The following is a 57,671-nucleotide window of genomic DNA, read 5'->3' as shown; positions in this document are numbered from 1 at the left end:
GACAAAAGTCCTAGCCTCTCAATCGTCTTTGGATTGTAGAGCCCTACTCAACTGTGCGGAGGTGCGACGACGAAATCGAATTCTAACGAATTACCGATTTCTGTCCCACTCTCTATCCCAGCCCCTTCACTGCATCAGCTTCTTAATGACTATATTGTAGCCAGAAATAATACTGGCTTGATGCACAGCCCAGTCTGGTTTTTTCGATTTCTTCTTTGGAAATCTTCTGCGCCATTGGTGTCTTTTGTTTATGGTTGAAGAGATTTATTTTCATAGTGGGCCTCCTTTTATTTGGATATTGATTTTTGATTTGTTTTTCCTTACACCTATATGATATAAAATTCCCCGTCCCGCTACCATCGAATAACCTTTCATTTTCCCTAATTGTCAAGTCAAGTGCAACAAAGTTGTTCCTCTTGGTTTCTTCTGCATAAATGATTTGTCCTGATGTTGGCTGTAAAAGTCCAATCAACATCTGAATGGTTGTCGACTTGCCCGCTCCATTAGGGCTTAGAATAGCTGTAAAACTTCCTCTCTCAATCTGAATATCGAGGCTATTGACTGCCATCTTATCGCCATAAACTTTGGTTAGATTTTTCGTTTCTACTAACATGATATTTTCTCCTGTCCTTAACTTCTGAAACTATGATAGCAAGTCTTTATTGAAAAATCTCGGCTTTTTGGACAAGCGGTAAAATGAGAGAGATGAGTGGTAAAATTCCAGACACCAAAAAATCCCTGACCTAGAGGTCGGGGATTTGCTCTTAGCGGGCGACAATCTTGCGGTAACTGCGGGAAGTTAGTAAGAATACTAAAATATAGGTCAGGAGGAAGACGCCGCAAGTCGCAAGTGTTGTCTGGATTAAGAGAGGAAGATTGGTCACACCCAATAGGGCAACAATCAAGCGCAGCATATGAAAGACCGCTGCTACATGTAGAAAAGCAAAGATGAGAGGTAGGAAGAAGACAGTCAAGATTTGCTTGCGAATGGTACTTCTAGTCTGCTTTTCATCTAGACCAACCTTTTGCAAAATGATAAAGCCATCGCGGTCTTCATATCCTTCAGAGATTTGCTTGTAGTAAATCACAAGAACAGCTCCTAGAAGGAAGATAACGGAAAGGAAGAGACCGATGAAAAGCAAGGTTCCAGTAAGTTCCTGATAGCTCTTTTCTGCGCTATGACGGTCACTGGCCATTGCGTAGCTACCATCTTGGGCCTGGTCCTGATCCAAAGAGTCTCTCAACTCCAGCTGGACTTGCTCGACAAACTTTTTACTGTCCTTAGTCTCTGAAGCAACTCCAATGTAATAGTGATGAGCTGCATCAAGACCAACCGCTTTACTATCATTGACCACCATATAGAGCCCCTGCTCCATGGCTACATCGTTTGGATTAGGGATTTTCCCATGCGTGAAATTCGACGGTAAAATCTGCTTAATTTTCCAGTCCTTGCCATTCACTCGGAGAGGCTGGTCCTTATTTAAGGAAACATTTTTTCCATAGACAAGAGTTTCATCGTCTGCCAAGTCTAGCTTTTTCCCTGTCATTTTTTCATAATCTTGACGATTGATGACCGTAATCGTGCCAGCAGACTTCTTGGTCAAGATACTTGGATTCGAATCCAGCTCGCCTTGCATTGGAACAGTGATATCATTTCCGGCCAGTTTCATGATGAAGGATGATTGGTAAAGATAGGCAGTATAGTTAGGCTTCTTCAGACCTGTTTCCTGAGCGACTTGCTGGACCTTGTCCAACAGAGCCTCCTTCTGATCAGTTGATTTCGGCAAGACAATGCTGACATTGTAATCCTTTGGATGCAAGGTAGTAATATAATCCTGACCTCCAACATAGATATTGATTGTACCAACTAAAGTCACCAGCAGCATGGTGGACAAGATGGAAATAGTTGCCAAGCCTGCTGCATTTTTGCGCATCCGCGAGATAAGATTGGAAACAGAAATGAAATTCTGCGTTTTATAGTAGTAGCCTTTGCGCTTTTTGAGAAATTGCAATAGTGTAATCGAACCTGCATTAAAAAGCAGATAAGTTGCTAGGATAACCATAATCACAGCTATAAAGAAATTGCCGATAGCAGCGACAGGTTTGGTAACGGTCAAAGCCATATAATAAGCTACACCCATGAGCAGGAGCCCCAGCAAGGTTTGCAGCAAAAGGAAGCGTCCCTTCTTCTCGCCGGCTTTCTTTTCTTTCATTAGATTAAGAGAGCTATAGCGTAGAAGACGCGTAGAGTTAAGCAACAAAATCACCGCAAAAGCAATACCCAGACTAATTAGAGTCATCCAGACGTTCTGCCATTGGAAGGTCGAGGCAAGAACTGCCGGCATTCCCATCAATTTCAAAAGGACTGCGTAGAGCATCTTATCTAAAGCTAGGCCAGACAAGATACCCAGACCAACTGTAGCTAGATAAAAGACACAGAGCTCAAAGAAGGTCATGACTAGCAGATGCTTTTTCTCCATGCCCAGCAGACTATAGACTCCCAACTCTCGAGAGCGGTTTTTCATGACGAAGCTATTGGCATAGGTGATGAGGATAAGTACGGCAATCTGAATGACATGGATACCAAACTGCAAGGTCATGCGAGCTGCTGTACCACCATAAGAGGTCTCCATGTTGGGGCTATGAGCCAGTGAGACAAAACTATACAAAATCGCTGTTGCCAGTACCGTCGCCAAAGCAAATGGATAATACAAACTGCGATTTTTAACCAGATTGGACAAAGCTAGTTTACTCGTTAGTTTGAACATAGTCGCCCACCTCACTTGCCATGACCGTCAATGTATCAGAAATCTCTTGGAACATCTGCCGCTCGGTCTTGTTGCCGCGGAAAATTTGATTGTAAAGAATCCCGTCCTTGATAAAGAGCACCCGCTTGGCCCGACTGGCAGCTGAAGTCGAGTGGGTCACCATGAGAATGGTCTGGCCCTGGTCATTGATGTCGTCAAAGACATCCAAGAGAGCAGCTGAAGATTTGGAATCCAAAGCTCCTGTAGGCTCATCCGCCAGCAAAATCTCAGGCTCTGTGATAATGGCGCGTGCTACTGCCACCCGTTGCTTCTGACCACCGGAAATCTCATAAGGAAACTTCTCTTGTAGCTTGTTAATCCCCAGCTCATTGCAGGTCGTGACTAGCTTTTGCATCATCTCAGTAATGGGACGACGAGAGAGAACCAGCGGCAGGAGAATATTATCCTTGACCGACAGGGTGTCTAGCAAGTTGAAGTCCTGAAAGACAAAGCCTAATTTCTCCCGTCGGAAGCTAGAAGCCTGACTATTTTTGATGGTTGCCGTATCAGTTCCGTTGAGAAAGACGCGTCCTTCAGTCGGCTTGTCCAGTATGGCCAGGATGTTGAGCAGGGTGGACTTCCCGGAGCCTGATTCTCCCATGATGGCCACATACTCGCCTTTTTCTACCGTAAAGTGAATGTCCTTCAGTGCCTCTACTTGGCTGCCCTGAAAGCGGGTTTTATAAATTTTTTTTACGTGTTGTACGTCTAATAATGTCATACTTGAACCTCTTTTTATTTATGTGTAAAATGGTTATTTAGCTTATCTTTCAATACTTTATTAGCTAGCTCTGCTCTAAGTTTACCTGAGCTGCTACCCCCTACTGAAAGCAAACTAAAAATGATACAATTATCACACCGAAAAGCCCGATAAGTTTTCATAGGCTAATCTTTCATTTGGGACGCTAATCTTACATTTTTGTCACTTAGCGTTCTTCCAGTTAAAATCTGATGTTCACTTAGAGGGAGCTGGCTGTATGATTTGGCTTGCTTTGCAAGTGGGCCTCTCTAAACTTTCAGTTCCATTTGGGCAAAAGGTGGCGGGACGGAGCCTGGAACAAAAGTCCTAGCCTCTCAATCGTCTTTGGATTGTCGAGCAAGACGCAGTGGTTGAGTGGGCTCTACTAGGCTGATTTCATCAGCTTTTACAGCCCTACTCAACTGTTCGGAGGTGGGACGACGAAATCGAATTCTAACGAATTACCGATTTCTGTTCCACTCTCATCCCACCACCTTTACTGCATCAGCCTCTTAATGACTATATTGTAGCCAGAAATAATACTGGACTGATGCACAGCCCAGTCTGTTTTTTTCGATTTCTTCTTTGGAAATCTTCTGCGCCATTGGTGTCTTTTGTTTATGGTTGAAGAGATTTGTTTTCATAGTGGGGCCTCCTTTTATTTGGATATTATTTTTGATTTGTTTTTCCTTACACCTATATGATACAAAATTCCCCGTCTCGCTACCATCGAATAACTTTTCATTTTAAGCTTTAAACTTACATTTTTGTCATCTTAAAAGGATGAGTCATTATCACCCATCCTTTCCGAGAGATTTATCATACAAATAATCCGTACTTAGAGTTTAGCCAAGTATTCCTGCACAAGTTTGATGTCCGCTTCCTTGTCACCTCGGTCAATATCGCAGATGTGCGGTAGCCCATATTTGTCGATAATCAAAGCTGTCGCCCCGCAAAAGGTCCGACATGCTTAACCGAATCCCCATTATTGACAAAACCTTTAATCAGGTTTGAGTGTTTCTTGATGAAGCGTTTGCTTGACCAAGGAATTTTCCCAGCCCATGCATTTCGAGTAATGAGAATACAGGGTTCTTCCAACTTTTCCTTGATGCTTTGTGTCGGGTAGCCCAACGATTCTGCAAACCGTTTGCCAACTCCTGTATTAGAATCATAGACAACAATCATATCTTTCTCCTACTTTCTCAAAAACAACATCATAATCCAAGTTGAAAGCCCTAAGATTACTACATCCGCAATAAGTTTCATCATAAACTCAAAATCATTTGGCATACTATGAATATAGACAATAGATAATAAGCTTACTAAAGCCAAGCCACCTACTTTATAAGCAAGCGGAAAATCTGGAATCAAAGCCATCCCAAGAAGGGCAACAATCAACCCACCCAATAAAAAGCTCTGAAAGTCCAAACTAAAACTAAAACCAACCGTCACTCCACCATAGGAAACAATCAAAATACCTATTACTATCATACAGATACCCAAAATAGTCATCCCACTCATCGTATATCCTCCTTGTTTGCTCATTATTTTCCTCACTTCCTATTCTGAATGCATGATTCATTTAAAAAAAGAATTACTTTTTTCTTGTTTAATCGGATTCATCTCCCTTCTATTTTTAAAGTGTCTGACATATCAATCACCTTTTTTTAATATGAATGAATATTTAAAATAGTTCATTCATACAAATCTTCAAGAAAAGGAACTTTTATTATTTTGAAAAAATTCCCTTTAAAAAATATTTCACCAAGGTCTCGATACTCTCAAAATAGCCTGGAAAATCCTGCTCTGTAACATGCATGTCAATGTAGTATATCAAATCGTAAGCCTTCATGATTTGGGCGACTTCCTCCTGTGAAAAGCCCTTCTCCTGCAAGCGCTGGCTGAAAGTCTGAATCAGAAACTGATGAAAAGCATTGGCCGCGCGACCAGCATCCTGATTATAGTAGTCGTGCAAGATCTGAGAAATCCCCGGTTTGCTCCACTCAGCCAAAATTTTATTAGGCGAAATCAACTCAAAAGTGACTGCAAAAAGCTGTTCAACGACTGCCTCAGGTTCACCTTGCCAATCTACACGCTGCATGGTTTCCTCACGTATGCGGTTATTCTCCGCTACATAAACCTCTAAAAAAATAGCTTCCTTGGACTCATAATACTTATAAAAGGAGCCAACGGCCATGACGACACGCTTGGTAATATCTGAAATATTCGTCTTTTTATAGCCCTTCTCAGCAAACACCTGCCTAGCCTCAGCCAATAATTCAGCTTTTTTGTCCATGACCTTCTCCTTTTGTGAATGAATTAAAATTTCTATTCATTCATATTATAACACTTTAAAAATCTTTGTCAAAAACGGTCTAAATAGTATTTTGAAAGGAGGATGGCAGTTTGAGAAAATAGCGCCTTTGTTAAATAAAAACAAGCAAGGTCTCGTTAAACTTGCTTGCGTCTTGGATACAATAGTGGAAATGAGAAAGACCAGTAAAAAATCTCCCCCACCGTTGGCAGCAGTCATGTAGGGAAACTTCCAAACGGCACCAAGCCCGATGGCTGAGCCAGCAGATGCTAGAATAAAGCCAAGTTTCGAGCCCCATTGCGATTTTTTTGACATAGTTAAACTCCAATCTCCTTTTTTAGAATAAGAAAAGGCTGCTTGAGTTGTCAAATAGCCTTCTCTCAATGGCTCTTTATGAGCCTTCTGTTTGATTGCTAGACTTGACTATCCCATCATGTTTTCTGAGGTCTGTCAAGAAAACCATTTTCAAGTTTTCACACCTTTGCCAAAAAGTTAAAATTTTTTCGCAAAAAAACTTGACTCTAACCTAAGGGGAGGGTTTATACTATCCTTGTAAGGAGGAAATCATGTACCATATCAAAGAAGCTGCGCAGCTTTCAGGTGTCTCTGTCAAGACCCTGCACCACTACGATAAGATAGGACTCCTGATCCCTTTAAAGTCAGAGAACGGCTATCGAACCTATAGTAAAGAGGATTTGGAACGCCTTCAGGTCATTCTTTACTATAAATATCTAGGCTTTTCTTTAGAAAAAATAGCAGAGCTATTAAAGGAAGAAAGGACTGACTTGTTGCCTCATTTGACTAAGCAGTTGGAGTGTTTGACTCGAGAAAGGCAACATCTGGATACCTTGATTTCCACCTTGAAAAAAACCATTCAAGATCAAAAAGGAGAAAGAAAAATGACTATTGAAGAAAAATTCACTGGATTTAGTTACCAAGACAATCAAAAATACCACCAAGAAGCGGTAGAAAAATATGGTCAAGAAGTCATGGACCAAGCCCTAGAACGCCAAAAAGGTCGTGAAGATGAGTCTACGGTTGCCTTTAACCAAGTTTTTCAATCCTTGGCACAAAACCTTCAAGCTGGTCTGCCAGTAACAGCAACTGAAAACCAAGAGCAAGCTGCCAAGCTCTTGCAAGCCATTCGTACTTATGGATTTGACTGCTCTATTGAAGTCTTCGGACATATCGGTAAAGGCTACGTCTACAACCCAGAGTTCAAGGAAAATATTGACAAGTTTGGACCTGGTACATCCCAGTACACATCAGATGTCATTGCACAGTATGTCCAAACTCAATCAAAATAAAATCGGAGGAGTATTCTTCCGATTTTTTCTAAATTCAAATACTACTTGCTTAATAATTTTTCTACTACATTCAGTTTTCGCATAGTCAAATCTACATTAATATATTAAAAAGCTTTTCAAGATAGTTGGTATTAAGTTTCTTTTGTTTTGTAGTTCTAGGGAGATAGGGGTAAATACAATGGTTACCGATACAAATTTCTTATTCACCGTAATTAATTTTTCTAAAGGGAGACTTTGAATAGATTCTTGGTAAAAAATTACGTGTATACGGTCATAAAGATAGTGTTCTCCAAACGGGTTTTCTTGGACAATTTTTGTAAAATCACTTTTATTCTTGATTACCATTTTTAAGTCAGTACCAATTTTTTCCTTTATTAGAGCATGAACCTGTTCTCGTATTTCTTTTAGGGCTAAGTCACTTTCAAGAATGATATTTTCACTTTGAATATAAGTTCGAACTTGTTGAAAACCAGCTTCTGTCAAGATATCTGCTAGGTAAGACATTGAGGAGACACCCTTTAAAGGGAAGGATGAACGTAAAACCCAGCCGTCGGAAACTCAAGAAAGTCTTGCGTAAAGTCAAGGAGGATTTTTCAGTACGTGCTGAAAAATATGAGAGCTATCAGGAGACATTTGAAGGGCGTAACAGCTTTTCCAAAACTGATCCAGATGCCACTTTTATGCGGATGAAAGAAGACCATATGAAGAATGGCCAACTCAAACCTGGCTACAATCTTCAAATCGCTACTGAAAATCAATTTGTTCTTCACTATGATGTCTTCTCAAATCCGACAGACACCAAGACTCTTCTCCCCTTACTTGAAACCTATCCGCATGAATTGAAGACAGTTGTCGCAGATGCTGGGTATGGAAGTGAAGAGAACCTCCTTCGTTTAGATGAAAAGGAGGTGAAGTATCTGATTAAGTATGCCATGTTTGATCAGGAACAGAAGAGAGGGGATAAACAGTCAGCTAGAAACTTAGGAAATTGGCACTATGATGACAAGGAGGATAGCTACACACATCCTGACGGCTGGTGTTATCGTTTTCACCATATCAAACATCAGAAAACACAGGCAGACTTTCAACAGGAAATCAAGGTTTACTACGCTGATGAACCTGAATCAGCCCCTCAAAAGGGACTGTATATGAACGAACGCTATCAAAACTTGAAAAAAGATAAGATAAGCTAGTGTCCAAAGGACCAGTCCGCAAGCTAAGAAACTCGCTAGGATTTTCAAGAAGTCTATGACATTATGCAAGGGATACCATCCGGATAAACAGAGAATTGGAAGGATGCTAACGTACATGATTGAGAAGTGAAGGAGTGTTTGTTGTGTGAGTGACAAACGGTTATCATCGTAAATGGGGGCAGTTGCCAGAATGATGGCAACGATTATTCCCGTAAGAAAGGTAGATTTGTTTACGTGATGAGGTTGCCCTGACAAGTAGAGAGAGCGTCAAAAAACTCGTTATCCCTTCAGCAATGCTAGCTCGAATCCATCTTTTTTATAGGCAGTCATGGTCATCACATCCAACTATATATTCACCTTTATTGTACTCCTTTCTAGGATAGATGACGGCTATAAATAGGAAAAATCAGGTCTTTGCTAGCATTAGAGAATTTTTAGAAAAGCTTCCTAAAATAAGACCTAAACTTGCTCAGAAATTGCTATCTCTTTGCTTTTCTAGTATAATGAAATAACTACTCGTGCGAGGTTTTTACATATGGAAATGAAACAAATAAGCGAGACAACTCTAAAAATCATGATTACCATGGAAGATCTTGAAGAACATGGTATGGAGCTGAAAGATTTCTTGATTCCCCAGGAAAAAACAGAGGAATTTTTCTATACTGTCATGGATGAGTTGGACTTGCCTGATAACTTTAAAAATAGTGGGATGCTGGGCTTCCGTGTCACGCCACGCAAGGATCGTGTGGATGTTTTTGTGACTAAATCAGACCTTAAGGAAGACCTTGATTTCAATGATTTGTCAGATATGGATGACTATTCAGGACTTTCTCCAGAAGAATTCCTCAAAGCTCTTGAGGGTAACTTTATGGACAAGGGAGATATTGAAGCTCACCATAAGCTCGAAGAGATTGAAAAGGCCTTGGAAGAGGTTGATAAGACTATGACAGAGCCGGCTAAGGAAGTGGCTGAGGAAACTATTCGTGAAGATTATACTCACTATGTCTTGGCTTTCTCTGACTTTGATCAAGTAGTAACCTTTACGCAAGGTTTGAAGGATGTGCCAGTGGAAGGTTCTGAACTTTATAAACTTGGTGATATCTACTATATGACTATCCTTCTTTACTTGGCTGATGAGCCTGACTATTACGCGAACAATATGTATGCGCGTTTTCTTGAATATGCGAATGTGGCAGACCGAACACGTCCCTATCTACAAGAGCATGCAACAATCTTGATGGAAGAGGACGCCTTATCGGTATTACAAGCAACGAAATGGAGCTAGGACATGCCTTGGACCATTAATTATATCTTTGTCTTGATTGGGACATTTTTGATTGCCATTGTGGGAACTCCACTGGTGCGCTCTTTGGCCTTTCGAGTCGGAGCGGTTGATCATCCAAATGCAAGACGTATCAATAAAAAGCCAATGCCGAGTGCTGGTGGTCTAGCTATTTTCTTGGCCTTTGTACTGGCGACCTTGGTATTTATGCCTATGATTATTCAGAAGGATGTCTGGCATATTTCTTATTTAAGATACATCCTACCGGTTGTTGTGGGTGGTGCTATTGTGGCATTGACAGGTTTCATTGATGATATCTTTGAATTAAAACCTTTGCCTAAGATGCTCGGTATTGTTATGGGAGCTGTCATTGTTTGGGCTTTTACGGATTTTCGATTTGATAGCTTTAAGATACCTTTTGGCGGGCCCATGATTCAGTTTGGACCAGTCTTGACCTTGATTCTAACAGTGTTATGGATTGCGGCTATCACCAATGCCATTAATCTGATTGATGGTTTGGATGGATTGGTTGGAGGAGTTTCTATCATTTCCCTGATGACTATGGGGGTGATTTCTTATTTCTTCCTCTATGATACTGATATTTTTTTGACCATGACCATCTTTGTCTTAGTGGCTGCCATTATGGGATTTTTCCCTTACAATTATCATCCAGCGATTATCTATCTAGGTGATACAGGGGCGCTCTTTATTGGCTTTATGATTGGTGTCTTGTCATTACAAGGGTTGAAAAATGCGACAGCAGTGGCTATTTTGTCACCTGTTATTATCCTTGGAGTGCCTATTGTTGACACAGTGGTGGCTATTGTCCGCCGTAAGTTGTCAGGGCGCTCAGCTATGGAAGCTGATAAGATGCATTTGCATCATCGTCTTTTAGCTATGGGGTTCACTCATCGAGGAGCAGTTCTGGTGGTTTATGCCATCGCTATCCTCTTTTCATTGATTGCCCTCTTATTAAATGTTTCCAGTCGTCTCGGTGGTATTCTCTTACTTCTGAGTTTGATTTTGGGAATGGAAATTCTGATTGAAGGGCTTGAGATTTGGGGCGTTGGTCGAACACCTCTCTTCAATTTCCTAAAATTTATCGGGAATAGTGATTATCGCCAAGCAATCATGTTGAAATGGAAGCAAGGTCGAAAAAAATAAACATTTGAAAAGCCAAGCAATGGCTTTTTTGTTATAATGATTCTAATTAAGGAAAATGGAAGTTCTCTTTTTATTTTCCAGAAAATAGCAAGACTATTTTCAAAAAAATAATGCAAATTAGCGAGCACCTGCTTGCTGTATATATGGAAAAAGGAGTATACAATGTCTGTACTTGAAATCAAAAATCTTCATGTTTCTGTTGAAGATAAAGAAATCTTGAAGGGTCTTAATTTGACTCTTAAAACTGGTGAGATTGCTGCTATTATGGGTCCTAACGGAACTGGTAAATCTACCCTTTCGGCTGCTATCATGGGTAACCCAAATTATGAAATCACAGAAGGGGACATCCTTTTTGATGGTGAAAGTATCCTTGACTTGGAAGTTGATGAACGTGCACGCCTAGGTCTTTTCCTTGCTATGCAATATCCAGCTGAAATCCCAGGGATTACAAATGCTGAGTTTATCCGTGCGGCTATGAATGCTGGTAAAGAAGATGACGAAAAGATTTCTGTCCTTGATTTCATCACTAAATTGGATGAAAAGATGGAATTACTTGGTATGCGTGAAGAAATGGCTGAGCGTTACCTTAACGAAGGTTTCTCAGGTGGTGAGAAGAAACGTAACGAAATTCTTCAGTTGCTTATGTTGGAACCTAAGTTTGCTCTTCTTGACGAGATTGACTCAGGTCTTGATATTGATGCTCTTAAAGTGGTTTCAAAAGGGGTTAACGCTATGCGTGGTGAAGGCTTTGGTGCTATGATTATCACTCACTATCAACGTCTCTTGAACTACATCACTCCAGATGTTGTACACGTAATGATGGAAGGTAAAGTGGTTCTTTCAGGTGGTCCTGAATTGGCTGCTCGTCTTGAGCAAGAAGGTTATGCGAAAATCGCTGAAGAGCTCGGTTACGAGTACCACGAAGAAGCGTAAGTCTGTTACTCGAAATAACTAGAAAAGGAGTAACCTATGTCAAAAGAATCTATCATCGCTTTTTCACAAGCAAAAGCAGAGCCACTCTGGTTGCAAGACCTTCGTCAAGCAGCTTTTGATAAGCTTGACAGCTTGGCTCTTCCGAAAATTGAGCGTGTTAAATTCCATCGTTGGAACCTAGGCAATGGAACGATTGCTGAAAATGAATCATCAGCAAACGTGCCTGACTTTACAGCGCTTGGAAACAACCCTAAATTGGTCCAAGTAGGAACAAATACTGTCCTTGAACAATTGCCAGCTGACTTGATTAGCCAAGGTGTGGTCTTCACAGACCTTACGACTGCTCTTGAAGAAATCCCAGAAGTCGTTGAATCCTTCTTTGGTAAGGCTGTAGCCTACGATGAGGATAAATTAGCAGCTTATAACTATGCCTATTTCAATAGTGCAGCGGTTCTTTATGTACCAGATAATGTTGAAATTGACTTGCCAGTTGAAAGTTATTTTTACCAAGATGGAACTTCAAATGTGCCATTTAACAAGCACGTTTTGATTGTAGCTGGTAAAAACAGTAAATTGACTTACCTTGAGCGTTTTGAAACGCTAGGTGAGGCTACTGAAAAAGCTAGTGCCAACATTTCTGTGGAAGTTATTGCTCAAGATGGTGCACAAGTTAAGTTTGCGGCTATTGACCGTTTGGGTGAAAATGTCACAACTTATATTAGTCGTCGTGGCCGTATTGGTCGTGATGCAAGCATTGACTGGGCTCTCGGCATCATGAACGAGGGCAATGTTATTGCTGACTTTGATAGCGACTTGATTGGCAATGGAAGTCATGCCAACCTTAAAGTTATTGGTCTATCATCAGGTCGTCAGGTGCAAGGGATTGATACTCGTGTGACTAACTATGGTAACAACTCTGTGGGACATATCCTACAACATGGTGTTATTTTGGAACGCGGTACTTTGACCTTCAATGGTATTGGTCACATTGTCAAAGGTGCTAAGGGTGCTGATGCACAACAAGAAAGCCGTGTGCTTATGCTTTCTGATAAAGCCCGTTCAGATGCGAACCCAATCCTTTTGATTGATGAAAATGAAGTTACAGCAGGACACGCTGCTTCAATCGGTCAGGTGGATCCAGAGGATATGTACTACCTTATGAGTCGTGGACTTGATCAAGACACTGCAGAACGCTTGGTTATTCGCGGTTTCTTGGGAGCAGTTATCACTGAAATCCCAGTTAAGGAAGTGCGTGATGAGATGATTTCTGTAACTGATACAAAACTAAACAAACGTTAGGAACTATCGACGCAGATAGTCTAACCTATGATATATCTAGATAGGGAGATAAGATGTCAGCTTTAGATGCCTATAAGATTCGACAAGATTTTGCCATTTTAGATCAGGTAGTTAATGATGAACCTTTGGTATACTTGGATAATGCAGCAACGACCCAGAAGCCTCAAGTAGTTTTGGACGCTCTCATGACCTACTATCATGAGGACAATGCCAATGTTCACCGTGGTGTGCATACTTTGGCTGAGCGTGCAACAGCTGCTTACGAAGCTAGTCGTGAAAAGTTTCGTCAGTTTATCAATGCGAAATCAACCAAAGAGGTCCTCTTTACACGTGGAACGACAACTGGTCTTAACTGGGTTGGTCGTTTTGCAGAGCAGGTTCTTGAGCCAGGAGATGAGGTGGTTATTTCAATTATGGAACACCACTCCAATATCATTCCTTGGCAGAAAGCTTGTAAGAAGACGGGGGCTAAACTTGTATATGCCTACTTGAAAGATGGCCAATTGGATATGGAAGATTTGGCCAACAAGATTACTGAAAAGACAAAATTTGTCAGTCTAGCTCAGGTTTCTAACGTTTTAGGCTGCATCAATCCTGTCAAAGAAATTGCCAAGTTTGCCCACCAAGTTGGTGCCTATATGGTGGTGGATGGTGCCCAATCGGCGCCCCACATGGCCATTGATGTACAGAATTTGGATTGTGATTTCTTCACCCTTTCTGGACATAAGATGTTAGGTCCAACAGGGATTGGGGTCCTCTATGGCAAAGAAGAAATTCTCAACCAGATGAATCCTATCGAATTTGGTGGTGAAATGATTGATTTCGTTTATGAACAGGAAGCCACTTGGAAGGAACTGCCTTGGAAATTTGAGGCTGGTACACCTAACATTGCGGGAGCTATTGCTCTTGGTGATGCTGTGGACTACCTCTCTAACCTGGGCATGGAAAATGTTCATGCTTACGAGCAGGAGTTAGTAGACTATGTTTTACCTAAACTTCAGGCGATTGAGGGATTGACAGTCTACGGTCCAGAAGATCCTAGCCATCATGCAGGTGTTATTGCCTTTAATATTGATGGGCTTCACCCTCATGATGTGGCGACAGCTCTTGACTATGAAGGAGTAGCAGTGCGTGCGGGTCACCACTGTGCTCAGCCTTTAATTAATCATTTAGGAATCTCATCAGCTGCCCGAGCAAGCTTCTATATTTACAATACCAAAGAGGATTGTGACAAGCTTGTGGAGGCAATTCTTGCGACGAAGGAGTTTTTCAATGGCACTCTCTAGACTAGATAGTTTATATATGGCTGTTGTGGCCGATCACTCTAAGAGCCCTCACCATCATGGTGTCCTACCTGATGTGGAGCAACTTCAACTGAATAATCCGACTTGTGGAGATGTTATCAATCTGTCAGTCAAATTTGATGGTGACGTGATTGAAGACATTGCCTTTGCTGGAGATGGTTGTACCATTTCTACAGCGTCATCAAGTATGATGACGGATGCTGTTATTGGAAAAACCAAGGCAGAGGCTTTGGAACTAGCGGAGATTTTCTCTCTTATGATTCAAGGAGATCATAAAGATGAAGATAAGCTAGGCGAAGCCAAGCTCTTGGCGGGGGTTTCTAAATTTCCACAACGTATCAAATGTGCAACTCTCTCTTGGAATGCCCTTAAAAAGGCTATAGAGAGAAGTGAGCTTTAGGAAGTCAAGGGGCAGTCAGTCTCCTTGCCCAAGCAAAAAGGAAAACAAATCAAACCTTTAATAAAGGAAAATACTATGACTGAAACAAATGAAAAAGTAGAACCAAAACCCATTGATCTTGGGGAATATAAATACGGTTTCCATGATGATGTGACACCAGTCTTTTCAACAGGAAAAGGAATCAGTGAAGACGTGGTCCGTGCCATGTCTGCTGAAAAAGGGGAGCCTGAGTGGATGCTTGAATTCCGCTTGAAATCATTGGAAACCTTTAACAAAATGGCTATGCAAGAGTGGGGGCCAGACCTTTCTGGTATTAACTTTGATGACCTGACTTATTTCCAAAAGGCATCAGACAAACCTGCTCGTGACTGGGAAGATGTTCCTGAGAAAATCAAGGAAACTTTTGAACGTATTGGTATCCCAGAAGCAGAGCGTGCTTATCTTGCTGGAGCCTCAGCTCAGTATGAATCAGAAGTGGTTTACCACAACATGAAAGAAGAGTATGACAAGTTGGGGATCATCTTTACAGATACAGACTCAGCCCTTAAAGAGCATCCAGAACTCTTCAAGAAGTACTTCTCAAAACTGGTTCCGCCAACAGATAATAAATTTGCGGCCCTTAACTCAGCCTTCTGGTCAGGTGGTACCTTTATCTATGTACCTAAAGGCGTTAAGGTAGATATTCCGCTTCAAACCTACTTCCGTATCAATAACGAAGCAACTGCTCAGTTTGAACGTACTCTTATCATCGTTGATGAAGGTGCCAGCGTTCACTATGTTGAAGGATGTACAGCGCCAACTTACACAACTGCCAGCCTTCATGCGGCTATCGTTGAAATCTTTGCACTTGATGGTGCCTACATGCGCTACTCAACTATCCAAAACTGGTCAGATAGCGTCTACAACTTGGTAACTAAACGTGCTACGGCTAAGAAAAATGCGACTGTTGAGTGGATTGATGGTAACCTTGGAGCCGAAGTAACTATGAAGTATCCATCTGTTTACCTTGATGGAGAAGGTGCACGTGGTACCATGCTGTCAATTGCCTTTGCTAATGCTGGTCAACACCAAGATACAGGGGCTAAGATGATTCACAATGCACCGCATACATCATCATCTATTGTTTCTAAATCAATCGCTCGTAATGGTGGTAAGGTTGACTATCGTGGACAAGTAACCTTCAACAAAGATTCTAAGAAATCGGTATCTCACATTGAATGTGACACCATCTTGATGGATGATTTGTCTAAATCAGATACTATCCCATTCAACGAAATCCACAATTCACAAGTTGCGCTTGAACACGAAGCTAAAGTTTCTAAGATTTCTGAAGAACAGCTCTACTACCTCATGAGCCGTGGACTTTCAGAACAAGAAGCAACTGAAATGATTGTCATGGGATTTGTGGAACCATTTACCAAAGAACTTCCAATGGAATATGCTGTTGAGCTTAACCGCTTGATTAGTTATGAAATGGAAGGATCAGTTGGGTAAGAAGTAAGCTTGTGTATAAATACAGAGTAAACTGAGAAATTGGTTCAAAATACTATAAGGTTAAGATATATCTCTTAGCCTTTTTTGTTTGGATTGATTGTAAAACGTTTATGTGTAGTGGACAAGAGTTATAGATGCGTCATTTTTGGATATTTCGAGTCTTTTTCGAGACAAAATAACTGAATTGTCGAATTATTCAGAATTAGGTCTTTACTTTAGGCTATTTTAAGGTATAATTATACACGAAAGTAAATTTTTGATTGGAGGAGGTTTCTTATAATTATGATTAAGAAACGTAACTTTAAGAGTATTGTAGCTGTTGGAGTAATTGCTTTGGCTTCTGCAACACTTCTTGCTGCTTGTGGCTCAAAATCAACCTCAAGTAAAGATGAAATTAATTGGTACACCCCTACTGAAATATTGACCCTTGATATTTCTAAAAATTCAGATCACTATTCAGCCTTGGCGATTGGGAACTCAGAAAGTAACTTACTTCGTGTTGATAAAGATGGGAAGTTGCAACCTGATTTGGCTAAAAAGGTTGATGTGTCAGCCGATGGTTTAACTTATACAGCGACTCTTAGAGATGGCTTGAAGTATTCAGATGGTACTAAGATTACTGCTGAGGACTTTGTCTATACTTGGCAACGTATGGTTGATCCTGCTACAGCTTCTGAGTATGCTTACCTTACTTCAGATTCTCACCTTGTTAATGCTGCAGACATTATTGCTGGTAAGAAGAGTGTTGATGAATTAGGTGTTAAGGCTGAGGGAAATAAAGTTATCTTTACCTTGTCAAATCCTTCTCCACAATTCAAGAGTCTTTTGTCATTCTCAAACTTTGTCCCACAACATAAGGAATTTGTAGAGAAGGCTGGAAAACAATATGGAACGAAGTCTGACAAACAAATTTATTCTGGACCTTTTAAAGTTGAAAATTGGAATGGTACAAGTGGTAGCTTCAAACTTGTCAAAAATGACAATTATTGGGATGCTAAGCATGTTAAAACAAAGACAATCAATATTCAAACGGTTAAAAAACCTGATACAGCTGTCCAAATGTATAAACAAGGTCAACTTGACTTTGCAAATATTTCAAATACGTCAGCAATTTTTAACTCAAATAAAAAGAACAAAGATGTTGTTACAGTTCCAGAAGCAACAACAGCTTATATGACCTATAATGAAACTGGTAAAGTTAAAGGTCTAGATAATCTTAAAATCCGTCAAGCTCTCAACCTTGCTACTGACCGTAAAGGTATTGTCGAAGCTGCGGTTGATACGGGTTCAGTTCCAGCAACTAGTCTTGTACCTACTGGATTGGAAAAATTACCTGATGGTACTGATTTATCTAAATATGTGGCACCTGGCTATAGCTACAACAAGGAAGAAGCAGCTAAGCTCTTTAAAGAAGGTCTTGCTGAAGCTGGTTTAAGCGACTTGAAATTGACAATTACAGCAGATTCAGATACACCTGCTGCTAAAGCTGCAGTTGATTACATTAAAGAAACTTGGGAAAAAGCTCTTCCTGGTTTGACTGTTGAAGAAAAATTTGTGACATTTAAACAACGTATTGAAGATACCAAAAATCAAAACTTTGATGTCGCTCTAGTCAATTGGGGTGGTGACTATCCAGAAGGATCAACATTCTATGGCTTGTTCACTTCAAATTCATCTTATAACTATGGTAAGGCAAATAGCTCTACATACGATGCAGCCTATGAAAAAGCTATTTCGGCTGATGCATTAGATCCAACAGCTGCTGCAAATGATTATAAAGCTGCTGAAAAAGCACTTTATGATGAAGCAATGTATAATCCGGTTTACTTCCGATTTACAAAAGGTTTACAAAATCCTTCAATTAAAGGACTTGTACGTAACTCAACTGGTCTTGATGTTGACTTTACCTATGCTTATAAAGATAAATAGTTGCTATCATTATAATGACAGAGTAAAGTAGAACATTCATCAGCTACTGTATGTACGTTTATCACAAAATGAACTAAGAAGCTGGCGGCTTTAGTCCCAGCTTCTTTCGTTGTTACATAAAGGAAATTTTATGACGAAATATTTATTGAAAAGGATAGCTATTTTGCTAGTTACCTTATGGGTGGTTGTCACTCTATCTTTCTTCTTAATGCAAGTTATGCCGGGGTCACCATTCAATAACCCCAAATTAACGAATGATATGATTGCGGTTATGAATAAGCAATATGGCTTAGATAAGCCTGTATGGCAACAGTATTTGCAATATCTTTGGAATGTCCTGCACGGTGATTTAGGAACAAGTTATCAGTCTGCGAATCAGCCTGTTAGCATGATGATTAGTCAACGTTTGGCAGTTTCAGCGCAATTGGGTATTCAAGCCCTTGTTGTTGGGGTTTTGGCTGGTCTTTTTGTGGGAGCAGTGTCGGCACGTAATAAAAATAACTGGATTGATAATATCTTGAGCGTGCTATCAACACTCGGTATTTCAGTGCCATCATTTATTATCGGTCTTCTGCTTTTGGATTACCTTGGATTTAAGTGGGGAGTTCTTCCTTTATCTGGATGGGGCTCATTTAGCCAAACGATTTTACCTACTTTAGCTCTTGCTATTCCAGTATTTGCTCAAGTCACCCGTTTTTTTCGTAGTGAAATGATTGAAACCATGAATACTGATTATATTCAACTAGCTAGGGCTAAGGGGTTGACAACACGTCAAATTAGTAATCGACACGCCTATCGCAATTCAATGATTCCTGTTCTTACCTTAATCGGTCCAATGGCTGCTAATATTCTAACAGGTTCAGCACTTATAGAGCAGATTTTCTCAATTCCTGGGATTGGTCAACAGTTTGTTACCTCTATTCCAACAAAAGATTATCCTGTCATTATGGGAACCACTATCGTTTATGCCGTTATGCTTATGGTAGCTATCCTATTGACAGATATCATTACTAGTTTCGTGGATCCACGTGTCCGTCTGAAGTAAGGAGAGTATCATGGAAGAAAAACAACTATTCAAACTTGTTGGTGCTGGAAATACTGAATCACAAGAAAAAATTGAAAAACCGACTCTCTCTTTTACACAAGATGCTTGGAGACGTCTGAAAAAAATAAACTGGCGACCATATCCCTTTGGTTTTTAGCCATTCTACTGGTCTTTTCGATTGGCTCAAATTTCTTTGTTAATGCCAAGGATGCTAATAGTTTTAATGGTGGTGAAGTTAAGACATATCGTAATTTACCACCTAAACTATCAGATAGCTTACCATTCTGGAATGGTAGTATTGTCTTTTCAGGTAATACGGAGCCTAATGATGTGTACTCTGATCAATCAGTTCCAAAAGACGATAAATTTATTTTGGGAACTGACAATCTAGGACGTAGCTTAGCGAAACGTGTGATTGTTGGTATACGTATCTCTCTCTTAATTGCTATCGTTGCTACTTTAATTGATTTGATTATTGGAGTAACCTATGGTCTGGTGTCAGGTTTCTTAGGTGGGGAAATTGACCTCTTCATGCAACGTGTTATTGAGGTTATCTCATCTATCCCTAACTTGGTCATAGTAACGATGTTAGGGCTTCTCTTGGGTAGTGGTGTATTATCAATCATTATCTCAATTGCCATTGTCGGATGGACGTCTATGGCGCGTCAAGTTCGTAATTTGACCCTATCCTACCGAGAACGTGAATTTGTTTTAGCCTCACGTGCTTTGGGTGAAAATAACTTCAAGATAGCTTTTAAACATGTTTTACCAAATATTTCAGGTATCATTATTGTTCAAATTATGATGACCGTTCCAAGTGCTATTATGTACGAGGCGGTTCTATCAGCTATCAATTTGGGGGTTAAGCCACCAACAGCTTCTTTAGGTTCGTTGATTACGGATGCTTCTGAGAATCTTCAATACTACCCTTATCAGGTGGTAATTCCTGCCTTGGCTCTTGTTTTTATCTCTCTTGCCTTCATTCTTTTAGGGGACGGCTTGCGTGATGCATTTGACCCTAAATCTAACAAAGAAAACTAATAGGAGCGTAATAATGATGAAAGAAACGATTTTAAGTGTAAAAAATCTCCATGTTAATTTTCATACTTACGCTGGAGAAGTAAAAGCGATTCGTGATGTCAATTTTGACTTGAAAAAAGGTGAGACACTGGCAATTGTTGGTGAGTCTGGTTCAGGAAAATCTGTAACGACAAGGACGCTAATGGGTCTATCAGACAAAAACGCTAAGGTAACTGGAGACATTACCTTTAAAGGGCATGATATGCAAGCCTTGAAGGAGGAAGATTGGGTTAAAGTTCGTGGAAATGATATTGCTATGATTTTTCAAGATCCCATGACCAGTCTTGACCCTACTATGAAAATTGGGCGCCAAATTGCTGAGCCTATCATGATTCATACCAAAGTATCTCAGAAAGAAGCCTTAGATATGGCTTTACAATTAATGAAAGATGTTGGGATACCTAATGCCGAAGAACATATAAATGACTACCCTCACCAATGGTCAGGAGGAATGCGTCAAAGAGCAGTAATTGCCATTGCTCTAGCTGCAGATCCTGAAATTTTGATTGCTGATGAGCCTACTACAGCTTTAGATGTTACGATTCAAGCACAAATTCTTCATCTGATGAAAAAAATCCAAGAAGAGCGTGATTCATCCATTATTTTTATTACTCATGACTTGGGTGTTGTCGCTGGGATGGCTGATCGTGTGGCGGTTATGTATGCTGGTAAAATTGTGGAATATGGGACTGTGGATGAGGTTTTCTATAATCCGCAACACCCATACACATGGGGACTTCTTAACTCTATGCCTACAACAGAAACAGAATCTGGCAGCCTAGAAGCTATTCCAGGAACTCCTCCAGATTTGCTTTATCCTCCTAAAGGTGATGCCTTTGCTACTCGAAATGTCTTTGCTTTAGATATTGATTATCAGGAAGAACCGCCAATGTTTAAAGTATCAGATACGCATTTTGCAGCAACATGGCTCTTAGATGAACGAGCTCCTAAAGTAACCCCTCCTTCACCAATATTGAAACGATGGGAAAAATGGTCAAAGATGAAGGAGAAATAAGATGACACAAGAACGTAAAAAGTTAGTAGAACTAAAAAATGTGTCTCTAACTTTTAATAAAGGAAAATCAAACGAAGTTAAGGCTATTGATGACGTTAGCTTTGATATCTATGAGGGCGAAATTTTTGGCCTAGTTGGCGAATCTGGATCAGGTAAAACAACCATTGGGCGTTCTGTTTTAAAACTTTCTGATATTGATTCGGGTACTATTACCTTTTCAGGTAATGAGATATCAAGTTTAAAAGGAAAAGATCTTCATGATTTCCGTAAGACAGCTCAGATGATTTTTCAAGATCCTCAAGCTAGTCTTAATGGACGCATGAAAATCCGTGATATTATTGCTGAAGGCATTGATATTCATAAATTGGCTAAATCTAAGGAAGAGCGTGAAGCTAAGGTTAAAGAACTCATTGATTTGGTAGGGTTAAATGAAGATCACCTATCAAGATATCCTCATGAGTTTTCTGGTGGTCAACGTCAAAGGATTGGTATTGCGCGTGCTTTAGCGGTTAATCCTCATTTTATTGTAGCAGACGAACCGATTTCTGCTTTGGATGTTTCTATTCAAGCACAAGTGGTTAATTTGATGCAGAAGTTGCAACATGAACAGGGGTTAACTTATTTGTTTATTGCCCATGATCTGTCAATGGTTAAATATATATCCGATCGCATTGGTGTGATGCATTGGGGTAAACTCCTTGAAGTAGGACCAGCAGATGAGATTTATCATAATCCAATTCATCCTTATACAAAGAGTCTATTGTCTGCAATTCCAGAACCAGATCCAGAAAGAGAGCGTAAGCGTCAGCATTTGATTTACAATTCCTCTATTGAAAATGATGGGGAAAATAGACAAATGTATGAAATCCGACCAGGGCATTTTGTTTATGCTACAGAAGCAGAGGCTAAAAATTATAAAGAAGAAGCCAAGGCTAATTAAACTGTAAAAAGGTGGTGATTCCCTAGTCACCTCCTTTTTATTTTTAGATTAGTAAGCGTTTACGATACATAGGCAAAACAGTATAATAACGACTGGCTACTCAATCAGATTCGTGGGACAGCCAACGTCGTCAGTAAGGTTTTTAAGTTTGAGAGTCTGGATATTAATTGGGGTCAGGTAGAAGACGAGCAAGGGTACACTGTTGATGGAAATGACTACATTGATGATTTGTTAATTCATGAAAAGTATGATCAGGCGACTGCCTTCATTCATAGTCAACTCAAACGTTTGACGACTGATGACTATAATCTCCTTGTCAGTGTCTATATGGAGTATTTGGAGAATTTACCACCTGTAATAAGACAGAAACACCATTTTGATGATAGAAAATAGCAAGTTTGAGGGAAAAACTGTCCGAATTTTCATGGTAATTTGATAGAGAGTGTGGAAGAGAAACGCCGAGCGTTTACGATTTTTCCACCCTCTTTTTTGTGTTATAATAGAATCACTATGGATAAATTAATTAAAACAATTTCAGAATCAGGTTCTTTCCGTGCTTACGTTCTTGATAGCACTGAAACAGTTAGAACCGCACAAGAAAAACACAATACTCTATCATCATCTACAGTTGCTTTGGGGCGTACCCTTATTGCTAACCAAATTTTGGCTGCTAACCAAAAAGGTGAAAGCAAAATTACGGTTAAGGTTATCGGAAACAGCTCTTTTGGTCATATTATCTCTGTAGCTGATACCAAAGGACATGTTAAGGGCTACATCCAAAATCCAGGTGTGGATATCAAGAAAACAGCGACTGGTGAAGTTTTGGTGGGTCCTTTCATGGGGCAAGGGCAGTTTGTCTCAATCATCGATTATGGAACTGGTAATCCTTACACGTCATCAACACCACTTATTTCTGGAGAAATCGGCGAAGACTTTGCCTACTATTTGACAGAATCTGAGCAAACGCCATCTGCTGTTGGTCTTAATGTACTTCTTGACGAAGAGGACAAGGTCAAGGTTGCTGGTGGTTTCATGCTTCAGGTCTTGCCAGGAGCTAGCGAAGAAGAGATCGCTCGTTACGAAAAACGCATCCAGGAGATGCCTGCCATTTCAACGCTTTTGGAATCTGATGACCATATTGAAGCTCTCTTGAATGCCATTTATGGGGATGAACCTTTCAAACGTTTGTCTGAAGAGGAGCTTAGCTTTGAGTGTGATTGCTCACGTGAACGTTTTGAAAATGCCCTCTTGACACTTGGTAAGGATGAACTTCAAGCCATGAAAGACGAGGATCATGGGGCTGAGATCGTCTGCCAATTCTGCCAAACCAAGTATGAATTTTCAGAAGCTGACTTGGAGGAACTCATCAATGACTAAGCTTAATTCGTCCTTCATGATTGGAAATGTGGAGATTCCTCATCGTACAGTACTAGCTCCTATGGCGGGTGTGACTAACTCTGCCTTCCGTACTATTGCAAAGGAATTTGGTGCTGGTCTTGTTGTGATGGAGATGATCTCTGAAAAGGGTCTCCTCTACAATAATGAGAAAACCCTCCACATGCTTCATATCGATGAGAATGAGCATCCAATGTCTATCCAACTTTTCGGTGGTGATGCTGAGGGCTTGAAGCGTGCGGCTGACTTTATCCAGACCAATACCAAGGCTGATATTGTTGATATCAACATGGGTTGTCCAGTCAATAAGGTAGTCAAAAATGAAGCGGGGGCCAAGTGGCTCAAGGATCCAGACAAGATTTACCACATCGTCAAGGAAGTAACATCAGTACTTGATATTCCTTTGACTGTTAAGATGCGTACAGGTTGGTCAGACAGTGATTTGGCTGTAGAAAATGCTCTTGCAGCTGAGTCTGCAGGTGTTTCTGCCCTTGCTATGCACGGCCGTACTCGTGAGCAGATGTACACAGGTCACTGTGACCACGAGACTTTGGCCCGTGTTGCTAAGGCTATCACTAAGATTCCGTTTATCGGAAATGGTGATGTTCGTAGCGTTCAAGACGCTAAGCTCATGATTGAAGAACTTGGTGTTGATGCCGTTATGGTGGGGCGTGCAGCTATGAACAATCCATATATCTTCACGCAAATTAACCACTTCTTCGAAACAGGAGAAGAGTTGCCAGATCTTCCATTTGATAAGAAGCTGGACATCGCTGAAGACCACCTCAAACGTTTGGTGGACCTTAAAGGTGAAAAGATTGCTGTCCGTGAATTCCGTGGTCTGGCACCACACTATCTTCGTGGAACAGTAGGAGCAGCTAAGGTTCGTGGCGAAGTTTCACGTGCCGAGTCTGTTGATCAGGTTGAAAAAATCTTTGCGACTTTGCGATAAAATAGAAAGAGCCCTGTTAGTATATACTCTAACAGGGCTCATATATAATAAATTGCTTGTAATCTGACGAATAAAGCGATAAGACAGCTGTCTAACTCTTCAATATTCAAGTTAAGAGAAAAGAATCGATTACATATCTATGAATATTATCCTAATAATGAGGAGAGAGATGTAACTCATGAGTATCAATTTATGTTTAATCTATTTCTTACCCATCAGGAGGTTTAAATGCAGCTTTTTTTACAACACAAGCCTTATAGGGTTTTGACCCTGTCCATCTTGTTAGGTATCTTTGGGACCACCTTGTTTGACTTGGTTTCGGTTCTCTATGCGGCTACCTTCCCTAATCCAGAATTGGCGGTGGGGTTGGCGAGTTTGATTACCTCGCTTCCCTATGTTTTTGATTTTATTGTGGGTTATGTCTCTGATCGAGCGTCAAATAGCTTTAAGGCCATGAAATTGGTACGCTGGTTGCAGATGAGTCTATATGTCTTTTTTGGGGTGTTAACCTTGCTTAGACCTAGTTGGTGGGTCTTCGTCTTGGTCCTAGCCATCAACTTTATGAGTGATATTATTGGTAATTACACTGCCTATCTCAATCTTTCCCTCAATCGTCAGGTGGTGGATGAGGAGAATTTTTCCTTGGCTATCTCTTTTCGCAAGGGAATGCCTAATATCGTCACCTTAGCGGGAAAGAGTGTGGGTGTCATGCTCATTGCCCTGCTGGCTCATAACTATTTCTTGTTTGCCTTGATTAATGTTTTGGTTTTCTTGGCTTCTTATCTGGTCTTGCGACGAGGGCAAAAACTTTTTGACTATCTTAATGAACCAGTACCTGAGTCCAAAGAACAACAAGCAGAATCCTTAAAAGCCCTGATTTGTCAGTTTGTCAAGGCCACCATAACCAATTTCACCTTTCTCAAATCCCAGTCCTCTATTTTTAATTTGGTCATGATTTACTCTAGTATGAACCTGCTCTCGTCAGCCATGGCCACCCTGTTGATGATTTATCTCTTATCGGTCAAGGAGTTGCAGTTGGGGTCTTATGCTGTGACTATCACAGTCTTTGAGTCTATCGAATTGGTTGCTTTCTTTTTAGGATCACTTTTTCCGTTCGACTTTTACCGCAAGTTGTCCATTAGGTCCAACCTGCTTTTTGAGAATAGTCTAGCATTGTTGATGATTGTCAGTATATTTATATGGCACAATCCCATTGTTCTCTTTACCTTGCTTTTTCTTTCTTCTTATGCGACAGCCATTTCCAACCCAAAATCGGATACCATCGTCATCTTCTCCATTGTTGAAGAGCGACAGAACGCTGTCTTTAGTATCTTTTCAACCATTGTCACAGCGACTGTACCCCTGGGTGCAGCTATGATTTTGGCTTTAAACCAGTCCTTGGGTGCCACTTTGTCATGGACGTTCTTGGTTCTCTTGGAGGTATTTAATATAGGTTACACCTGCTTTTGGAAGGAAAAGACACGGTCAGTATCTTAAACCTATTATCATTTTTAAGTCTAGCTGCGGTTGGGCTTTTTCTTTCCTCTTGCCAAACCTCTGTGTTTTCGATATAATTAACTGGTTAAGTATATGGAGAAAGCGATGCTAGAACTAGAAGAACAAGTTAATCAATTGATTAATCAAATCGTGCTCAAGTCTGAAAATCAGCATGAGCTCCTTATTGGGCAGTGCCGTAGTCAAGTTAAATTGACTAATACTCAGGAACATATTCTGATGCTTTTGGCCGAGGGTCGCAAGACCAATTCGGAGTTGGCAAAGACCTTAAATGTCAGTCAGGCTGCTGTTACCAAGGCTGTTAAGACCTTGGTCAAGGAAGGTATGTTGGAGGCCAAGAAGGACAAAGGTGATGGACGGGTAACCTATTTTGTCCTGACACAAGAGGCTCAACCTATTGCCCAGGAGCATGAGGAACACCACCAAGAGACTTTAGGTGTCTATCGCACTGTATTGGAGCAGTTTGATAGTAAAGAACGTCAGATTATAGGGCGTTTCTTGACGAAATTAGAAGAAAGAATCGAGGAATAAGATGCGTTATATTACAGTTGAAGGACTAAGCTTTCAGTATGATGCGGAGCCCGTTCTGGATAATATTCACTATCACTTGGATTCTGGGGAGTTTGTGACCCTGACTGGGGAAAATGGAGCTGCCAAGTCAACGCTTATAAAGGCTACCCTAGGGATTCTCAAGCCTAAGAAGGGAACTGTAACCATCTCTGAAACCAATAAAGATGGTAAAAAGCTTCGTATGGCCTATCTTCCCCAGCAAATTGCCAGCTTTAATGCAGGTTTTCCGAGCACGGTCTACGAGTTTGTGAAGTCTGGCCGTTATCCTCGTCAGGGCTGGTTCCGTCGTTTGACTAAGCACGACTTGGAGCATGTTCAACGTGCCCTTGAGTCTGTAGGTATGTGGGAAAATCGTCACAAGCAGATTGGACATCTCTCAGGTGGTCAAAAGCAGCGTGCCGTCATTGCTCGTATTTTTGCCTCAGATCCAGATATCTTTGTCTTGGACGAGCCAACGACAGGGATGGATGCAGGAACAGCCAATACCTTTTACGAACTCATGCACCACTCGGCTCACAAGCATGGCAAGTCTGTCTTGATGATTACCCACGACCCAGAGGAAGTTAAAGAGTACACAGACCGTAATATTCATCTGGTTCGTAACCAGAAATTGCCTTGGCGTTGTTTCAATGTCCATGAAAAGGATGGAGAGGAGCATAAACATGATTAGTGAATTATTAACTTATGATTTTATGCAGCGTGCTATTCTCGCCGTGATTGCTATCAGTATCTTTTCGCCAATTTTGGGGCTCTTCTTAATTCTTCGTCGTCAGAGTCTGATGAGTGATACCTTGAGTCACGTGTCCCTAGCTGGGGTGGCTGTTGGGATTTTCTTGGGACAATCAATTACTTGGATGACCCTAGTGGTTGTGGTTATTGCAGCTTTGGTTTTGGAATATCTCAGGGTTAGTTACAAGCATTATATGGAGATTTCAACGGCTATCCTCATGTCAATGGGATTGGCAGTGGCTCTTATTCTTAGTAACAAGGCGGGTAGCAGTAGCATGAGTCTGGACAGCTATCTTTTTGGTTCTATCATCACGATTAGCCCAGAGCAGGTGCGTGCCCTCTTTGTCATTGCGGCTATTGTACTGGTCTTGACTCTACTCTTTATTCGTCCTATGTATCTTTTGACTTTTGATGAGGACACTGCTCATGTAGATGGCTTGCCAGTTCGTCTCATGTCTCTCCTCTTCAATATTGTGACAGGGATAGCGATTGCCCTGATGATTCCAGCAGCAGGATCACTTTTGGTTTCCACCATCATGATTCTTCCAGCAGCTATTGGTATGAAAATAGGTCAAACCTTTAAATCTGTCATTTTTTGGGCTATTGGTATTGGTTTGATTGGTATGCTCTCTGGTATCTTTATTTCCTATTATTGGGAAACACCAGCCAGTGCAACTATTACCCTTATATTCATCGCCTTCTTTGGTCTGGTATCGATCTTTGAACCCCTCTTAAAAGCAGAGTAAATAATAGAAAAGGAGCTTGAGAAATCGAGCTCTTTTTGTGATATACTAAAGTAGTTTTTTAGATTTGAGTTAAACCAATAATGGTAGATTTCTAGGCAGAAAAAGGATTAGATTTTTCTGGTGTCCACTATCATTTGTAACAGTAACAAAAAAGGAGAAAACATGGAAATCTTTTTAACGAGTATATCGGGAATACTAGTCATCTTGGGTATGATTTTAGTGGGATTTGTTATGGGCGAAAAAGGCTGGTTTGATGACAAGTCACGTGGTCTTATAGCTAAGCTGGTCACTCAAATTGCCCTGCCTTGTTACATGTTCTATACGATCACACAGCGTTTCACAGCGACAGACCTGCTCAAGATGTTGCCAGAGTTGCGTTTTCCTGCACTTTCCATGGTGATTTTGCTCGGGATTGCGACAGCGGTGGCTGGCATTTTTGCAGTAAAAAAGGAGCGTCGTGGTCTCTTTATTTCCATGTTTTTTAATTCGAATACCATTTTTGTGGGGCTCCCTATCAATCAAGCCCTCTTTGGGGATGCTAGTATTCCCTATGTTCTTATCTATTATATGTGCAATACGACCTTTTTCTGGACCTTGGGAACTTACCTTATTCAGCGAGATGGGGAAGGAGAGGCAGAATTTGATTTAAAAACAAGTCTGAAAAAGATCTTCTCTCCCCCTCTAATGGGTTTCATGTTAGGTCTTATTATTGTTATCCTTCATATTAAATTACCAACTTTTTTAGCCAGTGACTTGCAGTATTTAGGTAGTTTGACGACTCCTTTATCTATGATTTTCATCGGTTTGTCGGTATCCAATGCAGGTGTGAAGCAGTTAGTTCTTAAAAAGGACCAGGTGTTGATTTTGTTGGGACGCTTTGTAGTTGCTCCTCTCTTGATGGCTACCATTGTTTACTGGGTACCTCTCCCAATTTTGATGAAACAAGTTTTTATCATCCAGTCGGCTATGCCTGTCATGACCAATGCACCTGTGGTTGCCAAACTCTACGGAGCTGATAGTGATTACGCTGCTGTCATGGTGACTGAGACTACCCTCGCGACCATGATCGTTATCCCAATTCTCATGGTTCTTATGGCTTAAAAATAATCAAGTAACCCCCGTTTTTCTGGGGTTTTTAAATTTGTAAAAAAAATTCAAAAAAAGTTTACGAAAACGCTTTACAAATCCCCAAAAGATGATATAATAATTACATAAGTTATGCAAGCGTTTGCATAGAAACGTAGGAGGAAATGAAATGAATAAGCTAAAAGAAAAATTTGGCTTTGAGTTCTGGCAAAAATTCGGTAAATCCCTCATGGTTGTTATCGCGGTTATGCCAGCAGCAGGTCTTATGATCTCTATCGGTAAAACGATTGCCATGATTAATCCAAACGTGGCACCTCTCGTTATTACGGGTGGATTTCTTGAGCAAATTGGTTGGGGGGTTATCGGTAACCTTCACATCTTGTTTGCCCTTGCCATTGGTGGTAGCTGGGCTAAGGAACGTGCAGGCGGTGCCTTTGCAGCAGGTCTAGCATTTATCCTGATTAACCGTTTGACTGGTTCAATCTTTGGTGTTACTTCAGATATTCTTGCTGATAAGGGTGCTACAGTTCACACACTTCTTGGTCAATCAATCAAGGTGTCTGACTACTTCATCAGTGTTTTGGAAGCTCCAGCCCTTAACATGGGTGTATTCGTAGGTATCATCTCTGGTTTCATCGGGGCTACTGCCTTTAACAAATACTATAACTTCCGTAAATTGCCAGAAGCTTTATCATTCTTCAATGGTAAACGTTTCGTACCATTCGTAGTTATTGTTCGTTCAGCTATTGCAGCTATCGTTCTTGCTATTGTATGGCCAGTTATCCAATCTGGAATTAACGGTTTTGGTATGTGGATTGCCAACTCGAAAGAAACTGCTCCAATTTTGGCACCGTTCTTGTTCGGTACATTGGAACGTCTTCTCTTGCCGTTTGGTCTCCACCACATGTTGACTATCCCAATTAACTACACTCAATTGGGTGGTACTTATGAAGTCTTGACTGGTGCTGCAAAAGGTACTAAAGTTTTGGGTCAAGATCCACTCTGGCTCGCATGGGTTACTGACCTTGCTAACCTTAAAGGTGCGCATCCAGATCAATATAAACACCTTCTTGAAGCTTATACACCAGCTCGTTTCAAAGTGGGTCAAATGATTGGTTCATTTGGTATCTTGATGGGTATGGTGGTAGCTATCTACCGTAACGTTGATGATGATAAGAAACATCAATACAAAGGTATGATGACTGCGACTGCGCTTGCAACATTCTTGACAGGGGTAACAGAACCTATCGAGTACATGTTCATGTTCGTAGCTACTCCACTTTACATCATTTACGCATTTGTACAAGGTGCTGCCTTTGCAATGGCTGACATCGTTCACCTCCGTGTTCACTCATTCGGTTCTATCGAATTCTTGACACGTACACCACTCGCTATTAACGCAGGTTTGGCGATGGATATCGTAAACTTTATTTGGGTAACTGTACTCTTTGGTGTTATCATGTTCTTCATTGCTAACTTCATGATTAAGAAATTTGACTACGCTACACCAGGACGTAACGGTAACTATGAGCAAGGTGATGATGCTTCATCAGAATCTGCTGGCTCAGCAAGTGCTGGAACAAGCTCAGCAAGCTCACAAGTTATCAACATCATCAACCTTCTTGGTGGACGTGCTAACATCGTCGACGTTGACGCATGTATGACTCGTCTCCGTGTTACTGTTAAAGAAGCTGATAAAGTCGGAACTGAAGAACAATGGAAAGCTGAAGGAGCTATGGGTCTTGTCATGAAAGGACAAGGAGTTCAAGCTATCTATGGTCCTAAAGCAGACGTATTGAAATCTGATATCCAAGACGTACTTGATTCAGGTGAAGTTATTCCTGAAACACTTCCAAGTCAAATGACTGCTGTTCAAAAAGCAGAAGCTCAATTCAAAGGTGTGACTGAAGATGTTCACTCAGTTGCAGATGGTCAAGTTATCAATATTGAAGATGTAAAAGACCCAGTATTCTCACAAAAAATGATGGGTGACGGTTTCGCTGTGAAACCAGAAAACGGTAAGATTGTTTCTCCAGTATCTGGTAAAGTTGCAAGTATCTTCCCAACTAAACACGCTCTTGGTTTGGTAACTGACAATGGTCTTGAAGTTTTGGTTCACATCGGACTTGACACTGTTAGTCTTGAAGGTAAACCATTCGACGTTAAAGTTACTGAAGGTCAAACAGTTGCTGCAGGTGATCTCTTGGTTGAAGCAAACCTTGATGCTATCCGTGAAGCAGGTCGTGAAACATCTACAGTTGTTGTCTTTACTAATACAGACGCAATTAAATCAGTTAAAGTAGAACATACAGGAAAATTGGCAGCTAATGCTCCAGTTGCAAAAGTAGAACTTTAATTTGTTAAATAATAATCAAGCAGACAGCCCCTGGGCTGTTTTGTTTGTAAAAGACCTTGTTATCATTTCTATATGTAAGTCAGATAGAGGATAAGATTATGAAATTTCTAACCTTAAATACCCATAGTTGGATGGAAGAAGATGCAGAAGGAAAATTCCAAACCCTAAAGGAACAAATCCTAAAGGCTCAGTATGATATTATTTGCTTTCAGGAAGTTAATCAGGAAATAGAGACGGCAGCTGTAGAAACGGATGCTTACTATCATGCGCTACCATCAGCAACACCAATCCACCAAGATCACTTTGTCCGTTTGCTTGTGGAAAAATTAGCTGAAGAGGGCCTTCAATATCATTGGACGTGGGCTTATAATCACATTGGTTATGATCACCTTAATGAAGGTGTTGCTGTCTTGTCACGCCAACCATTGACATCTAGCGAAATTTTAGTTTCAGATGTTGATGATCCAACAGACTATCATACACGCCGTGTGGCAGTGGCTGAGACGACTGTAGATGGCCGAGAAGTTGCTGTTGCTAGTGTCCATCTTTCATGGTGGGATAAAGGTTTCCAAGAAGAGTGGGCACGTATTGAGGGATGTTTCCAATCTATTGGCAAACCGCTTATCCTAGCAGGGGACTTTAATAACCCAGCAGGTCGAGAAGGTTACCAAGCAATATTAGCCAGTCCGCTCAAACTTCAGGATAGCTTCCAAGTGGCTCAAGAAACAAATGGAAGCTATACAGTTGGACCTGGTATCGATGGCTGGAAGGGCAATGAAGAGCCTTTACGTATCGATTATGTTTTTGCAAGCCAGGAGTGGGCAGTAAATCACCTTAGTGTCATTTTTGATGGAAACAATCAACCTCTAGTAAGTGATCATTATGGCCTTGAAGCAGAGCTAACATTTAAATAGTAACTGTAACCTATCGTGACCTAATAAGGGTAAAAAAATATTGTCAAAAGATAAATAAAAGAGTAAACTAGAAACTATAATTGAATTTTTATAAGGAGAGACTAATGGCTCATATTACATTTGACTATTCAAAAGTTTTGGATAAATTTGTAGCACCACACGAAGTAGATAACCTTCAAGCACAAGTAACAGTAGCAGACGAAATGGTTCGCAAAGGAACAGGCCCAGGCGCTGACTTCCTTGGATGGCGTGACCTTCCAGAGAACTACGATCGAGAAGAGTTTGATCGTATCTTGAAAGCTGCTGAAAAAATTAAAGAAGAAAGCGACGTTTTGGTTGTTATCGGTATCGGTGGCTCTTACCTTGGTGCCAAAGCAGCTATTGACTTCTTGAACAATCACTTTGCTAACCTTCAAACAAAAGAAGAACGTAAAGCACCACAAATCGTTTATGCTGGTAACTCAATTTCATCAACTTACCTTGCTGACTTGCTTGAGTATGTTGAAGGTAAAGATTTCTCAGTTAACGTTATCTCTAAATCAGGAACAACAACTGAACCAGCTATCGCTTTCCGTGTGTTCAAGGAACTTCTTGTTAAGAAATACGGTCAAGAAGAAGCTAACAACCGTATCTACGCAACAACTGACCGCCAAAAAGGTGCTGTTAAAGTTGAAGCAGATGCTAATGGTTGGGAAACTTTCGTTGTTCCAGATGACATCGGTGGACGTTTCTCAGTATTGACAGCTGTAGGTCTATTGCCAATTGCAGCTTCAGGTGCTGATATCAAAGCCCTTATGGAAGGTGCTAACGCTGCACGTAAAGAGTACTCTTCATCTAAAATCTCTGAAAATGAAGCTTACCAATACGCTGCAATTCGTAACATCCTTTACCGTAAAGGTTACACAACTGAAATCTTGGCAAACTACGAACCATCACTTCAATACTTCGCTGAGTGGTGGAAACAATTGGCTGGTGAGTCAGAAGGTAAAGACCAAAGAGGTATCTACCCAACTTCAGCAAACTTCTCAACAGACTTGCATTCTCTTGGTCAATTCATTCAAGAAGGTACACGTAACCTTTTTGAAACTGTTGTTCGTGTAGATAAACCACGTAAGAACGTTGTTATTCCTGAATTGGCTGAAGACCTTGATGGACTTGGTTACCTCCAAGGTAAAGATGTTGACTTTGTTAACAAAAAAGCAACAGACGGTGTTCTTCTTGCTCATACAGATGGTGACGTGCCTAACATGTTCATCACTATCCCTGAACAAGATGCTTTCACATTGGGATATATCATCTACTTCTTTGAGATTGCTATCGCTCTTTCAGGATATTTGAATGCTGTTAATCCATTTAACCAACCAGGTGTAGAAGCTTACAAGAAAAACATGTTTGCTCTTCTTGGAAAACCAGGATTTGAAGAACTTGGAGCAGAACTTAACGCTCGCTTGTAATGTTCATACCAGACCAGCTTAGGCTGGTCTTTTTTCTGTTATTAGCACTTCGTCTTTATTTCAATTTTACTAACGGCAGTCAAAATGCTATAATGTAAAGGACTGTGAATTTAGCAAGTTCTGCTATTTTCAAAAAAGAAAAACAAATCAGAGATGTCAGAACATCTCTTAGAAGAGGTGAATCCCATGGGACGTAAATGGGCTAATATCGTTGCTAAAAAAACTGCTAAAGATGGTGCCAACTCAAAGGTTTACGCTAAGTTTGGTGTTGAAATCTATGTAGCTGCTAAACAAGGTGAGCCAGATCCAGAGTCAAACTCAGCTTTGAAATTCGTTTTGGAACGTGCTAAACAAGCACAAGTACCAAAACATGTTATTGATAAGGCCATTGATAAGGCCAAAGGTAACACCGATGAAACCTTTGTTGAAGGGCGTTATGAAGGATTTGGACCAAATGGTTCTATGATTATCGTAGATACTTTGACTTCAAACGTTAACCGTACAGCTGCTAACGTACGTACTGCCTTTGGTAAAAATGGCGGTAACATGGGTGCATCAGGTTCTGTTTCATACATGTTTGATAAAAAAGGTGTTATCGTTTTTGCAGGTGAAGATGCAGACGCAATCTTTGAACAATTGCTTGAAGCTGATGTAGAAGTTGAAGATGTAGAAGCAGAAGATGGTGCTATCACTGTTTATACTGAGCCAACAGAACTTCACAAGGCGTTAGAAGCTCTCCGTGCTAACGGTCAGGAAGAGTTCCAAGTGACAGAACTTGAAATGATTCCACAAACTGAGGTTACTCTTGAAGGTGAAGACCTTGAGACGTTCGAAGGACTTATTGATGCTCTTGAAGCGGATGATGATGTTCAAAAGGTTTATCACAACGTAGCAGATATGTAATCTCATTAAACACTTTCTGTCTTGTAGAAAGTGTTTTTATGTGGTCTGTATAAGGATTTGCCTTGCTTGTCCTGACGTAATCTGATATAGTAGTAGCCAAGTGAATTATTGGAGGAACACGAAATATGAATATGATGCTAGTTTTGGCCATTTATGTGGTCGCCATTGTTGCTTATGTGGCTTTCAGCCGTCGCCGTCAGGCAAAGGCTCAAGAAGATCGTTTTGCAGGTCTTGATAAGGGTGCTGAAGTTGAAACAATCGGTGGTTTGATTGCTATTGTTGATGAGATTGACAAAGAAAATAACCGTATCGTTTTGGATGCAGAAGGTGTCTTCTTGACCTTTGATTTGAGTCGTTCAATCATGAAAGTAATCACACCAGCACCAAGTACAGAAACAGCAGAGACTGTTAAAGAGACAATTGTTGAAGAAGATTCAGCGATTGAGTCTGCTGATGAAAAGTAAGATGTGTATTTTAGGCTAGGTTAAATCCTGGTCTTTTTACATTTTCTAATCTCCTTGGTATTAAACACTGTTCAGAACCCCTGAAAATGTGGTAAAATAAAGGGTAAACTATATTTAGAGGATATTCCATGTTTAAATTTAGAAAAAAATCTCATCAAGAGGTTCTAGACAATATTCCTAACCATATTGGTATTATTATGGATGGAAATGGCCGTTGGGCTAAAAAGCGTCTACAACCACGTGTGATGGGACATAAGGCTGGGATGGATGCCTTGCAAAAGGTAACCATCGAAGCGTCACAACTTGGAGTTAAGGTATTGACAGTCTATGCCTTCTCAACTGAAAACTGGTCACGTCCACAAGATGAAGTTAAATTTATCATGAATTTGCCAGTCGAATTTTTTAACAAGTATGTACCAGAATTAGATAAAAACAATGTTCGCATTTTGACAATCGGAGATAATAGTCGCCTACCTAAGGAAACCTTAGATGCTCTTGAAAAGGCAGTAGAGCAGACGAAACACAATTCCGGTTTGGTACTCAATTTTGCATTAAACTACGGTGGTCGTGCGGAGATTGTGTCTGCTGTTCAAGCGATTGCTAAAGAGGTTGAAGCAGGAAAACTCAGTCTTGAAGCTATTGATGAAGATCTCATTGCTAAGCATTTGATGACTGATAAATTGCCTTACCTCTATCGTGATCCAGATTTAATTATCCGTACGAGTGGCGAACTTCGTCTTAGTAATTTCTTGCCTTGGCAATCTGCCTATAGTGAGTTTTACTTCACAGATGTTTTCTGGCCAGACTTTGACCATCAGGGGCTACGTCAAGCCATCTCTGACTACAATAAACGTCACCGTCGCTTCGGTGGTGTCTAGAAAGGACCTCTCATGCAAGAACGTTTAATTGGTGGGGGTGTGGCAGCAGCCATTTTCCTCCCATTGCTCTTTATCGGTGGTCTTCCTTTCCAGCTTTTGGTTGGAGCTATGGCCATGGTTGCAGTGTCTGAGATGCTTCGCATGAAGCACTTGGAGATTTTCTCTATCGAAGGTATTTTGTCTATGTTGGCAGCCTTTATCTTGGCTGTGCCGATTGATCAGTATTTTATCAGTCTTCCAACAAATGCTAGTGTGACAGGTTTTGCTATTATTTCTTTTTTGATTTTAGCTGGGACTGTCCTTAATAGCGACCATTATTCTTTTGATGATGCAGTATATCCAATCACCTCTGCCTTTTATGTTGGTTTTGGTTTCCAAAATCTCATTGCAGCACGTTTGGATAGCTGGGAAAAAGTTCTCTTTGCCCTTTTTATTGTTTGGGCAACGGATATTGGGGCTTACCTCTTTGGTCGTCAATTTGGTCAGAATAAGCTATTGCCAAAAGTATCACCTAATAAAACCATTGAAGGTAGTGTTGGTGGTATCCTATCCGCAATCATTGTAGCACTACTCTTTGGGTTGATTAATCATAATGTCTATGCACCGCATAGTTTCTTCTGGTTGCTTATCTGTACGATTCTCTTTAGTATTTTCGGTCAATTTGGTGATTTGGTTGAATCAGCTATTAAACGACACTTTGGTGTTAAAGACTCAGGTAACCTTATTCCTGGGCACGGTGGCATATTAGACCGTTGTGATAGCTGGATTTTCGTTTTCCCAATCATGCACTTACTAGGACTTTTTTAAGGGTGGTGGTGTCTAAATGAAAGCTATTATTACTTTTTTACTGATTTTCTGTGTGATTGTCGTCTTCCATGAGTTTGGCCATTTCTTCTTTGCCAAACGATCAGGTATTCTGGTGCGTGAATTTGCCATTGGTATGGGACCGAAAATTTTTGCACATACAGGTAAGGATGGTACCGTTTATACTATCCGTATCCTCCCTTTGGGTGGTTATGTCCGTATGGCTGGTTGGGGTGAAGATACAACTGAGATTAAAACAGGTAGCCCTGCCAGTCTAACGATTGGATCAGATGGTAAGGTAAGACGTATCAACCTTTCGGATCGCCAGGTTGACCAGACGGCTTTGCCTATGAACGTCACTGCCTATGATTTGGAAGATAAGTTAACCATTACAGGTCTAGTCTTAGATGAGACCAAGACCTATGAGGTTGACCATGATGCCACTATCGTTGAGGAGGATGGTACAGAACTTCGTATTGCTCCTAAGGATGTCCAATATCAAAATGCAAGCATTTGGGGACGTTTAATTACCAACTTTGCTGGTCCTATGAATAACTTCATTCTTGGGGTGCTTGTCTTTATTATCTTAGCCTTTGTTCAAGGTGGTGTTCAAGATACCTCAACTAACCGTATCCAGGTAGCCGATGGAGGTGCTGCTCAGGTGGCAGGCTTGAAAAATGGTGATGCCATCGAGGCTATCAATAAAGACAAGGTTACGGATTGGGACAGCTTGAAGGAATCATTGACAGAGAATACTCAAAAATTCTCCAAAGGTGACAACCTTTCTGTGACGGTTAAGAGAAGTAACGGTCAGGAAGAAACGGTCTCTGTTAAACCTAAGGAGAATCAAGGTAGCTACTTTTTAGGTGTCTCTCCTGCCTTAAAGACAGGTCTTAAAGATAAGATTTTTGGTGGTTTCCAAATGGCTTGGGAAGGGGCCTTCAAAATTCTCGTGGCACTTAAGGGGCTTATCACCAACTTTAGTTTGAATAAACTTGGTGGACCGGTTGCTATGTTCCAGATGTCTGCCCAGGCTTCAGAAAATGGCTTGATTTCCATTCTTAACCTTATGGGAATGCTCTCTATCAACTTAGGGATTTTCAATCTTATTCCAATTCCAGCCCTTGACGGTGGTAAAATTGTTATGAATATTATTGAAGCTATTCGTCGTAAACCACTTAATCAAGAAATTGAAAGCTATATCACACTCGCAGGTGTTGCGGTCATGGTTGTTCTTATGATTGCAGTGACTTGGAATGATATTATGCGTGCTTTCTTTTAATTAGAAACAAAGAAATGAAAGGAAGTCTAAGGGACTTGACCCACGGGCCAGCCTCCTTAGTATGTAAATAATGAAACAAAGTAAAATGTTGATTCCAACACTTCGTGAAATGCCAAGTGATGCTCAAGTTATTAGTCATGCCCTTATGGTACGTGCGGGTTACGTGCGTCAGGTCTCTGCTGGTATTTATGCTTATATGCCATTGGCAAATCGTGCTATCGAGAAATTTAAAACCATCATGCGTGAGGAGTTTGAAAAAATCGGTGCGGTTGAAATGTTGGCGCCAGCGCTTTTGACAGCAGATTTGTGGCGTGAATCAGGTCGTTATGAAACTTATGGTGAAGACCTTTATAAACTTAAAAACCGTGATAAGTCTGACTTTATCCTCGGTCCAACTCACGAAGAAACGTTTACAGCCTTGGTTCGTGATGCGGTTAAATCATACAAACAATTGCCACTTAATCTCTACCAAATCCAATCAAAATACCGTGATGAAAAACGTCCTCGTAACGGTCTTCTTCGTACACGTGAATTTATCATGAAGGATGCTTACAGTTTCCACCAAAATTACGAAGATTTGGATGTAACCTACGAAGACTATCGTAAGGCTTATGAAGCTATCTTTACACGTGCTGGCCTTGAATTTAAGGGAATCATCGGTGATGGTGGTGCCATGGGTGGTAAGGATTCTCAAGAATTCATGGCGGTCACTCCTGAGCGTACAGACCTTAATCGTTGGGTAGTTCTTGACAAGTCAATTGCTTCATTGGATGAGATTCCAGAAGATGTCATGGAAGAAATCAAGAATGAATTGACATCGTGGTTGGTATCTGGTGAAGATACGATTGCATACTCTACAGAGTCAAGCTATGCAGCTAACCTTGAGATGGCAACAAACGCCTACACACCAGCGACTAAGGTTGTGACTCAAGAAGAAGTAACTCGAGTTGAAACGCCAGATTGCAAGTCAATTGATGAAGTTGCTGCTTTCTTGAATGTTCCAGAAGAACAAACCATCAAGACTTTGCTTTTCACTGCTGATGACGAACCAGTAGTGGCTCTTCTTGTTGGTAATGATCAAGTTAACGACGTGAAGTTGAAAAACTACCTTGCAGTTGACTTCCTTGAACCAGCTACAGAAGATGAAGCGCGTCAAGTCTTTGGTGCTAGCTTCGGTTCTCTTGGTCCAGTTAACCTTCCTGAAAATGTTCGTATCATTGCAGACCGTAAGGTTCAAGACGTGGCAAATGCTGTTGTTGGAGCCAATGAAGATGGCTATCACTTGACAGGGGTTAACCCAGAGCGTGACTTCAAAGCAGAATACGTGGATATTCGTGAAGTTAAAGAAGGTGAGATTTCGCCAGACGGTCAAGGTGTCCTTCAATTTGCGCGTGGTATCGAGATCGGCCATATCTTTAAACTTGGTACACGTTACTCTGAAAGTATGGGTGCTAACGTTCTTGACGAAAATGGTCGTGCAGTTCCAATTATCATGGGATGTTACGGTATCGGTGTTAGCCGTATCTTGTCAGCTGTGATCGAACAACATGCACGTCTCTTTGTTAACAAGACTCCAAAAGGTCAATACCGCTACGCATGGGGAATTAACTTCCCTAAAGAATTGGCGCCTTATGATGTTCACTTGATTACAGTTAATACTAAGGATGAGGAAGCCAATGCTTTGACAGATCGTTTGGAATCTGCTCTTGCAGCTGAAGGTTACGATGTTTTGATAGATGACCGTAATGAGCGTGTTGGTTCTAAATTCTCTGATAGTGACCTTATCGGGCTTCCAATTCGTGTGACGGTTGGTAAAAAGGCAAGTGAAGGTGTTGTCGAAGTTAAAATCAAGGCAACTGGTGACACTATTGAAGTTAATGCCGATAACTTGATTGAAACACTTGCTATCTTAACAACAGAACAAGATGCTTAATATTAAAAAATCTTTTCTTGCAGATGTGGGAAGAGATTTTTCTTTTTAAACGACAAAGATTAATTGAGAAAAAGGAGATAAATTCCAATTTGACAGAATTGTCTAAATAGTGTAAACTTAAATCTATCTTAACTACGGAGGCATTACATGCTTAACAAAGCCGCCCATTGGGGAAATCTTAAAGCTTTTTATTACTTTAGTTTCTTTAGATAGGACGTTTGTGTTTCAAGATACAGGCGTCAATAAGTTTGTATCTATGAAGCTAAAGCATTTTGTGATGGATTAGCCGATTAGATGAATAGGTCTAACCGGTGGTATAAGCTAGTTTGTGCTAGTCAATATGCAGAGAACCAGTTGGGCCTGTCCTAACTGGTTTTTCCATGCCGTGGTCTATTTTTTAATTTCACATTCTAAGCTAGAATTGTTCTTTAAACAGCAAGCTTTAGCTTACTTTTGACGTGATAAATAGAGTGATTGTATCACTCGGGGATTCTCTTGAAGACTTGAGGATTTTTCGTGGGCAATGAAACTGTTGTTTTCCCTGTGCCTCCAACGCTTCAGAAGAACATAAAAGGAAATTGGAAATAGATAAAATAAAAAAATAGAGGTGTACAAGATGAAGAAATTTTTGGTCAGTATGATGGCTGTTATCACAGCTGTCCTCTTGGTAGCATGCTCAAATGCTTCTAACAAAGATTTAGTTCACGTCGGTGTTCTCCAATATGTGGAACATCCTTCCTTGTCAGCGACACGTAAAGGGTTCATTGAAGAACTCAAAGAGGAAGGTTATGTTGACGGTAAGAACATCAAAATTGACTATCAGAATGCACAAGGGGATCAGTCTAACTTGCAGACGATTTCTCAGTCGCTTATTGAAGATAATGATGTCATGTTGGCTATCGCAACCCCAGCAGCTCAGTCTTTGAGTAGTTTGACAAAGGACAAGCCAATTCTCTTTACAGCTGTCACAGATCCAGTCTCAGCTAAACTAGTTAAGTCTATGGACAATGTTGGAGGAAATGTGACGGGAACAAGTGACATGTCCCCTATCAATAAACAGGTTGAATTGTTGAAAAAGGTCTTTCCAAACACTAAAAAAGTTGGGATTATGTATACGACCAGCGAGCGTAACTCAGAAGTTCAGGTTGAAGAAGCCAAGAAATACTTCAAGGAAGCTGGTATTGAAACGGTTATCAAAGGAATTTCATCAACCAATGATATACAAGATACAGCCAAGAGCTTGATGAGTCAGACCGAAGTCATCTTCATCCCAACTGATAATACCATTGTTAGTGCTATTAATACCTTGGTAGATCTTTCTAAAGAGACTAAGGTTCCAGTTGTTGGTAGTGACGCTGGCAGTGTAGAAAAAGGTGTCCTATTCACTTACGGAACCAACTATGAAGCGCTTGGACGTCAAACAGGTAGGTTGGCAGGTCGTGTTCTCCGAGGTGAGAAGGTCAAGGATGTCGATGCAGAGTATCCTAAAACACTTAATGTTGTGGTAAACCATGACATGGCTAAAGAACTTGGCATTGATGTTTCTAGCATTAGTGACGAGGAATCTAAAGCATCAACACAAGATGACAAACCAATTGCTAAAAAAGATAAGGGTGTCATTAAGCTTAAGGTCAATAAGTCTTCTAAAAAAGGATTTTCAAATGTGGTGTTAACAGCCATTTCTCAGGGACTCCTCTGGGCTATTATGGCTATTGGGGTCTTCATTACCTTCCGTATTTTGGACCTTGCTGATTTGACAGCTGAGGGGGCCTTTCCACTTGGTGCTGCTACGACAACTATCATGATTATCCGTGGGATTAACCCGATCTTTGCGACTTTAGGTGGTTTTGTTGCTGGTATGCTTGCTGGAGCGGTGTCTGGCTTTATGCATACGAAAATGAAGATACCAGCACTCTTAACAGGGATTATTACCTTAACAGGGCTCTATTCCGTTAACCTTTTGGTTCTTGGTAGTGCCAATGTCTCTCTTTCAGGACATAACACGCTGGTGACTATGGTGATGGATCTTGGTCTATCTAAGCTGAATGGTGTGATTCTATTAGGACTGATTTTTGTTAGTCTGGTAGTGCTTATGTTGGTTGTCCTCCTTAATACGCAGGTTGGTCTGGCCCTTCGTGCGACAGGTGATAACCTTGCCATGGGTGAAGCCAATGGTATCAAGGTTGATCGTATGAAGATTCTTGGCTACATGATTTCCAATGGTTTGATTGCCCTATCAGGTGCTCTCCTAGCTCAAAATAATGGCTATGCGGATATGAATATGGGTACTGGTACAATCGTAAATGGCTTGGCTGCAATTATCTTGGCTGAAGTTATCGTCAAGTATCTACCACTTGGTAAACGCCTGTGGTCAATTGTTGTAGGAGCTGTTCTCTACCGTCTGGTCTTGGTTATTATCCTTGCCATGAACGTTGATGCTCAAATGCTGAAATTAGCTTCAGCTATCTTGCTTGCTATCATCCTTTATGTGCCTGAAGTACGCCAAAAATTGAAAATCAAACCTAACAAATCCTTGATTCCAGGAGGTGACAAGTAATGGCTTTACTTAGTTTACAACAGATTCATAAAACCTTTGAAAAAGGTACAGTCAATGAAAATCACGTCCTTCGTGGTTTGGATCTCGACATTGAGCAGGGAGATTTTATCTCTGTTATTGGGGGAAATGGTGCTGGTAAATCAACCTTGATGAATTCAATTGCTGGTGTTCTCAGGATTGATGAGGGGGATATCTTGTTGGAGGGTCAATCTATTAAGAAAGCATCTGTAGATGAGCGCTCTAAAGACATTAGCCGTGTTTTCCAAGATCCTCGAATGGGTACAGCGACAAACCTTTCTATCGAAGAAAATATGGCAATCGCCTATCGTCGTGGTAAGAAACGTAGCTTCTTTAAAAAGTCTATTACTGAAAGTGAACGTCAAGTATTTAAGGAAGCCTTGGTAGATCTTGGTCTTGGTCTTGAGAATCGTATGAAGACTGATGCTAATTTCTTGTCAGGTGGACAACGTCAGGCCTTGACACTTGCTATGGCGACCTTGGTTCGTCCAAAGATTTTGCTGCTAGATGAACACACAGCAGCACTGGATCCTAAGACAAGTGACATGGTTATGAATTTGACACGTAAGATTGTTGAAGAACAAGAGTTGACAACTCTTATGATTACCCATAATATGGAGCATGCTATCGAATATGGGAACCGTCTGGTCATGCTCTATCATGGTAAAATCGTCGTCGATGTGCGAGGTGAGGAAAAGAAAAATCTCACTGTTGCAGAACTTATGGATCTCTTCCACAAAAATAGTGGACAAGTCCTCAATGACGATGCCTTGGTACTCGGTTAATAAGCAAAAAGAAACTATCCAAAGTTCAGATTTTGGGTAGTTTTTTCTTGACTATTTTTGACCAAGTGCTAAAATAAATATATGGATTAGCACTCATTGTTTGTGAGTGCTAAAAATAACGTTTCACACGTTACTAATAATAAATAACATTTGGAGGTAATTGGTATGGCATTAAAACCATTGGGCGATCGTATTGTCGTCCGTTTTGAAGAAACAGAAGAAAAAACAGCTAGTGGCTTTGTATTGGCGGGAGCTAGTCATGAAGCTACTAAGACTGCAGAGGTCTTGGCAGTAGGTGAAGGCATCCGTACTCTTACTGGGGAATTGATTGCACCTAGTGTTGCAGTAGGCGACAAGGTCCTTGTTGAAAATGGTGCAGGTGTCAGCGTTAAAGACGGAGAAGATTCCGTTTCAATTATTCGTGAAGCAGATATTTTAGCGGTCCTAGCTTAGGCCCTCGCTAATCAGATATAATTTAAGATAAAGAAGGAGTAACTATGGCAAAAGATATTAAATTTTCATCAGATGCACGCGCAGCAATGGTTCGTGGTGTTGATACTTTAGCTGATACCGTTAAGGTAACGCTTGGCCCTAAAGGTCGTAACGTTGTTTTGGAAAAGGCTTTTGGCTCACCACTTATCACTAATGATGGTGTGACAATTGCTAAAGAAATTGAACTCGAGGATCACTTTGAAAATATGGGTGCTAAGCTTGTCAGCGAAGTGGCTTCAAAAACTAATGATATTGCCGGTGACGGAACAACTACAGCCACTGTTTTGACACAAGCTATTGTTCGTGAGGGGCTAAAAAATGTAACAGCTGGTGCCAATCCAATCGGTATCCGTCGTGGGATTGAGGCAGCTGTAGCTACAGCTGTGGAAGAGCTTAAAGCCATTGCTCAACCAGTTGCCAATAAGGAAGCTATTGCTCAAGTCGCAGCGGTTTCATCTCGCTCTGAAAAAGTTGGTGAATACATTTCAGAAGCAATGGAACGCGTTGGTAATGACGGTGTTATCACTATTGAAGAGTCTCGTGGTATGGAGACAGAACTCGAAGTGGTTGAAGGTATGCAGTTTGACCGTGGATATCTTTCTCAGTACATGGTTACTGATAATGAAAAAATGGTCGCAGATCTTGAAAATCCATTTATTCTTGTGACTGACAAGAAAATTTCAAATATCCAAGATGTTCTTCCACTCTTGGAAGAAGTGCTGAAGACTAGTCGTCCACTTTTGATTATTGCTGATGACGTGGATGGTGAAGCTCTTCCAACGCTTGTTCTTAACAAGATTCGTGGAACCTTCAATGTTGTTGCTGTTAAGGCGCCTGGCTTTGGTGACCGTCGTAAAGCGATGCTGGAAGACATTGCTATATTGACTGGAGCAACTGTTATTACTGAGGATCTTGGTCTTGAACTTAAGGATGCAACTATGGCAGCACTTGGTCAGGCTTCGAAAGTAACTGTGGATAAGGATAGCACAGTTATCGTCGAAGGAGCAGGAAGCGCAGAAGCAATTGCTAACCGTGTTAACCTCATTAAATCTCAATTGGAAACAACAACATCTGAATTTGACCGTGAAAAACTTCAAGAGCGTTTGGCTAAATTGTCAGGTGGTGTTGCAGTTATTAAGGTTGGTGCAGCCACTGAAACAGCCCTTAAAGAAATGAAACTTCGTATCGAAGATGCCCTTAACGCTACTCGTGCCGCTGTTGAAGAAGGTATCGTAGCAGGTGGTGGTACAGCCCTTGTTAACGTCATTGCTAAGGTTGCTGAACTTGATCTTGAAGGTGACGACGCTACAGGACGTAATATTGTCCTCCGTGCCTTGGAAGAACCAGTTCGCCAAATTGCTTATAACGCTGGCTATGAAGGTTCAGTTATCATTGATAAATTGAAGAACAGCCAAGTTGGTACAGGCTTTAACGCTGCCAACGGTGAGTGGGTAGATATGGTTGGAGCAGGAATCATTGATCCAGTTAAGGTCACACGTTCTGCCCTTCAAAATGCCGCCTCAGTAGCTAGTCTTATCTTGACAACTGAAGCAGTTGTTGCCAACAAGCCTGAACCAGAGGCTCCAGCAGCGCCAGCTATGGATCCAGGAATGATGGGTTACTAAGATTTAAGAAAGTAAAAAAACCTAGGAAAAGTCGAGAGAAACTTTTCCTGGGTTTTCTTTTCTATTATTTATTGTTAATTAGTGAAAAGGGTTAAACATATCAGAACTTCCTTGTTTACCTGACATCTGCATCATCATTTGTTGCTGCTTGATACGCTCTGCCTCCTTATTCGTATTGATAGAAATAATAAGCAAGATGATCCATCCAATGAAAGTCCAGTTTAGGAGGATAGATAAGACAAAGATTAGCCATTTCTTGTCTGTTTTGTTTAGAAGTGCTGGTAGGATGTCAATAATGATTACTGGTAGCCCCACAATCAAAGTCCATAATGCCAAACCCAAGCCCATACTAAAATCGTCTCCAACAACTCCAAGTAAGAATAAGCCAAGAGCCCAAAGGATAACTGGGATGGTAGCGATGGCTATCATGATGAGGTTTGTTCGGGATTTCTTTTCTGGCTCTTTCCAAGGCTCGTTAAGGGGGGTATTTGTTTGTGGGAAGCTTGTATTAGCTTGGTCGGCAAAGGAATTTAAAGGCTTATTAGTAGTGTCTTGTATTGGATTTATTTGTTCTTGAGAGTTGGCTGTTGGAGCTTCTTGACCTAGGTTAGGAGTTTGGAAAGTTTGTCTTTCATCGATACTAGAATCAACTAAGGGTTCTTCAGCGACATCATAGATTTCAACGGAAGGTTCAACACTTTCTGTGACTTCTTTAGAGGGTGTTGTTTCTATTGTTTCATCAGTTTTGGTTGCTTCAACAGGTGCCAAGGGTTCCTTGGTTTCTACTATTTCTTCAGGTTTGTTTGCTTCGATAGATTGTTTATGTTTCTTAGAGCTTTCTCGGACAAACTCGCCTTTCTGAGCTGCTTCAGCCATTTCTTGAATACTTGGATTACGACCATTAACTGCTTGGAAAAAATCGATCCAATCTTGTTGCTTCATGTGTATAACCTCCAGATAACTTGATTATAAAAATTTTGATAATTACAATTATAGCAATAGTGTAAGGGAACGGCAATGGGAATCGAATAAGAGTGTTTGCTTTATTTCCTAATAATCTTCTTATCACTAAATATGGGAAAGAGAAAGAAATAGGTTAAGATGTAGACCACTAGAGGGTATATCAGTGGATTATAGTCCCAGGCTCCTTGCCAATCTAGGTGTAGTAGTCTAACGCTAGCGCGTGTTAGGCCTGCGCTCCAACCCTTAAGTCCAAATGGTCTTAGGATTAAACTGAGTGGTGTTGGCAGATGCAAAAGGTAGACTCCATAAACTGCCACTAAAACTAAGAGATATAATCTAAAAAAACGCTGGTGGTAGGCCCACAAGCGTGTGAAATAGTTTTTCATTACCCAATAACAGCAAAAAGTTTTTGAACGTTTGATTGGCGAGTAGCATCCATGATGAGGAACCAGTCAACGATTGACCAGATACCACAACCACCACATGTCAAAAGTTTACCGATACCAAGACCAACTTGTCCCAACATAAAGCGGTCGATTCCAAGAGAACCACCAAAAAGTGAGATAATAAGCATCATTGTAGGATCTTGGAAGCTGATTGAGTAAAGCATTGAAAGTTGTTGTTCAGGAAGTGTCTCAAGACGTTGGCGGATGTACTGCACTTGTTCTGTTGGGAAATACTTGACGTTAATTGCTAGCCATTGATCGACTGGATTCATAATTAAATACTCCTCTAATTTATATGATATGTAAAGCTTAACATAATGTCCAGGGAGATTCAAGGTAGTCAAGGCTTTCGAAGTCAATAAAAGCAACTTATTTGCAAGCTTCCACTGTGTCATAACTAGAGGATCATTAGGATAATCCTTTCGCACTATGCTTGAGAATAAGCCTACTTCTATTATTTGTGATTTCTCAACCCTTGTTCGAAACTTTCTGATTTAGCCTTAACAGTGACTTTTTCGAGTGTTAAGGGATGGGTGAAACTAAGGGTGTGTGCGTGGAGCATGAGTCGAGATGCGGGGCGATGGCTATAAAGAGGGTCCCCCAGAATGGCATGCCCATGGTGGGCCAGGTGCACCCGAATTTGGTGGGTCCGTCCGGTTTTTAGTTGGCAATTGACCAGACTAGCTCCTTTGAAGGCTTTGAGGCGTGTGACGGTTGTATAGGCAACCTGCCCTTTTCTAGGATCAACCACCCGTTTTCTACGATCATGGCGGTCGCGTCCAATCTTGTCATTGTACACAGTCTCCTTGGTTTGGAATTTACCTTCAGTCAATGCCCAATATTGACGCTGAATCATCTTATCTTCTAAAAGCCGGTTGAGGATTGGCAGAATAAACGGATTTTTAGCGAAAATCACAGCCCCACTAGTTTCCATATCTAGTCGATGAACGACGTAACAGGTTTGTCTACAATAAGCCGAAACATGGTTCAGAAGAGCGATTTCTGTGGGTTCATTGCCATGCGTCTTCATCCCTTCAGGTTTATTGACCACGATGAGATGCGAATCCTCATAGAGAGGCTCTACCAAATTGGCGTCTCCCATAGGGATAGTTTTATTAGGATAGTCCTCTGTGTCAAAGGTCAGGCTAATCCTATCACCTTCTTTAACGGGACTCTGCCAATTAATAGTCTCTCCATTGATGAGGACGTGCTTTTTCGTGCGTAGGAAATGACGAATCTTACGAGGAATGAGGAGTCTGGTTTCTAGTAACTCTTTGACAGTTGTTATAGGATAGGGATTGATAATTTCTACGTGTAAAGTCATGGTTTCATTATATCATGAACACTTAAAAGAGGACAGAACCTGTAAAAACTTGATATAATAAGGTTATGACATTTTTTGATAATCTAAAAAACAAACTTTTTAAAGAAGAAAATAGCGGAAAGGGTAAGGATTCCCAGCCTGCTGAAAAATCGAAGAATTTACAAAATAAGATAAAGGGACTCTTTGCTAAGAAACCTGATGAGGTTGAACAAGCCGTTGAAGACTTGGATATGTCTCAGGAAAGTCAAGAGACGTCACGTTACCAACGTTCTAAGCAAAAGAAACCTATTGATACCACCAAACCCTTAGGTAAGGTTCAGGCGTTCTTGAGCAAGTTTACGCTTTCGCCAAGAAATCCTATTCGCCGTTTCTGGCGTCGCTATCATATTGGGAAAATTCTCTTTATCATGCTAGCTGTGCTGGTTCTGACAGTAGGTTCCTACCTTTTCTATATTGCCAAGACGACCAATGTTTCAGACCTTCAAGATGCCTTGAAGGCTACTACGGTTATCTATGACAAAGAAGGCAATCAAGCTGGTTCTTTGTCAGGGCAAAAAGGGACCTATGTGGAACTAGATGCTATTAGTGATAGCTTGGAGAATGCTGTCATAGCAACTGAGGACCGTACCTTCTATAAAAATAGCGGGGTTAACGTCAAGCGATTCCTTCTGGCTATTGTATCTATGGGACGCTTTGGTGGTGGTTCGACCATTACCCAACAGTTGGCTAAAAATGCCTTCTTGACACAAGAACAGACAGTCACTCGTAAGGCCAAGGAATTCTTCCTCTCTTTGGAATTAACCAAGAAATACAGCAAGCAAGAAATCCTTACCATGTACCTCAATAATGCCTACTTCGGGAATGGTGTTTGGGGTGTTGAAGATGCTAGCCAAAAATACTTCGGGACAAGTGCTGCCAATCTAACTGTTGATGAAGCAGCGACCCTCGCGGGTATGCTTAAGGGACCTGAAATTTATAACCCAATCGATAATATCCAAAATGCGACCAACCGTCGAAACACTGTTCTCTCTAACATGGTTGATGACAAGAAGTTGAGTCAGGCAGATGCCGACAGTGCGGCTGGAGTTGATATGGCTAGTCGCCTAGATGATACCTATCAAGGGACTGGCGATGACTACAAGTATCCGTCCTACTTTGATGCCGTCATTGAAGAAGCTACGAAAACTTATGGCTTGAGTGAGGATGAAATCGTTAAAAATGGCTACAAGATCTACACAGAGATGGATGCCAACTCACAAGCTAACATGCAGCAAACCTATGAAAATACTTATCTCTTCCCTACATCAGAAAGTGACGGTAGTACAGCTCAGTCAGCTAGTGTGGCGCTTGATCCAACAACTGGAGCGGTCCGTGGTCTAGTAGGTCGTGTAGGTGGTACCAGTGATACAACCTTCCGTAACTTTAACTATGCAACCCAAGGGAAACGTAGTCCTGGATCGACCATTAAACCTTTAGTGGTCTATGCCCCAGCTCTGGCTTCAGGATGGAGCATCAATAAGGACCTTCCAAATAAACCAATCGACTATAACGGCTATACTCCAACCAACTACGGTGGTGTTGAGACTGAGGATGTGCCCATGTATCAAGCTTTGGCCAACTCCTACAATATCCCAGCAGTTTACCTCTTTAATCAAATCGGTATACAAAAAGGGATTAGTTACGGTCAAAAATTCGGTCTTAACTTTGACAATGTTCCAGAAGAACTGGGAATTTCACTTGGTGGTGGTGTGACAGCTAGTCCTCTTCAAATGGCTCAGGCTTATGCGACCTTTGCTAATGGTGGTGAGATGAATACGGCTTATTTCATCACTAAAATTGAAAATGCTAGTGGTGACATTATCGCTACCCATAGTAAGAAGTCTAAGCGTGTTATCAGCCAGTCAGTAGCTAACCAGATGACCAGCATGATGCTTGGTACCTTCTCAAATGGTTCTGCTGTGAATGCCAACTACACAGGTTATACTATGGCAGGTAAGACAGGTACTGTTCAGGCTGAATTTAACAAGGATTTGACCAGTGATCAGTGGGTTATTGGCTATACTCCGGATGTGGTTATGACGACTTGGATTGGTTTTGATAAGACTGACGAGAATCACTACTTAACAGGAGCAAGCTCAGGAACAGCTTCAACTATTTTCAGCTATATCGCTGCAGATGTTTTGCCAAATACACCAGGTAATGAGTTTACCGTTGAAAATGCCTATGCGGCTGATGGTCAAACACTAGACTATACGGCAGATCCAAATGACTCTCGTAATAGCAGTAACAAGTCATGGACAGACAAGGCTTCAGACGTTGTCAATGATGTAAAAGATCAAGCAAGCAGTCTATGGGATAAGATTTCAGACTCCTTATCAGGTCTATTCAGATAGCTTGTCAATTGCATTTAAAAGTGGTAAGATAAAAAATGGAGGCGTTATGGCACAGAAAAAAGCAAGCCTAGCGTGTGCTGAATGTGGGAGTCGAAACTACTCAATTAATGTTAGTAGTACTCCCAAACCAACACGACTAGAAGTTAACAAATTTTGTAAACATTGTAAAAAATACACCTTGCATAAGGAAACAAGATAGGAGACACCGTGAGACAAACTGGAAGTATTTTCAAAGTCTTGAAAGACACGACTTGGCCAGACCGTAAACAACGCTGGCACGATTTTAGTTCAGTTCTTGAGTATACTGCATTCTTCACTGTCATCATCTATGCGTTTGATGAATTGTTGAGTCGCGCTATGTCAGCACTGATTAACTTTTTCTAAAGAAAACATAAAAAGAGTGGGCATGCCTGCTCTTTTTTGTTATAATAAATGTAGATAAAAGCGAGAACAAGGGCCATCAGGCTTTTTTATTACGCTTTGAATTAAAACATAGGCATTCATTTACATTTAACGCTTGCGCCTCGAAGATTGATGGTCAATGGTGTTTAAATGTCATTTAGAACAAAGAAAGGAATCCTAAAATGCTAGATTCATTCGACAAGGGCTGGTTCGTCCTTCAAACGTATTCAGGATACGAAAATAAAGTTAAAGAAAATCTTTTGCAACGTGCTCAAACTTATAACATGCTTGAAAATATCTTGCGTGTTGAAATCCCAACTCAAACGGTCAATGTTGAGAAAAACGGTAAAGTTAAAGAAGTGGAAGAAAACCGCTTCCCTGGTTACGTTCTTGTTGAGATGGTAATGACAGACGAAGCCTGGTTCGTTGTCCGTAATACTCCGAACGTTACTGGTTTCGTTGGTTCTCACGGTAACCGTTCTAAACCAACACCACTTTTGGAAGAAGAAATCCGTCAAATCTTGATTTCAATGGGTCAAACTGTTGATGTATTTGATACTAATATCAAGGTTGGAGATGTGGTTCAAATCATCGATGGTGCCTTTATGGGTCAAGAAGGCCGTGTTGTAGAAATTGAAAACAACAAGGTTAAAATCATGATTAATATGTTTGGTTCAGAAACAGCTGCTGAACTTGAACTTTACCAGATTGCTGAACTTTAAGATAGACAAAAAGAGATTGGGCTAAGAGACTTCAACCTTGGAAGACTATCTCATTAAACTGGAGGGAGAGGCTAGAAGCTAGATTTTTGAAATTTAGTTCTGTGTCACTCCCTTTTTCTAACGGATGATGATGAATTATAAACAATTTTACAATAGGATTAGCGGTCCATTGCGTCCTTATGCTAGGGTCTTAGGAGGATTGAACAAGGCTATCACAAGGACTTTTTACCTGCTTTTTCCGATATTTATTAGTTTGGTTTGGCTAAGGAATGGCTGGTTTGTTCTCTCTACGACAGTGCTTATTATGGGGGGAGGCTTTTTCCTTCTTTCTCTTGGTCGTAGCTTTTATAATCGCCCACGCCCATATCAGACCTGGGACATTCAGCCACTTATTAAGAAGGACAGTCTGGGTAAGTCTTTTCCCAGTCGGCATGTTTTCTCAGCGACTGTCATTGCTATGTTGGTACTGACGCTTAACCCCTGGCTAGGTGGGACTATGCTTTTTCTGGCGATGGCTCTAGCTTTTTTGCGCGTGCTAGGTGGTGTTCACTATCCTAGTGATGTTTTAGCAGGCTATGTCATTGGAATTCTGGTAGGTCTCCTTCTTTATCTTTAGAAAATTTAGGTCTTCTTCGTGAGAGGGAGTCTTTTTTCCTTGGAAAAAGAAAAGGCCCCTTAGGGTACCTTTCCTTCTGTTCTAAAATCGAGTTGGCAATTAAAGTCTGTTCCTACTATTAGATATTGGCTTAGTTTAGGACATGCTCTGTAATGGCTTGAGCGACACCATGATCATCATTTGAAGCCGTTACTAGGTTTGCAGTTTCCTTAACCCCTTCAGGTGCATTGCCCATAGCAATTCCTAGGCCAGCTAGAGCTAGCATGGGACTATCGTTGAAGTTATCTCCGATGGTCATGACGTGTTCAAGAGGAAGGTCATAATACTTGGCAAGCTCAAGGAGAGCGTGTTCTTTAGAAACGTGTTTGGCAGTGACTTCAAGATAGTTATCTTTGGACAAGTAAAAGGCTATCTGTGGAAAATCCATGCTTAGGAGTTTTTGGTGGAGGTACTGGATAATTTCAGGCTCATCAATCAACAATAGCTTGTGGATAGGTGGTTCTGAGTCTGAGACCGTGTCTTGCAGTTCCTTAATGATAGGAGATTCACCCGTGATACTTCCTTCCAACTGAGACCATTTGTCTAGTTGGTTGGTAATCCAGTCCTTGCCAGAGTAGATATTCACAGAGACACTTGGGTAATCTGTGGATAAGTAGTTAAGAAGCTCTTGAATCTCAGCTTTATCCACAGGGTGTTGGATAATAGTACGATCACCCTCAAGTACTAAGGCGCCGTTGTAGCAGGCGATGGGGTTGTTATGAAGTCCCAGTTTATGAGCAATTGGTTGCATCCCTAGTGGCGAACGGGCTGAAGCTAAAACAAAGGGAATATTTGCTTTTTCAAGCTCTGGCATTACCTCAATCAGTTGCTCATCTACCTGGTGATTGCTAGTGAGAATAGTGCCATCAATGTCACTGATAATCAAACGAATATTACTCATAGTCGCTATCCTTTCCATCGTATAAAATCGTTACTTTATCTTTAAGAGCCTCGACCAAATCAGGATCAGGTTCCTTATCTGTAATCCAGTAGTCAAAGTCTTCAATCTTGCCCAATATATATTTGGAATGCTTTTCATATTTATCAGATTCAGCAATAAGAATCTTGGTTCGAGCAGCTTGCATGGCTAGTTGTTTGACAGCAACGTCCTCTTCATCTTCATAGCTGACCACTCCTTGACTGAGACTGGCCGCTCCGAAGAAGGCTAAGTCAAATTGTAGATGTTGCAAGAGCTGGGCTTCGTGAAGCGAATAGTAGAAGCGGTTTTTGCTGTAAAATCTTCCTCCCAAGAGATGAAAGTCGACGCCTTCTTTACCACTTAGGACCAAGGCGTTGTCCAAAGAGTGGGAGTAGATAGTGACCTTCTTAGTCAATTTTTGTGAGACTTCAAGCATCAAGGTAGAGACATCGAAGAAGAGTAGAGATTGGTCTTTGACCAAGCTAAGCGCTAGATCTGCCATTTTTTTCTTGTCTTCAGTGAGTCCTTTCTGACGTTCCTGGAAGCCAAGAACAGTGGTATTTTTTACTGGAAGAATGCCACCATGAGTACGCTGAGCCAAATTCCTCTGGCTGAGACAGTCGAAATCTCTTCTGATAGTATCTTTGGAAACTTCTAATTCATCAACCATTTCCTTGACAGATAGGTTTCCTCTCTCTTCCAAGAGAATCAAAATTCTCTCAAGCCGTTGTTCTTGATACATGAGTCACCTACTTTCTAATACTAGAATAGCATTTTTTTGCCTTTTTTGTAAACAAAAATGCAAAAAAATGCAAACTGGAATAAGGTTAATTCGTCTCTTAAACTTCCCTTACCATCTTTAAAAATCCTTCAAAAATGCTATAATAGAAGCATTACGAATATTGGAGAGAAACCATGAGTTTTTACAATCATAAAGAAATCGAGCCTAAGTGGCAAAAATACTGGGCTGACAATCACACTTTTAAGACAGGAACAGAGGCCTCAAAACCTAAGTTTTATGCGCTTGACATGTTCCCTTATCCATCTGGAGCGGGTCTTCACGTAGGACACCCAGAAGGCTACACAGCGACTGATATCCTCAGCCGTTTCAAACGTGCACAAGGCTACAACGTCCTTCACCCAATGGGATGGGATGCCTTTGGTTTGCCTGCAGAGCAATACGCTATGGATACAGGGAATGACCCAGCAGAATTCACAGCAGAAAACATTGCCAACTTCAAACGCCAAATCAATGCGCTTGGATTCTCTTACGACTGGGACCGTGAAGTCAATACTACAGATCCGAACTACTACAAGTGGACGCAATGGATTTTCACTAAGCTTTACGAAAAAGGTTTGGCTTATGAAGCTGAAGTGCCAGTAAACTGGGTTGAAGAATTAGGAACAGCCATCGCCAACGAAGAAGTTCTTCCAGATGGAACATCTGAGCGTGGTGGCTATCCAGTTGTCCGCAAACCAATGCGCCAATGGATGCTCAAAATCACTGTCTATGCTGAGCGCTTGCTCAATGACTTGGATGACCTTGACTGGCCAGAGTCTATCAAGGACATGCAACGCAACTGGATTGGGAAATCAACTGGTGCCAATGTCACTTTCAAAGTAAAAGGAACAGACAAGGAATTCACAGTCTTTACGACACGTCCAGATACTCTTTTTGGTGCGACCTTTACTGTTTTGGCTCCTGAGCATGACTTGGTAGATGCCATCACAACACCTGAACAAGCAGAAGCTGTAGCTGACTACAAACGCCAAGCCAGCCTTAAATCAGACTTGGCTCGTACAGACCTTGCCAAGGAAAAAACAGGGGTTTGGACTGGTGCTTATGCTGTCAATCCTGTCAATGGTAAAGAAATCCCAATCTGGATTGCTGACTATGTTCTGGCCAGCTACGGAACAGGTGCTGTTATGGCCGTACCTGCCCACGATGAGCGTGACTGGGAATTTGCAAAACAGTTTGACCTTCCAATCGTAGAAGTACTTGAAGGTGGAAATGTTGAAGAGGCTGCTTACACAGAAGATGGTCTTCACGTCAACTCTGACTTTTTGAACGGTCTCAACAAAGAAAAAGCGATTGCTAAAATCGTGGCTTGGTTGGAAGAAAAAGGCTTTGGTCAAGAAAAAATCACTTACCGTCTTCGTGACTGGCTCTTTAGCCGTCAACGTTACTGGGGTGAACCAATCCCAATTATTCATTGGGAAGATGGAACTTCAACAGCTGTTCCTGAAAATGAATTGCCACTTGTCTTGCCAGTAACCAAGGACATTCGCCCTTCAGGTACTGGTGAAAGCCCATTGGCTAACTTGACAGACTGGCTTGAAGTGACTCGTGAGGATGGTGTCAAAGGTCGTCGTGAGACGAATACTATGCCACAATGGGCAGGTTCAAGCTGGTACTACCTCCGCTATATCGATCCACACAACACAGAGAAATTGGCTGACGAGGACCTCCTCAAACAATGGTTGCCAGTCGATATCTACGTGGGTGGTGCAGAACACGCCGTGCTTCACTTGCTTTACGCTCGTTTCTGGCACAAATTCCTCTATGACCTTGGTGTTGTACCGACTAAAGAGCCATTCCAAAAACTCTTTAACCAAGGAATGATTTTGGGAACAAGCTACCGTGACCACCGTGGTGCTCTCGTGGCAACTGACAAGGTTGAAAAACGTGATGGTTCCTTCTTCCATGTGGAAACAGGAGAAGAATTGGAGCAAGCACCAGCCAAGATGTCTAAATCCCTCAAGAACGTTGTCAACCCAGACGATGTGGTGGAACAATACGGTGCTGATACCCTTCGTGTCTATGAAATGTTCATGGGACCACTCGATGCTTCAATCGCTTGGTCTGAAGAAGGATTGGAAGGAAGCCGTAAATTCCTTGACCGTGTTTACCGTTTGATTACAAGTAAAGAAATCGTTGCGGAAAACAATGGTGCTCTTGATAAGGTTTATAACGAAACCGTTAAATCTGTTACTGAGCAAATCGAGTTGATGAAATTTAACACAGCCATTGCTCAACTCATGGTCTTTGTCAACGCGGCTAACAAGGAAGACAAACTCTATGTGGATTACGCCAAAGGATTTATCCAATTGATTGCTCCATTTGCGCCTCACTTAGCAGAAGAAATCTGGCAAACAGTCGCAGAAACAGGTGAGTCTATCTCTTATGTAGCTTGGCCAACATGGGATGAAGGCAAATTGGTTGAAGACGAAATCGAAATCGTCGTTCAAATCAAAGGTAAAGTCCGTGCTAAACTCATGGTTGCTAAAGACCTTTCACGCGAAGAGTTGCAAGAAATTGCTCTAGCGGATGAAAAAGTCAAAGCAGAGATTGACGATAAGGAAATTGTGAAAGTAATTGCGGTACCTAATAAACTCGTTAATATTGTCGTTAAATAACGAGTTTATTAGCCCTAGCTGCCACCTTCAATAGTCCACTAGACTATTGAAGCCAACTAAATTGGTTAACATTGTTGTAAAATAAAAAATGAATCCTTCGGAGCTTAGCTCTGGAGGATTTTTTGTATTGCTGTATGCTATAATAGTCCCAACTAAGATAAAAACACAGTTCTGGTTGGTAGTCCAGACGTAGGCGAGCCTATCAGTAACCTTCCTCCTTGGTTGTCCATTCTTAGGGATAGATTTAAGGAGGTGCTGTCGTGGAAACAATTTCAATTGGATTGACAGTTTATTTTGAAGATGGATTTTGGCATGGTTTGTTCGAACAAGTGTATCGAGAAACTTATCAAGTTTGTCGTGTGACATTTGGTCAGGAGCCAAAAGATGATGAAATTCTAGAGATCTTACAGACTCAGTTTACTCAATTATCTTTTAGTCCAGAAGCTATAGTTAACCAACATGTAAAAATCAAGAATCCTAAACGATTACAGCGAATGGTGAAGAAACAAGTAAATCAGAAAGTTTCTTCCAAGTCGAAAGAACTATTGCAGTTGCAGTATGAGGAAAGGAAAAAGATTTCAAAACATCAATCTAGTGTCCAAAAGCAATTGCTCAAACAAGAGAAATTTGAACGCAAACAGCAAAAACGTAGGGAGAAGCACAAAGGTCACTAGTGACTTTCTCTTTCATAAAATAGAACAGCTCTTTTCGTATAAAAAGAGCTGTT

General features: G+C 41.0%; 52 protein-coding genes and 6 pseudogenes. 42 read left to right on the top strand and 16 right to left on the bottom strand.

Annotated elements, in window-relative coordinates; translation table 11 throughout:
* Positions 1-373 precede the first annotated feature (373 nt).
* The 8 genes and pseudogenes from HMPREF9425_RS10430 to HMPREF9425_RS10090 all read right to left on the bottom strand — a co-directional run.
* Positions 374-613 (bottom strand): annotated as a pseudogene (locus tag HMPREF9425_RS10430) (ATP-binding cassette domain-containing protein); the annotation flags it as partial.
* A gap of 151 nt (positions 614-764) precedes the next feature.
* Positions 765-2,768 (bottom strand): ABC transporter permease, encoded by a 2,004-nt coding sequence (locus tag HMPREF9425_RS08250; RefSeq protein ID WP_003098150.1) that lies wholly within the window; start codon positions 2,766-2,768, stop codon positions 765-767.
* The gene (locus HMPREF9425_RS08245; RefSeq protein ID WP_003098149.1) at positions 2,749-3,528 is read right to left on the bottom strand and encodes an ABC transporter ATP-binding protein; all 780 of its coding nucleotides are present in this window, start codon (positions 3,526-3,528) and stop codon (positions 2,749-2,751) included. Before HMPREF9425_RS08245 ends, HMPREF9425_RS08250 begins: the two co-directional genes overlap by 20 nt.
* A 530-nt stretch (positions 3,529-4,058) precedes the next feature.
* Positions 4,059-4,190, bottom strand: coding sequence for a hypothetical protein (locus tag HMPREF9425_RS10540; protein ID WP_003098148.1), 132 nt, complete (start codon positions 4,188-4,190; stop codon positions 4,059-4,061).
* Between the two features lie 194 nt (positions 4,191-4,384).
* A pseudogene (locus tag HMPREF9425_RS08240) lies at positions 4,385-4,731 on the bottom strand (class Ib ribonucleoside-diphosphate reductase assembly flavoprotein NrdI).
* 9 nt (positions 4,732-4,740) lie between these two features.
* Complete coding sequence (locus tag HMPREF9425_RS08235) at positions 4,741-5,091, bottom strand: hypothetical protein (RefSeq protein WP_003098145.1); 351 nt, start codon at positions 5,089-5,091, stop codon at positions 4,741-4,743.
* Positions 5,092-5,275: 184 nt separating this feature from the next.
* Complete coding sequence (locus HMPREF9425_RS08230) at positions 5,276-5,842, bottom strand: TetR/AcrR family transcriptional regulator (RefSeq protein WP_003098143.1); 567 nt, start codon at positions 5,840-5,842, stop codon at positions 5,276-5,278.
* Positions 5,843-6,019: 177 nt separating this feature from the next.
* A pseudogene (locus tag HMPREF9425_RS10090) lies at positions 6,020-6,323 on the bottom strand (sodium-dependent transporter); the annotation flags it as partial.
* A 103-nt stretch (positions 6,324-6,426) separates the two neighbouring features.
* Between HMPREF9425_RS10090 and HMPREF9425_RS08220 the strand changes: the two are divergent.
* Positions 6,427-7,167 carry a MerR family transcriptional regulator gene (locus HMPREF9425_RS08220; protein WP_003098139.1) on the top strand — a complete coding sequence of 247 codons (741 nt, stop codon included), beginning with the start codon at positions 6,427-6,429 and terminating at the stop codon, positions 7,165-7,167.
* Positions 7,168-7,208: 41 nt separating this feature from the next.
* Here HMPREF9425_RS08220 and HMPREF9425_RS08215 read toward each other — a convergent pair.
* A pseudogene (locus HMPREF9425_RS08215) lies at positions 7,209-7,671 on the bottom strand (DUF1697 domain-containing protein).
* Between HMPREF9425_RS08215 and HMPREF9425_RS10745 the strand changes: the two are divergent.
* Positions 7,667-8,342 (top strand): annotated as a pseudogene (locus HMPREF9425_RS10745) (transposase); the annotation flags it as partial. The pseudogenes HMPREF9425_RS08215 and HMPREF9425_RS10745 overlap by 5 nt on opposite strands.
* Here the strand turns inward: HMPREF9425_RS10745 and HMPREF9425_RS09575 are convergent.
* Positions 8,292-8,615 (bottom strand): DUF3021 family protein, encoded by a 324-nt coding sequence (locus HMPREF9425_RS09575; protein WP_081448742.1) that lies wholly within the window; start codon positions 8,613-8,615, stop codon positions 8,292-8,294. The pseudogene HMPREF9425_RS10745 and the gene HMPREF9425_RS09575 overlap by 51 nt on opposite strands.
* A 280-nt stretch (positions 8,616-8,895) precedes the next feature.
* On the opposite strand from HMPREF9425_RS09575, the gene mecA reads away from it, so the two are divergent.
* The 33 genes and pseudogenes from mecA (at position 8,896) to groL (ending at position 45,703) form a co-directional block, all read left to right on the top strand.
* On the top strand, positions 8,896-9,645 hold the full coding sequence (gene mecA, locus HMPREF9425_RS08205; RefSeq protein ID WP_003098133.1) for an adaptor protein MecA: 750 nt from the start codon (positions 8,896-8,898) through the stop codon (positions 9,643-9,645).
* A 3-nt stretch (positions 9,646-9,648) separates the two neighbouring features.
* Entirely contained in the window at positions 9,649-10,806 is a 1,158-nt protein-coding gene (locus tag HMPREF9425_RS08200) for a glycosyltransferase family 4 protein (RefSeq protein WP_003098132.1), read from the top strand.
* A gap of 162 nt (positions 10,807-10,968) precedes the next feature.
* Positions 10,969-11,739: a Fe-S cluster assembly ATPase SufC gene (gene sufC, locus HMPREF9425_RS08195; RefSeq protein ID WP_002883600.1), complete on the top strand. Its 771-nt coding sequence runs from the start codon at positions 10,969-10,971 to the stop codon at positions 11,737-11,739.
* Positions 11,740-11,775: 36 nt separating this feature from the next.
* The gene (sufD, locus tag HMPREF9425_RS08190; RefSeq protein ID WP_003098130.1) at positions 11,776-13,038 is read left to right on the top strand and encodes a Fe-S cluster assembly protein SufD; all 1,263 of its coding nucleotides are present in this window, start codon (positions 11,776-11,778) and stop codon (positions 13,036-13,038) included.
* Between the two features lie 53 nt (positions 13,039-13,091).
* A complete protein-coding gene (locus tag HMPREF9425_RS08185) occupies positions 13,092-14,324 on the top strand; it encodes a cysteine desulfurase (RefSeq protein ID WP_003098127.1) in 1,233 nt (410 codons plus the stop codon).
* A complete protein-coding gene (gene sufU / locus HMPREF9425_RS08180) occupies positions 14,311-14,742 on the top strand; it encodes a Fe-S cluster assembly sulfur transfer protein SufU (RefSeq protein WP_002883658.1) in 432 nt (143 codons plus the stop codon). Before HMPREF9425_RS08185 ends, sufU begins: the two co-directional genes overlap by 14 nt.
* Positions 14,743-14,817: 75 nt before the next feature.
* Complete coding sequence (sufB, locus tag HMPREF9425_RS08175; protein ID WP_002883666.1) at positions 14,818-16,236, top strand: Fe-S cluster assembly protein SufB; 1,419 nt, start codon at positions 14,818-14,820, stop codon at positions 16,234-16,236.
* A gap of 282 nt (positions 16,237-16,518) precedes the next feature.
* Positions 16,519-18,165 carry a peptide ABC transporter substrate-binding protein gene (locus tag HMPREF9425_RS08170; protein WP_003098122.1) on the top strand — a complete coding sequence of 549 codons (1,647 nt, stop codon included), beginning with the start codon at positions 16,519-16,521 and terminating at the stop codon, positions 18,163-18,165.
* Positions 18,166-18,295: 130 nt separating this feature from the next.
* Entirely contained in the window at positions 18,296-19,210 is a 915-nt protein-coding gene (locus HMPREF9425_RS08165) for an ABC transporter permease (RefSeq protein WP_003098119.1), read from the top strand.
* A gap of 10 nt (positions 19,211-19,220) precedes the next feature.
* Positions 19,221-20,251, top strand: a pseudogene (locus tag HMPREF9425_RS08160) (ABC transporter permease).
* Between the two features lie 13 nt (positions 20,252-20,264).
* The gene (locus HMPREF9425_RS08155) at positions 20,265-21,305 is read left to right on the top strand and encodes an ABC transporter ATP-binding protein (protein WP_037621603.1); all 1,041 of its coding nucleotides are present in this window, start codon (positions 20,265-20,267) and stop codon (positions 21,303-21,305) included.
* A 1-nt stretch (position 21,306) separates the two neighbouring features.
* Positions 21,307-22,245, top strand: coding sequence for an ABC transporter ATP-binding protein (locus HMPREF9425_RS08150; RefSeq protein WP_003098114.1), 939 nt, complete (start codon positions 21,307-21,309; stop codon positions 22,243-22,245).
* A gap of 228 nt (positions 22,246-22,473) precedes the next feature.
* A complete protein-coding gene (locus HMPREF9425_RS10425; RefSeq protein WP_003098113.1) occupies positions 22,474-22,638 on the top strand; it encodes a hypothetical protein in 165 nt (54 codons plus the stop codon).
* Positions 22,639-22,755: 117 nt separating this feature from the next.
* Complete coding sequence (gene hslO, locus HMPREF9425_RS08145) at positions 22,756-23,622, top strand: Hsp33 family molecular chaperone HslO (protein ID WP_002883609.1); 867 nt, start codon at positions 22,756-22,758, stop codon at positions 23,620-23,622.
* Positions 23,615-24,592 (top strand): tRNA dihydrouridine synthase DusB, encoded by a 978-nt coding sequence (dusB, locus tag HMPREF9425_RS08140; protein ID WP_003098111.1) that lies wholly within the window; start codon positions 23,615-23,617, stop codon positions 24,590-24,592. Before hslO ends, dusB begins: the two co-directional genes overlap by 8 nt.
* 228 nt (positions 24,593-24,820) lie before the next feature.
* The gene (locus tag HMPREF9425_RS08135; RefSeq protein WP_003098110.1) at positions 24,821-26,089 is read left to right on the top strand and encodes an MFS transporter; all 1,269 of its coding nucleotides are present in this window, start codon (positions 24,821-24,823) and stop codon (positions 26,087-26,089) included.
* Positions 26,090-26,194: 105 nt separating this feature from the next.
* Positions 26,195-26,638 carry a zinc-dependent MarR family transcriptional regulator gene (locus tag HMPREF9425_RS08130; RefSeq protein WP_003095002.1) on the top strand — a complete coding sequence of 148 codons (444 nt, stop codon included), beginning with the start codon at positions 26,195-26,197 and terminating at the stop codon, positions 26,636-26,638.
* 1 nt (position 26,639) lies between these two features.
* The gene (locus HMPREF9425_RS08125; RefSeq protein WP_003095024.1) at positions 26,640-27,347 is read left to right on the top strand and encodes a metal ABC transporter ATP-binding protein; all 708 of its coding nucleotides are present in this window, start codon (positions 26,640-26,642) and stop codon (positions 27,345-27,347) included.
* Positions 27,340-28,152 (top strand): metal ABC transporter permease, encoded by an 813-nt coding sequence (locus HMPREF9425_RS08120; protein WP_003095010.1) that lies wholly within the window; start codon positions 27,340-27,342, stop codon positions 28,150-28,152. The genes HMPREF9425_RS08125 and HMPREF9425_RS08120 overlap by 8 nt, the downstream gene beginning before the upstream one ends.
* Positions 28,153-28,314: 162 nt before the next feature.
* The gene (locus HMPREF9425_RS08115; RefSeq protein ID WP_003098108.1) at positions 28,315-29,253 is read left to right on the top strand and encodes an AEC family transporter; all 939 of its coding nucleotides are present in this window, start codon (positions 28,315-28,317) and stop codon (positions 29,251-29,253) included.
* A gap of 154 nt (positions 29,254-29,407) precedes the next feature.
* Positions 29,408-31,594, top strand: coding sequence for a PTS transporter subunit IIBC (locus HMPREF9425_RS08110; RefSeq protein ID WP_003098107.1), 2,187 nt, complete (start codon positions 29,408-29,410; stop codon positions 31,592-31,594).
* A 98-nt stretch (positions 31,595-31,692) separates the two neighbouring features.
* Complete coding sequence (locus tag HMPREF9425_RS08105) at positions 31,693-32,508, top strand: endonuclease/exonuclease/phosphatase family protein (RefSeq protein WP_003098106.1); 816 nt, start codon at positions 31,693-31,695, stop codon at positions 32,506-32,508.
* Positions 32,509-32,612: 104 nt separating this feature from the next.
* Positions 32,613-33,962, top strand: a complete 1,350-nt coding sequence (locus HMPREF9425_RS08100) for a glucose-6-phosphate isomerase (RefSeq protein WP_003098105.1) — start codon at positions 32,613-32,615, stop codon at positions 33,960-33,962.
* Positions 33,963-34,148: 186 nt separating this feature from the next.
* The gene (locus HMPREF9425_RS08095) at positions 34,149-34,865 is read left to right on the top strand and encodes a YebC/PmpR family DNA-binding transcriptional regulator (RefSeq protein ID WP_003095160.1); all 717 of its coding nucleotides are present in this window, start codon (positions 34,149-34,151) and stop codon (positions 34,863-34,865) included.
* Positions 34,866-34,990: 125 nt separating this feature from the next.
* A complete protein-coding gene (locus tag HMPREF9425_RS08090; RefSeq protein WP_003098102.1) occupies positions 34,991-35,329 on the top strand; it encodes a preprotein translocase subunit YajC in 339 nt (112 codons plus the stop codon).
* A 128-nt stretch (positions 35,330-35,457) separates the two neighbouring features.
* A complete protein-coding gene (gene uppS / locus HMPREF9425_RS08085; protein WP_003098100.1) occupies positions 35,458-36,207 on the top strand; it encodes an undecaprenyl pyrophosphate synthase in 750 nt (249 codons plus the stop codon).
* Positions 36,208-36,219: 12 nt separating this feature from the next.
* Positions 36,220-37,014, top strand: a complete 795-nt coding sequence (locus HMPREF9425_RS08080) for a phosphatidate cytidylyltransferase (RefSeq protein WP_003098098.1) — start codon at positions 36,220-36,222, stop codon at positions 37,012-37,014.
* A gap of 16 nt (positions 37,015-37,030) precedes the next feature.
* Positions 37,031-38,293 carry an RIP metalloprotease RseP gene (gene rseP, locus HMPREF9425_RS08075; protein WP_003098096.1) on the top strand — a complete coding sequence of 421 codons (1,263 nt, stop codon included), beginning with the start codon at positions 37,031-37,033 and terminating at the stop codon, positions 38,291-38,293.
* Between the two features lie 70 nt (positions 38,294-38,363).
* Entirely contained in the window at positions 38,364-40,226 is a 1,863-nt protein-coding gene (locus HMPREF9425_RS08070) for a proline--tRNA ligase (protein ID WP_003095039.1), read from the top strand.
* A gap of 616 nt (positions 40,227-40,842) precedes the next feature.
* The gene (locus HMPREF9425_RS08065) at positions 40,843-42,783 is read left to right on the top strand and encodes an ABC transporter substrate binding protein (RefSeq protein WP_003095011.1); all 1,941 of its coding nucleotides are present in this window, start codon (positions 40,843-40,845) and stop codon (positions 42,781-42,783) included.
* Positions 42,783-43,586 carry an ABC transporter ATP-binding protein gene (locus tag HMPREF9425_RS08060; protein WP_003095020.1) on the top strand — a complete coding sequence of 268 codons (804 nt, stop codon included), beginning with the start codon at positions 42,783-42,785 and terminating at the stop codon, positions 43,584-43,586. Before HMPREF9425_RS08065 ends, HMPREF9425_RS08060 begins: the two co-directional genes overlap by 1 nt.
* A 165-nt stretch (positions 43,587-43,751) precedes the next feature.
* Positions 43,752-44,039, top strand: a complete 288-nt coding sequence (gene groES / locus HMPREF9425_RS08055; RefSeq protein WP_003095068.1) for a co-chaperone GroES — start codon at positions 43,752-43,754, stop codon at positions 44,037-44,039.
* Between the two features lie 44 nt (positions 44,040-44,083).
* A complete protein-coding gene (gene groL / locus HMPREF9425_RS08050) occupies positions 44,084-45,703 on the top strand; it encodes a chaperonin GroEL (protein ID WP_003098094.1) in 1,620 nt (539 codons plus the stop codon).
* A gap of 78 nt (positions 45,704-45,781) precedes the next feature.
* On the opposite strand, the gene HMPREF9425_RS08045 is transcribed toward groL, so the two are convergent.
* From HMPREF9425_RS08045 to HMPREF9425_RS08035, 4 genes are all read right to left on the bottom strand, one after another.
* The gene (locus tag HMPREF9425_RS08045) at positions 45,782-46,645 is read right to left on the bottom strand and encodes a superinfection immunity protein (RefSeq protein WP_003095111.1); all 864 of its coding nucleotides are present in this window, start codon (positions 46,643-46,645) and stop codon (positions 45,782-45,784) included.
* Positions 46,646-46,746: 101 nt separating this feature from the next.
* A complete protein-coding gene (locus tag HMPREF9425_RS09565) occupies positions 46,747-47,052 on the bottom strand; it encodes a DUF2752 domain-containing protein (protein WP_003098092.1) in 306 nt (101 codons plus the stop codon).
* Entirely contained in the window at positions 47,052-47,384 is a 333-nt protein-coding gene (locus HMPREF9425_RS08040) for a TM2 domain-containing protein (RefSeq protein ID WP_037621598.1), read from the bottom strand. The genes HMPREF9425_RS09565 and HMPREF9425_RS08040 overlap by 1 nt, the downstream gene beginning before the upstream one ends.
* Positions 47,385-47,566: 182 nt before the next feature.
* Complete coding sequence (locus tag HMPREF9425_RS08035; RefSeq protein WP_003095163.1) at positions 47,567-48,436, bottom strand: RluA family pseudouridine synthase; 870 nt, start codon at positions 48,434-48,436, stop codon at positions 47,567-47,569.
* A gap of 65 nt (positions 48,437-48,501) precedes the next feature.
* On the opposite strand from HMPREF9425_RS08035, the gene pbp2a reads away from it, so the two are divergent.
* The 5 genes from pbp2a (at position 48,502) to HMPREF9425_RS08015 (ending at position 52,569) form a co-directional block, all read left to right on the top strand.
* Positions 48,502-50,829, top strand: a complete 2,328-nt coding sequence (gene pbp2a / locus HMPREF9425_RS08030) for a penicillin-binding protein PBP2A (protein WP_003095136.1) — start codon at positions 48,502-48,504, stop codon at positions 50,827-50,829.
* Between the two features lie 46 nt (positions 50,830-50,875).
* Positions 50,876-51,028, top strand: a complete 153-nt coding sequence (rpmG, locus tag HMPREF9425_RS09560) for a 50S ribosomal protein L33 (RefSeq protein ID WP_002886472.1) — start codon at positions 50,876-50,878, stop codon at positions 51,026-51,028.
* A gap of 8 nt (positions 51,029-51,036) precedes the next feature.
* Positions 51,037-51,213 (top strand): preprotein translocase subunit SecE, encoded by a 177-nt coding sequence (gene secE, locus HMPREF9425_RS08025; protein ID WP_003095130.1) that lies wholly within the window; start codon positions 51,037-51,039, stop codon positions 51,211-51,213.
* A gap of 200 nt (positions 51,214-51,413) precedes the next feature.
* Positions 51,414-51,953 (top strand): transcription termination/antitermination protein NusG, encoded by a 540-nt coding sequence (gene nusG, locus HMPREF9425_RS08020; RefSeq protein WP_002883644.1) that lies wholly within the window; start codon positions 51,414-51,416, stop codon positions 51,951-51,953.
* 127 nt (positions 51,954-52,080) lie between these two features.
* A complete protein-coding gene (locus HMPREF9425_RS08015) occupies positions 52,081-52,569 on the top strand; it encodes a phosphatase PAP2 family protein (protein WP_037621596.1) in 489 nt (162 codons plus the stop codon).
* A gap of 130 nt (positions 52,570-52,699) precedes the next feature.
* Here HMPREF9425_RS08015 and HMPREF9425_RS08010 read toward each other — a convergent pair whose 3' ends face one another.
* Together HMPREF9425_RS08010 and HMPREF9425_RS08005 are read right to left on the bottom strand one after the other, a co-directional pair.
* Complete coding sequence (locus HMPREF9425_RS08010; protein WP_003098085.1) at positions 52,700-53,509, bottom strand: Cof-type HAD-IIB family hydrolase; 810 nt, start codon at positions 53,507-53,509, stop codon at positions 52,700-52,702.
* A complete protein-coding gene (locus tag HMPREF9425_RS08005) occupies positions 53,502-54,269 on the bottom strand; it encodes a DeoR/GlpR family DNA-binding transcription regulator (RefSeq protein ID WP_003098084.1) in 768 nt (255 codons plus the stop codon). Before HMPREF9425_RS08005 ends, HMPREF9425_RS08010 begins: the two co-directional genes overlap by 8 nt.
* Positions 54,270-54,442: 173 nt before the next feature.
* Between HMPREF9425_RS08005 and leuS the strand changes: the two genes are divergently transcribed.
* Both leuS and HMPREF9425_RS07995 read left to right on the top strand, forming a co-directional pair.
* Positions 54,443-56,944 (top strand): leucine--tRNA ligase, encoded by a 2,502-nt coding sequence (gene leuS, locus HMPREF9425_RS08000; protein ID WP_003098082.1) that lies wholly within the window; start codon positions 54,443-54,445, stop codon positions 56,942-56,944.
* 260 nt (positions 56,945-57,204) lie between these two features.
* Positions 57,205-57,618: a YjdF family protein gene (locus tag HMPREF9425_RS07995; protein ID WP_003098080.1), complete on the top strand. Its 414-nt coding sequence runs from the start codon at positions 57,205-57,207 to the stop codon at positions 57,616-57,618.
* Positions 57,619-57,671: the final 53 nt, after the last annotated feature.

The sequence above is a fragment of the Streptococcus vestibularis ATCC 49124 genome, from assembly GCF_000188295.1.
GTDB classification, from domain to species: domain Bacteria; phylum Bacillota; class Bacilli; order Lactobacillales; family Streptococcaceae; genus Streptococcus; species Streptococcus vestibularis.
Note: the sequence above shows the minus strand (reverse complement) of the source record. Positions and strands in the feature narration are given on the sequence as shown.

What these genes read in the sequence shown, in the direction of transcription:
- HMPREF9425_RS08250 (WP_003098150.1), bottom strand. Translation starts at nt 2,768, where the DNA reads ATGTTCAAACTAACGAGTAAACTAGCTTTGTCCAATCTGGTTAAAAAT.
- HMPREF9425_RS08245 (WP_003098149.1), bottom strand. Translation starts at nt 3,528, where the DNA reads ATGACATTATTAGACGTACAACACGTAAAAAAAATTTATAAAACCCGC.
- HMPREF9425_RS10540 (WP_003098148.1), bottom strand. Translation starts at nt 4,190, where the DNA reads ATGAAAACAAATCTCTTCAACCATAAACAAAAGACACCAATGGCGCAG.
- HMPREF9425_RS08235 (WP_003098145.1), bottom strand. Translation starts at nt 5,091, where the DNA reads ATGAGCAAACAAGGAGGATATACGATGAGTGGGATGACTATTTTGGGT.
- HMPREF9425_RS08230 (WP_003098143.1), bottom strand. Translation starts at nt 5,842, where the DNA reads ATGGACAAAAAAGCTGAATTATTGGCTGAGGCTAGGCAGGTGTTTGCT.
- HMPREF9425_RS08220 (WP_003098139.1), top strand. Translation starts at nt 6,427, where the DNA reads ATGTACCATATCAAAGAAGCTGCGCAGCTTTCAGGTGTCTCTGTCAAG.
- mecA (WP_003098133.1), top strand. Translation starts at nt 8,896, where the DNA reads ATGGAAATGAAACAAATAAGCGAGACAACTCTAAAAATCATGATTACC.
- HMPREF9425_RS08200 (WP_003098132.1), top strand. Translation starts at nt 9,649, where the DNA reads ATGCCTTGGACCATTAATTATATCTTTGTCTTGATTGGGACATTTTTG.
- sufC (WP_002883600.1), top strand. Translation starts at nt 10,969, where the DNA reads ATGTCTGTACTTGAAATCAAAAATCTTCATGTTTCTGTTGAAGATAAA.
- sufD (WP_003098130.1), top strand. Translation starts at nt 11,776, where the DNA reads ATGTCAAAAGAATCTATCATCGCTTTTTCACAAGCAAAAGCAGAGCCA.
- HMPREF9425_RS08185 (WP_003098127.1), top strand. Translation starts at nt 13,092, where the DNA reads ATGTCAGCTTTAGATGCCTATAAGATTCGACAAGATTTTGCCATTTTA.
- sufU (WP_002883658.1), top strand. Translation starts at nt 14,311, where the DNA reads ATGGCACTCTCTAGACTAGATAGTTTATATATGGCTGTTGTGGCCGAT.
- sufB (WP_002883666.1), top strand. Translation starts at nt 14,818, where the DNA reads ATGACTGAAACAAATGAAAAAGTAGAACCAAAACCCATTGATCTTGGG.
- HMPREF9425_RS08170 (WP_003098122.1), top strand. Translation starts at nt 16,519, where the DNA reads ATGATTAAGAAACGTAACTTTAAGAGTATTGTAGCTGTTGGAGTAATT.
- HMPREF9425_RS08165 (WP_003098119.1), top strand. Translation starts at nt 18,296, where the DNA reads ATGACGAAATATTTATTGAAAAGGATAGCTATTTTGCTAGTTACCTTA.
- HMPREF9425_RS08155 (WP_037621603.1), top strand. Translation starts at nt 20,265, where the DNA reads ATGATGAAAGAAACGATTTTAAGTGTAAAAAATCTCCATGTTAATTTT.
- HMPREF9425_RS08150 (WP_003098114.1), top strand. Translation starts at nt 21,307, where the DNA reads ATGACACAAGAACGTAAAAAGTTAGTAGAACTAAAAAATGTGTCTCTA.
- hslO (WP_002883609.1), top strand. Translation starts at nt 22,756, where the DNA reads ATGGATAAATTAATTAAAACAATTTCAGAATCAGGTTCTTTCCGTGCT.
- dusB (WP_003098111.1), top strand. Translation starts at nt 23,615, where the DNA reads ATGACTAAGCTTAATTCGTCCTTCATGATTGGAAATGTGGAGATTCCT.
- HMPREF9425_RS08135 (WP_003098110.1), top strand. Translation starts at nt 24,821, where the DNA reads ATGCAGCTTTTTTTACAACACAAGCCTTATAGGGTTTTGACCCTGTCC.
- HMPREF9425_RS08130 (WP_003095002.1), top strand. Translation starts at nt 26,195, where the DNA reads ATGCTAGAACTAGAAGAACAAGTTAATCAATTGATTAATCAAATCGTG.
- HMPREF9425_RS08125 (WP_003095024.1), top strand. Translation starts at nt 26,640, where the DNA reads ATGCGTTATATTACAGTTGAAGGACTAAGCTTTCAGTATGATGCGGAG.
- HMPREF9425_RS08120 (WP_003095010.1), top strand. Translation starts at nt 27,340, where the DNA reads ATGATTAGTGAATTATTAACTTATGATTTTATGCAGCGTGCTATTCTC.
- HMPREF9425_RS08115 (WP_003098108.1), top strand. Translation starts at nt 28,315, where the DNA reads ATGGAAATCTTTTTAACGAGTATATCGGGAATACTAGTCATCTTGGGT.
- HMPREF9425_RS08110 (WP_003098107.1), top strand. Translation starts at nt 29,408, where the DNA reads ATGAATAAGCTAAAAGAAAAATTTGGCTTTGAGTTCTGGCAAAAATTC.
- HMPREF9425_RS08105 (WP_003098106.1), top strand. Translation starts at nt 31,693, where the DNA reads ATGAAATTTCTAACCTTAAATACCCATAGTTGGATGGAAGAAGATGCA.
- HMPREF9425_RS08100 (WP_003098105.1), top strand. Translation starts at nt 32,613, where the DNA reads ATGGCTCATATTACATTTGACTATTCAAAAGTTTTGGATAAATTTGTA.
- HMPREF9425_RS08095 (WP_003095160.1), top strand. Translation starts at nt 34,149, where the DNA reads ATGGGACGTAAATGGGCTAATATCGTTGCTAAAAAAACTGCTAAAGAT.
- HMPREF9425_RS08090 (WP_003098102.1), top strand. Translation starts at nt 34,991, where the DNA reads ATGAATATGATGCTAGTTTTGGCCATTTATGTGGTCGCCATTGTTGCT.
- uppS (WP_003098100.1), top strand. Translation starts at nt 35,458, where the DNA reads ATGTTTAAATTTAGAAAAAAATCTCATCAAGAGGTTCTAGACAATATT.
- HMPREF9425_RS08080 (WP_003098098.1), top strand. Translation starts at nt 36,220, where the DNA reads ATGCAAGAACGTTTAATTGGTGGGGGTGTGGCAGCAGCCATTTTCCTC.
- rseP (WP_003098096.1), top strand. Translation starts at nt 37,031, where the DNA reads ATGAAAGCTATTATTACTTTTTTACTGATTTTCTGTGTGATTGTCGTC.
- HMPREF9425_RS08070 (WP_003095039.1), top strand. Translation starts at nt 38,364, where the DNA reads ATGAAACAAAGTAAAATGTTGATTCCAACACTTCGTGAAATGCCAAGT.
- HMPREF9425_RS08065 (WP_003095011.1), top strand. Translation starts at nt 40,843, where the DNA reads ATGAAGAAATTTTTGGTCAGTATGATGGCTGTTATCACAGCTGTCCTC.
- HMPREF9425_RS08060 (WP_003095020.1), top strand. Translation starts at nt 42,783, where the DNA reads ATGGCTTTACTTAGTTTACAACAGATTCATAAAACCTTTGAAAAAGGT.
- groES (WP_003095068.1), top strand. Translation starts at nt 43,752, where the DNA reads ATGGCATTAAAACCATTGGGCGATCGTATTGTCGTCCGTTTTGAAGAA.
- groL (WP_003098094.1), top strand. Translation starts at nt 44,084, where the DNA reads ATGGCAAAAGATATTAAATTTTCATCAGATGCACGCGCAGCAATGGTT.
- HMPREF9425_RS08045 (WP_003095111.1), bottom strand. Translation starts at nt 46,645, where the DNA reads ATGAAGCAACAAGATTGGATCGATTTTTTCCAAGCAGTTAATGGTCGT.
- HMPREF9425_RS09565 (WP_003098092.1), bottom strand. Translation starts at nt 47,052, where the DNA reads ATGAAAAACTATTTCACACGCTTGTGGGCCTACCACCAGCGTTTTTTT.
- HMPREF9425_RS08040 (WP_037621598.1), bottom strand. Translation starts at nt 47,384, where the DNA reads ATGAATCCAGTCGATCAATGGCTAGCAATTAACGTCAAGTATTTCCCA.
- HMPREF9425_RS08035 (WP_003095163.1), bottom strand. Translation starts at nt 48,436, where the DNA reads ATGACTTTACACGTAGAAATTATCAATCCCTATCCTATAACAACTGTC.
- pbp2a (WP_003095136.1), top strand. Translation starts at nt 48,502, where the DNA reads ATGACATTTTTTGATAATCTAAAAAACAAACTTTTTAAAGAAGAAAAT.
- rpmG (WP_002886472.1), top strand. Translation starts at nt 50,876, where the DNA reads ATGGCACAGAAAAAAGCAAGCCTAGCGTGTGCTGAATGTGGGAGTCGA.
- nusG (WP_002883644.1), top strand. Translation starts at nt 51,414, where the DNA reads ATGCTAGATTCATTCGACAAGGGCTGGTTCGTCCTTCAAACGTATTCA.
- HMPREF9425_RS08015 (WP_037621596.1), top strand. Translation starts at nt 52,081, where the DNA reads ATGATGAATTATAAACAATTTTACAATAGGATTAGCGGTCCATTGCGT.
- HMPREF9425_RS08010 (WP_003098085.1), bottom strand. Translation starts at nt 53,509, where the DNA reads ATGAGTAATATTCGTTTGATTATCAGTGACATTGATGGCACTATTCTC.
- HMPREF9425_RS08005 (WP_003098084.1), bottom strand. Translation starts at nt 54,269, where the DNA reads ATGTATCAAGAACAACGGCTTGAGAGAATTTTGATTCTCTTGGAAGAG.
- leuS (WP_003098082.1), top strand. Translation starts at nt 54,443, where the DNA reads ATGAGTTTTTACAATCATAAAGAAATCGAGCCTAAGTGGCAAAAATAC.